The 57,671-nt window shown below is 71.1% G+C and carries 43 protein-coding genes (1 of these 43 running past the window's edge); 10 read left to right on the top strand and 33 right to left on the bottom strand.

The annotated features are described in order from the left end of the window. Positions 1-234, bottom strand: the beginning of a protein-coding gene (locus tag ACGF3C_RS32725; RefSeq protein ID WP_357232998.1) for a polysaccharide biosynthesis tyrosine autokinase. It extends 1,230 nt beyond the left edge of the window; only the first 234 of its 1,464 coding nucleotides appear in the window; it begins with the start codon at positions 232-234; its stop codon lies beyond the left edge, outside the window. A gap of 337 nt (positions 235-571) precedes the next feature. Between ACGF3C_RS32725 and nhaA the strand changes: the two genes are divergently transcribed. After that, complete coding sequence (gene nhaA / locus ACGF3C_RS32720; protein ID WP_393227597.1) at positions 572-1,927, top strand: Na+/H+ antiporter NhaA; 1,356 nt, start codon at positions 572-574, stop codon at positions 1,925-1,927. 99 nt (positions 1,928-2,026) lie between these two features. Here the strand turns inward: nhaA and ACGF3C_RS32715 are convergent, their stop codons facing one another. From ACGF3C_RS32715 to ACGF3C_RS32670, 10 genes are all read right to left on the bottom strand, one after another. Continuing rightward, positions 2,027-2,224, bottom strand: coding sequence for a hypothetical protein (locus tag ACGF3C_RS32715; protein ID WP_357230963.1), 198 nt, complete (start codon positions 2,222-2,224; stop codon positions 2,027-2,029). Positions 2,225-2,228: 4 nt separating this feature from the next. Then, on the bottom strand, positions 2,229-2,549 hold the full coding sequence (locus ACGF3C_RS32710) for a hypothetical protein (protein ID WP_357230966.1): 321 nt from the start codon (positions 2,547-2,549) through the stop codon (positions 2,229-2,231). After that, the gene (locus ACGF3C_RS32705) at positions 2,549-2,911 is read right to left on the bottom strand and encodes a DUF1622 domain-containing protein (protein WP_357230969.1); all 363 of its coding nucleotides are present in this window, start codon (positions 2,909-2,911) and stop codon (positions 2,549-2,551) included. Before ACGF3C_RS32705 ends, ACGF3C_RS32710 begins: the two co-directional genes overlap by 1 nt. 39 nt (positions 2,912-2,950) lie before the next feature. After that, positions 2,951-3,538: a TMEM165/GDT1 family protein gene (locus ACGF3C_RS32700; RefSeq protein ID WP_357230972.1), complete on the bottom strand. Its 588-nt coding sequence runs from the start codon at positions 3,536-3,538 to the stop codon at positions 2,951-2,953. Positions 3,539-3,755: 217 nt separating this feature from the next. Continuing rightward, positions 3,756-4,721 carry an L-histidine N(alpha)-methyltransferase gene (gene egtD, locus ACGF3C_RS32695; RefSeq protein WP_393227594.1) on the bottom strand — a complete coding sequence of 322 codons (966 nt, stop codon included), beginning with the start codon at positions 4,719-4,721 and terminating at the stop codon, positions 3,756-3,758. Between the two features lie 20 nt (positions 4,722-4,741). Continuing rightward, positions 4,742-5,518 carry an ergothioneine biosynthesis protein EgtC gene (egtC, locus tag ACGF3C_RS32690; protein WP_357230978.1) on the bottom strand — a complete coding sequence of 259 codons (777 nt, stop codon included), beginning with the start codon at positions 5,516-5,518 and terminating at the stop codon, positions 4,742-4,744. A 43-nt stretch (positions 5,519-5,561) separates the two neighbouring features. Then, positions 5,562-6,899 (bottom strand): ergothioneine biosynthesis protein EgtB, encoded by a 1,338-nt coding sequence (egtB, locus tag ACGF3C_RS32685; protein ID WP_357230990.1) that lies wholly within the window; start codon positions 6,897-6,899, stop codon positions 5,562-5,564. A 20-nt stretch (positions 6,900-6,919) separates the two neighbouring features. After that, a complete protein-coding gene (egtA, locus tag ACGF3C_RS32680; protein WP_357230981.1) occupies positions 6,920-8,155 on the bottom strand; it encodes an ergothioneine biosynthesis glutamate--cysteine ligase EgtA in 1,236 nt (411 codons plus the stop codon). A 157-nt stretch (positions 8,156-8,312) separates the two neighbouring features. Beyond that, positions 8,313-9,131: a hypothetical protein gene (locus ACGF3C_RS32675; protein ID WP_393227592.1), complete on the bottom strand. Its 819-nt coding sequence runs from the start codon at positions 9,129-9,131 to the stop codon at positions 8,313-8,315. A 16-nt stretch (positions 9,132-9,147) separates the two neighbouring features. After that, on the bottom strand, positions 9,148-9,780 hold the full coding sequence (locus ACGF3C_RS32670) for an RNA polymerase sigma factor (protein ID WP_393227590.1): 633 nt from the start codon (positions 9,778-9,780) through the stop codon (positions 9,148-9,150). Positions 9,781-10,319: 539 nt separating this feature from the next. On the opposite strand from ACGF3C_RS32670, the gene ACGF3C_RS32665 reads away from it, so the two are divergent. Together ACGF3C_RS32665 and ACGF3C_RS32660 are read left to right on the top strand one after the other, a co-directional pair. Then, positions 10,320-11,687, top strand: coding sequence for a protein kinase (locus ACGF3C_RS32665; RefSeq protein WP_357227002.1), 1,368 nt, complete (start codon positions 10,320-10,322; stop codon positions 11,685-11,687). A gap of 124 nt (positions 11,688-11,811) precedes the next feature. Further along, the gene (locus ACGF3C_RS32660) at positions 11,812-13,074 is read left to right on the top strand and encodes a nucleotide sugar dehydrogenase (RefSeq protein ID WP_393227588.1); all 1,263 of its coding nucleotides are present in this window, start codon (positions 11,812-11,814) and stop codon (positions 13,072-13,074) included. A gap of 111 nt (positions 13,075-13,185) precedes the next feature. Here ACGF3C_RS32660 and ACGF3C_RS32655 read toward each other — a convergent pair whose 3' ends face one another. The 4 genes from ACGF3C_RS32655 to ACGF3C_RS32640 form a co-directional block, all read right to left on the bottom strand. Next, the gene (locus ACGF3C_RS32655) at positions 13,186-15,660 is read right to left on the bottom strand and encodes an ABC transporter permease (protein WP_393227586.1); all 2,475 of its coding nucleotides are present in this window, start codon (positions 15,658-15,660) and stop codon (positions 13,186-13,188) included. 147 nt (positions 15,661-15,807) lie between these two features. After that, positions 15,808-16,473: a response regulator transcription factor gene (locus tag ACGF3C_RS32650; protein ID WP_357197819.1), complete on the bottom strand. Its 666-nt coding sequence runs from the start codon at positions 16,471-16,473 to the stop codon at positions 15,808-15,810. Further along, positions 16,470-17,690 carry a sensor histidine kinase gene (locus ACGF3C_RS32645; RefSeq protein WP_393227585.1) on the bottom strand — a complete coding sequence of 407 codons (1,221 nt, stop codon included), beginning with the start codon at positions 17,688-17,690 and terminating at the stop codon, positions 16,470-16,472. Before ACGF3C_RS32645 ends, ACGF3C_RS32650 begins: the two co-directional genes overlap by 4 nt. Before the next feature lie 27 nt (positions 17,691-17,717). After that, a complete protein-coding gene (locus ACGF3C_RS32640) occupies positions 17,718-18,425 on the bottom strand; it encodes a DUF305 domain-containing protein (RefSeq protein WP_357230058.1) in 708 nt (235 codons plus the stop codon). 138 nt (positions 18,426-18,563) lie between these two features. On the opposite strand from ACGF3C_RS32640, the gene ACGF3C_RS32635 reads away from it, so the two are divergent. After that, entirely contained in the window at positions 18,564-20,009 is a 1,446-nt protein-coding gene (locus ACGF3C_RS32635; RefSeq protein ID WP_393227583.1) for an LVIVD repeat-containing protein, read from the top strand. Between the two features lie 146 nt (positions 20,010-20,155). Beyond that, positions 20,156-21,367 carry an SLC13 family permease gene (locus tag ACGF3C_RS32630; protein ID WP_393227581.1) on the top strand — a complete coding sequence of 404 codons (1,212 nt, stop codon included), beginning with the start codon at positions 20,156-20,158 and terminating at the stop codon, positions 21,365-21,367. Positions 21,368-21,371: 4 nt separating this feature from the next. On the opposite strand, the gene ACGF3C_RS32625 is transcribed toward ACGF3C_RS32630, so the two are convergent. The 9 genes from ACGF3C_RS32625 to ACGF3C_RS32585 form a co-directional block, all read right to left on the bottom strand. Further along, positions 21,372-22,199 carry a MerR family transcriptional regulator gene (locus ACGF3C_RS32625; RefSeq protein ID WP_393227580.1) on the bottom strand — a complete coding sequence of 276 codons (828 nt, stop codon included), beginning with the start codon at positions 22,197-22,199 and terminating at the stop codon, positions 21,372-21,374. Between the two features lie 61 nt (positions 22,200-22,260). Then, positions 22,261-23,850, bottom strand: a complete 1,590-nt coding sequence (locus ACGF3C_RS32620) for an asparagine synthetase B family protein (protein ID WP_393227578.1) — start codon at positions 23,848-23,850, stop codon at positions 22,261-22,263. Positions 23,851-23,854: 4 nt separating this feature from the next. Further along, positions 23,855-24,823, bottom strand: a complete 969-nt coding sequence (locus ACGF3C_RS32615; protein WP_357230068.1) for a DUF5715 family protein — start codon at positions 24,821-24,823, stop codon at positions 23,855-23,857. 428 nt (positions 24,824-25,251) lie between these two features. Further along, entirely contained in the window at positions 25,252-26,049 is a 798-nt protein-coding gene (locus ACGF3C_RS32610) for an isocitrate lyase/phosphoenolpyruvate mutase family protein (RefSeq protein WP_393227576.1), read from the bottom strand. Continuing rightward, entirely contained in the window at positions 26,046-26,984 is a 939-nt protein-coding gene (locus ACGF3C_RS32605) for a cytochrome P450 (RefSeq protein WP_393227574.1), read from the bottom strand. The genes ACGF3C_RS32610 and ACGF3C_RS32605 overlap by 4 nt, the downstream gene beginning before the upstream one ends. Before the next feature lie 159 nt (positions 26,985-27,143). Next, positions 27,144-27,887: an ArsR/SmtB family transcription factor gene (locus tag ACGF3C_RS32600; protein ID WP_393227572.1), complete on the bottom strand. Its 744-nt coding sequence runs from the start codon at positions 27,885-27,887 to the stop codon at positions 27,144-27,146. 95 nt (positions 27,888-27,982) lie between these two features. Further along, positions 27,983-30,211, bottom strand: coding sequence for a hypothetical protein (locus ACGF3C_RS32595; RefSeq protein WP_393227571.1), 2,229 nt, complete (start codon positions 30,209-30,211; stop codon positions 27,983-27,985). Between the two features lie 324 nt (positions 30,212-30,535). After that, a complete protein-coding gene (locus ACGF3C_RS32590; protein ID WP_357232575.1) occupies positions 30,536-30,955 on the bottom strand; it encodes a hypothetical protein in 420 nt (139 codons plus the stop codon). A 5-nt stretch (positions 30,956-30,960) separates the two neighbouring features. Further along, on the bottom strand, positions 30,961-40,872 hold the full coding sequence (locus tag ACGF3C_RS32585) for a LamG-like jellyroll fold domain-containing protein (RefSeq protein ID WP_393227569.1): 9,912 nt from the start codon (positions 40,870-40,872) through the stop codon (positions 30,961-30,963). A gap of 720 nt (positions 40,873-41,592) precedes the next feature. On the opposite strand from ACGF3C_RS32585, the gene ACGF3C_RS32580 reads away from it, so the two are divergent. Continuing rightward, on the top strand, positions 41,593-43,563 hold the full coding sequence (locus tag ACGF3C_RS32580; protein ID WP_393227567.1) for a tachylectin-related carbohydrate-binding protein: 1,971 nt from the start codon (positions 41,593-41,595) through the stop codon (positions 43,561-43,563). 125 nt (positions 43,564-43,688) lie between these two features. Here ACGF3C_RS32580 and ACGF3C_RS32575 read toward each other — a convergent pair whose 3' ends face one another. The 4 genes from ACGF3C_RS32575 to ACGF3C_RS32560 form a co-directional block, all read right to left on the bottom strand. Then, complete coding sequence (locus ACGF3C_RS32575) at positions 43,689-44,207, bottom strand: 2'-5' RNA ligase family protein (protein WP_393227565.1); 519 nt, start codon at positions 44,205-44,207, stop codon at positions 43,689-43,691. Between the two features lie 60 nt (positions 44,208-44,267). Then, positions 44,268-45,467 carry a low temperature requirement protein A gene (locus tag ACGF3C_RS32570; RefSeq protein WP_393227563.1) on the bottom strand — a complete coding sequence of 400 codons (1,200 nt, stop codon included), beginning with the start codon at positions 45,465-45,467 and terminating at the stop codon, positions 44,268-44,270. A 105-nt stretch (positions 45,468-45,572) separates the two neighbouring features. Next, positions 45,573-46,178, bottom strand: coding sequence for a response regulator transcription factor (locus ACGF3C_RS32565; RefSeq protein ID WP_355009838.1), 606 nt, complete (start codon positions 46,176-46,178; stop codon positions 45,573-45,575). Further along, positions 46,175-47,329 (bottom strand): sensor histidine kinase, encoded by a 1,155-nt coding sequence (locus tag ACGF3C_RS32560; RefSeq protein WP_393227561.1) that lies wholly within the window; start codon positions 47,327-47,329, stop codon positions 46,175-46,177. The genes ACGF3C_RS32565 and ACGF3C_RS32560 overlap by 4 nt, the downstream gene beginning before the upstream one ends. A gap of 132 nt (positions 47,330-47,461) precedes the next feature. Here ACGF3C_RS32560 and ACGF3C_RS32555 point away from each other — a divergent pair, with 132 nt between their 5' ends. Further along, complete coding sequence (locus tag ACGF3C_RS32555; protein WP_393227559.1) at positions 47,462-48,391, top strand: hypothetical protein; 930 nt, start codon at positions 47,462-47,464, stop codon at positions 48,389-48,391. A 105-nt stretch (positions 48,392-48,496) separates the two neighbouring features. Further along, on the top strand, positions 48,497-50,230 hold the full coding sequence (locus tag ACGF3C_RS32550; protein ID WP_357230414.1) for a DEAD/DEAH box helicase: 1,734 nt from the start codon (positions 48,497-48,499) through the stop codon (positions 50,228-50,230). Between the two features lie 95 nt (positions 50,231-50,325). Here the strand turns inward: ACGF3C_RS32550 and ACGF3C_RS32545 are convergent, their stop codons facing one another. The 5 genes from ACGF3C_RS32545 to ACGF3C_RS32525 all read right to left on the bottom strand — a co-directional run bounded on the left by ACGF3C_RS32545 (position 50,326) and on the right by ACGF3C_RS32525 (position 56,297). Further along, positions 50,326-51,462 carry a right-handed parallel beta-helix repeat-containing protein gene (locus ACGF3C_RS32545; protein WP_393227557.1) on the bottom strand — a complete coding sequence of 379 codons (1,137 nt, stop codon included), beginning with the start codon at positions 51,460-51,462 and terminating at the stop codon, positions 50,326-50,328. A gap of 151 nt (positions 51,463-51,613) precedes the next feature. Continuing rightward, entirely contained in the window at positions 51,614-52,018 is a 405-nt protein-coding gene (locus ACGF3C_RS32540) for a DoxX family protein (RefSeq protein ID WP_357230408.1), read from the bottom strand. A 129-nt stretch (positions 52,019-52,147) separates the two neighbouring features. Then, on the bottom strand, positions 52,148-54,478 hold the full coding sequence (lon, locus tag ACGF3C_RS32535; RefSeq protein WP_355009832.1) for an endopeptidase La: 2,331 nt from the start codon (positions 54,476-54,478) through the stop codon (positions 52,148-52,150). Positions 54,479-54,612: 134 nt separating this feature from the next. Beyond that, positions 54,613-55,482, bottom strand: coding sequence for a manganese catalase family protein (locus ACGF3C_RS32530; RefSeq protein ID WP_357234402.1), 870 nt, complete (start codon positions 55,480-55,482; stop codon positions 54,613-54,615). Positions 55,483-55,565: 83 nt separating this feature from the next. Further along, complete coding sequence (locus ACGF3C_RS32525; RefSeq protein ID WP_393227554.1) at positions 55,566-56,297, bottom strand: sensor histidine kinase; 732 nt, start codon at positions 56,295-56,297, stop codon at positions 55,566-55,568. 83 nt (positions 56,298-56,380) lie between these two features. Here ACGF3C_RS32525 and ACGF3C_RS32520 point away from each other — a divergent pair, with 83 nt between their 5' ends. Then, the gene (locus tag ACGF3C_RS32520; protein ID WP_393227552.1) at positions 56,381-57,007 is read left to right on the top strand and encodes a response regulator; all 627 of its coding nucleotides are present in this window, start codon (positions 56,381-56,383) and stop codon (positions 57,005-57,007) included. 144 nt (positions 57,008-57,151) lie between these two features. Continuing rightward, positions 57,152-57,499: an Lsr2 family protein gene (locus ACGF3C_RS32515; protein ID WP_088989485.1), complete on the top strand. Its 348-nt coding sequence runs from the start codon at positions 57,152-57,154 to the stop codon at positions 57,497-57,499. Positions 57,500-57,671: the final 172 nt, after the last annotated feature.

The following is a 57,671-nucleotide window of genomic DNA, read 5'->3' as shown; positions in this document are numbered from 1 at the left end:
GTCGCTGCTGAGCAGGTCGGCGTACGACTTGACACGCTGCTGGAGGAAGAGCCCGCCCTGGTAGGCGTCGGTGACGCCGGTGTTGGGGGTCGTGACGAAGAAGGTCACCGAGGCGACGTACCGGGGTTGGGCACGTACGGTCAGGAACGCCGAGACGCCGAGAGCCACCATGACCGTGACCAGCGCGACCCACCAGTGCCGACGCACGTGGCGCAATTGGCGGAGCAGGTCCATCAGGAGCGCCCCCGTGCCGGTCCGGTTGCGGCAAAGAACTTCACAAAAACCCCCAAGGTCGTCTCTAAACTCGTGAAACCATTAAAGCGGCTCATACGGCTTATGTCCGGAGTTACCTATATTCCGGCGGCGAGATGTGCGCCCGCATGACCAACCCGACAAACGCCCATTCGGCAGCGGCGACAACGGGGAAAAAGTCGAAGGCCGATCCGACGGCGTCCGATCGGCCCAGCGTTCGCCGCCGACCGCGCCGCCGGATAGGGTCGACAGCGGTGTGCCGGGAAGTCTGGTCGGCGAGTGGAAACCTGCTGTCCCGACTCCTGTAGGTGAGCCGAAGTTGACCCTCCCCACCCCGCCGTCCGACCCGCGTCCGCCAAAGATCCGGCTGTTCTCCCGATCGTCCTGGCCGCAGGCCCGGCACCTGGCCGACGTGCTGCGCACCGAGACCGTCGGTGGCGCGCTGCTGCTGTCAGGCGCTCTGATCGCGCTGATCTGGGCCAACTCCCCGTGGTCCGACTCGTACACCCGGCTCGGCGAGGTCGTGCCCTGGCCCGGCGCGCCCTGGCACCTCGACCTGAATCTGGCCACCTGGGCGGCCGACGGCCTGCTGGCCATCTTCTTCTTCGTCGTGGGCCTGGAGCTCAAACGGGAGTTCGTCGCCGGTGACCTCCGCGACCCGCGCCGAGCCGCGCTGCCGGTGGCGGCCGCGCTCGGCGGGATGCTGCTGCCGGCGCTGATCTACGTGGCGGTGGTGCTGAGCGGCGGCGGGGAAGGCCTGCGCGGGTGGGCCATTCCGACCGCCACCGACATCGCTTTCGCGCTCGCCGTCCTCGCGGTGGTCAGCTCACATCTGCCCCAGGGGCTACGCGCATTCCTGCTCACCCTGGCGGTGGTCGACGACCTGTTCGCGATCACCATCATCGCGATCTTCTACACCGCCGATTTTCAGCCCGTACCGCTGCTCGCCGCGTTCGCGCCGATCGCGCTCTTCGCGGTGCTGGTGCAGCGGGGGCGCACCTGGTGGTGGGCGCTGATCCCCCTCGCTGTGGCCGCCTGGACACTGGTGCACGCCTCGGGCGTGCACGCCACGGTCGCCGGTGTCCTGCTCGGCTTCACGGTCCCGGTGCTCGCCCGCCGACCGGCGGCCGGCGACCAGCCGGCCGCCGGCGCGGATGCGGGCGAGGGTGGGCTCGCCGCCCGCCTGGAGCACCGCTGGCGGCCCGTGTCGGCCGGCTTCGCGGTACCGATCTTCGCCCTCTTCGCCGCCGGGGTCACACTGCGCGGCACCGACCTGGGCGCCCTGCTGAGCGACCCGATCGTGATCGCCATCGTCGCCGCTCTGGTGTTCGGCAAGAGCATCGGCATCTTCGGCTCGACCTACCTGCTGGCCCGGTTCACCCGCGCCGAACTGGACGAGGACATCACCTGGACCGACCTGCTCGGAATCGCCCTGTTGGCCGGCGTCGGCTTCACCGTCTCGCTGCTCATCGGCGACCTGGCGTTCGGGGCGGGCAGTACGGCCGACGACCGGGTCAAGGCGGCGGTGCTGCTCGGTTCGCTGATCTCCGCCGGGCTGGCCGCCACCGTGCTCATCCGCCGCAACGCCGCGTACCGCAGGGTGGCGCAGCGGGAGCGGTTGGACGCCGACGGGGACGGCGTACCCGACGTCTACCAGCACCCCGACGCCCGCTGACCACGCCGGCGCTGCCCGACGGCACCATGGCGCCGAGCGGTGGCGTGGCGCGGGTTCGCCGTCGTGCCGCGCCGCCGCACCAACCGCGCGCGCTCGCGCTCAGTGGCGACGGTCGGCGGGCGGCAGGTCCTCGGTCTCCTCGACCAGTGCCTCGGCCGTCGGCCCGGTGAGGTCGTCGCCCGGCACCGCCACCGCCTCGGCGCGATCCTGCTCGTCGGGCTTGCCGCCGCGCGGCGGCTCCGGGGCGGTGGCACCGCCGGCGTAGCCGTACTCGTTCGGTTCGTCGTGCCGGCTCATCTGGTCATCCTCCCGCTCTTCCCGTTTCACCTGTCGAGGCCAACGGTAGGTGGTGATCGTCCTCGGCGCAGCGTGCCGCTGATTGTCGGCCGGACCACGGGGGTGAGCTGCCGAGCGCCGCCCCGAGGAGCTGGCGCAGGGCGATGATCGCCACCGCGCCGGCCAGGCCGTTCCAACCCGGTTCGCCGGCGAGCCGGAGCAGGCCGGCCCCGACGAGCAGGTCCAGCAGTACCCGGACGCCGCTGCGCAGCGCCCCGGTGGTGAGCGTGGTGAGCACCCCGGCGACCAGCGCCAGGGCGGTGACAGCCGTGACCAGGGTGCCCATCACGCTCGACGCTCCCCCTCGGCCACCTGACGCTGCTCCTGACGGATCTCGCGGCCCAGGAAGTAGTTCAACGCCGTTCGGATCGTCGCGATGGCGGCCAGTTGGCCGATCTGCGTGAACGACGGGGACACCGCCGTCCGCAGCACGTCGGCCGCCAACTGGAATTCCAGGCCGAGGGTCAGAAAGCGGCCCAGCGACAGCCGGATCGGCGTGAAGCAGGCGGCGCTGCGGTGTCGCAGCCCTTCGACCACGAACCGCACCGCCGCCCACACCGCGCCAACGAAGATCACCATTGCGCCGGCCACCTCGACCACGGCAACCAGCACCTGGTCGCCCTGACGCAACAACTCGGCCGGCTCCACTCCGGGCCGTTACCCGCCCTCCGGGCAGCTAGTCGGCGCTCAGGTCAGATCGTTCACCGCCTCCAGGATCAGCCAGAGGCCGGAGATGGCGAAGAGGATCGCGGCACCGTACTTGATGGTCTTCTCCGGCAACCGCCGGCCGAGCATCCGGCCGACCAGGATGGCCAGCGCGTCGGCGGCCACCATGCCGATGGTGGAGCCGAGCCAGACGCCGAACCAGCCGTACTTGGTGGCGAGCGTGATCGTGGCGAGCATCGTCTTGTCGCCCAGCTCGGCGAGGAAGAACGCCACCGACACCGCCACCAGCGCGGTCTTGTTGGTCTTCTCCGCCTTGCGCTTCTCCTCCTCGGTGAGCTTGTCCCCGCGTAACGTCCACGCACCGAAACCGAGGAACGCCACGCCGGCGACCAGGGAGATCCACTCGGTCGGCAGCACCGCCCCGAGACCCACGCCGATGGCGACCGACGCCAGGTGCACCACAGCGGTGGCGACCGTGATGCCGATCAGCACCGGAATCGGTTTGAACCGCGTGGCGAAGGTCAGCGCCATCAGCTGGGACTTGTCCCCCAGCTCGGCGACGAAGATGACGCCGAAGCTGACGACCAGCGCGGCGAAAAATCCCTCCATGACGTCCTTCCCGTTCACGCCGGGAGGAGGAACAGGGGCGCCCTCGACCCGGCTGCAACAGCCTGAGTCGAAGGTCTCGCCCGCCCCGAGAGAACCGGGGCCGCGTGGCCGGATGCGGAACGCACCAGTATGTCGACCACGACATTGGGGGCTACTCCCCTTCGCGCGTTCAGCCTATCGGATCACCTCCCGGACCGGCCGAGCCGGGTGAACAGACTCACCGCGCTTGCGCCAGCGTGACACCGAAGAGCGCGTCCGGATCGGTCCAGAACTCCGCCGTGGCGAAGCCGGCCGCGGCCAGCTCCGCCGCGATCCCCTCCCGGTGGAACTTCGCCGAGACCTCGGTACGCAGCTCCTCCCCCGCCGCGAAATCGACTGTCAGCCCCAGCACCCGCACGCTCATCGGCCGGGTCGCCCGCAACCGCATCTCGATCCACTCGTGGTCGGGATCCCACACGGCGACGTGCGCGAACGCGGCCGGGTCGAAATCGGCGCCCAACTCCCGATTGATCACGTGCAGCACGTTGCGGTTGAACTCGGCGGTGACCCCGGCGGCGTCGTCGTACGCCGGCACGATCACCGACGGGTCCTTCACCAGGTCCGTGCCGAGCAACAACCAGTCGCCGACCTCCAGAGCGGCGCGCATCGCCGTCAGGAACTCGGCCCGCTCGGCGGGCAACAGGTTGCCGATGGTGCCGCCGAGGAACACCACCAACCGCCGACCGCCGGTGGGCAGCCGGTCCAGTTGCCGGGTGAAGTCACCCACGATGCCCCGCACCCGCAGGCGGGGATAGTCGGCCGCGATCTGGGCGGTGGACCCGCGCAGCGCACTGACCGACACGTCGAGGGGGACGAACGTGCCCAGCCCACCGCGGCGGGTGAAGGCGTCCAGCAGCAGCCGGGTCTTCTCCGAAGAACCGGAGCCCAACTCGATGAGCGTCTTGGCCCCGGTCAGCGTCGCGATGTCGGGAGCGTGCGCGGCCAGCACGGCCCGCTCGGCCCGGGTCGGGTAGTACTCGGGCAGTCGGGTGATCTCCTCGAAGAGTTCGCTGCCCCGGGCGTCGTAGAACCACTTCGGCGGCAGCCACTTCGACCCGGCGCTCAGCCCGGCCCGGACGTCGTCGCGCAGGCCACGCTCCAGGTCGCCCTGTTCGAGGTAGATCTCCAGGGGTTCCGCTGTCATCGGTTCGCTCCTCTGTTCGATCAGCCGTTTCGTGCCAGCCCGGCCCCGCTCACCGGGGTCGGCAGTGGACGTACCCGCACCTCACCCGCGGTGGCGACGACGAGGTGCCCCTCCGGCACCGACCGCCACCCGGGATCGTCGTCATGCGGCTCGGACGCGAGCAGCACCGAACCCGCCGACTCGCGCACCGACAACGCGTGCCCCGCCACGCTGGCCACCACCCGATGCCCGTCGGTGAGCAGCAGGTTGAGCCGCGACCCGGGGGCGGCGGCGGCGACCTCGGTCACCGTCCGCCCGAGCGCCTCTACCGGGTCGGCGCCGGCGCGCAACCGATGCCGCACCAGCGCCCAGAGCAGCGCCGAGTCGGTCGAGGCGTCCAGAGTGAGCAGGTCACGCACCGGCAGACCGGCGGCGAGCGGCACCACGGCGTCCGGCCAGCCGCGGACCACCCCGTTGTGGCTGAACAGCCACCGCCCCTCGGCGAAGGGTGCCGCCGCACCGTCGAGCACCGCCATCCCGACCGTGGCCGAGCGCACCGCCGCCACCACCGCCGCGCTGCGGGTCACCGCCGCGAGTTGGGCGATGGTCGGGTCGCTCCAGATCGGCTGCGCCCGCCGGTACCGGACCGGCTCACCCTCACCCGGGTACCAGCCGACGCCGAACCCGTCGGCATTGATCGTGCCGCCGCCACGCATGTCGCGGGGCGCCCAGGACTGCCGCACCAGCGAGTGCGGAGGGTCGAACAACAACTCGGCCAGGGTGACCGGCGGCCCCAGGTAGGCCAGGTGGCGACACATCAGCGCCCCCGGCCCACCGCCGGGCCGCCGGTCGTGCGGCGACTCACCGGTACGACTCGTCCGGTCGCGCGTCCCGGGCGCAGCGGAAACCGCTGAAGATCTGCCGGCGGATCGGATAGTCCCAGTTACGGAAGGTGCCCCGGCAGGCAGAGCGGTCGGTGCCGAACGAGCCACCACGCAGCACCCGGTGATCGCCGCCGAAGAAGACCTCCGAGTATTCCCGGTAGGGGAACGCGGCGAACCCCGGATGCCCGTCGAACGCTGTCGAGGTCCACTCCCAGACATCGCCGATGAGCTGGTGCACACCCAACGGCGAGGCGCCGCCCGGGTACGCGCCCACCGGCGCCGGCCACAGATGGCGTTGGTCGAGGTTGGCGTGCGCCTCGGTCGGGTCGTCGTCCCCCCAGGGGTAACGACGCGACCGCCCGGTCGTCGGATCCCACCGGGCCGCCTTCTCCCACTCCGCCTCGGTCGGCAGTCGCTTGCCGGCCCACGCCGCGTACGCCTGCGCCTCGTACCAGCACACATGAACCACCGGCTCGTCGGCGCGGACGCGCGCCCACTGACCGAAGCGCCGATACGACCAGTCGTCGCCGTCGGAACGCCAGTGCATCGGGGCGCTCAGCTGCTCCCGAACCCGATGCTCCCAGCCGGCAGCGCTCCACCAGCGCTGTTCGGTGTAGCCGCCGTCGGCGATGAAGGCCGCGTACTGGCCGTTGGTCACCGGTGCGGCGTCGATGACGTACGCCGGGAGGTCGACCCGGTGCGCCGGACGTTCGTTGTCCAACGCCCACGGATCGGTGTCGGTGCCCATGGTGAACTCGCCGGCCGGCACCAGCACCTCCGCGCCGACCCGGACCGACGGCTCGGGCGGTGCCGGGGCGTGCAGCACCGCCGGCCCCGAACGCAGCTGGTGGGTGGCGAGCATGGTCTCGTCGTGCTGCTGCTCGTGCTGCACGATCATGCCGAAGGCGAACCCGTCGGCGACCAGCGGCCGCTCGGTGAAGGTCACCGCGTCGAGCAGGTCGTGCACCTTGTCCCGAACGGTCGCCAGGTAGGCGCGCGCCTCCGCGGGCGGCAACAGGGGCAGCGCGGGGCGGTCCCGGCGCGGCTGCTTGAACGCGTCGTACAGCTCGTCGATGTCGCACCGGACCGGCTCCCGGCCCCCGACGTCCCGGACCAGCCAGAGCTCCTCCTGGTTACCGACATGGGCGAGGTCCCAGACCAACGGCGACATCAGCGGTGAGTGCTGGCGCGTCAGGTCGGCGTCGTCGACCGCCTCGGTCAGCAACGCGGTGCGGGCGCGGGCCCGCGCCAACTCCACAGCGATGTGGTCGCGCAACCCCTCGCCGTCGACGCGGCCCGCCTGCGGGCCTCGCACCACCGGCTCACTCCTCGCGCTCACTGGTGTCTCCTCTCCGCGGCGGCCAGCCGCTGGCGTAGCCCTCGCCGGATCTCGTCGTGGGTGCTGGCCGGCAGCTCCAGTCGTGGCATGGTGCTCATGGCCAGGTCGAGCAGGGCCGCCGCGGCGGCGGCCAGCGCCGGGTCGGCCAGGCCGTGTCGGGCGGCGGCCGACCAGCGGTGCGCCACCGGCGTGGCGATCGTGTACGCCTCGCGCACGGTGCCCGGGTCAGCGAACAGGGCGGTCAGCACCGCCAGTGGCAGCCGCCAGCCTTGATCGGGTTGGGCGTCGAGGTAGCGCAGCTCCAGGTAGCCGCGCGGCCGTACCGGCGGAAAGAGGGTGCTGACGTGGTAGTCGAGGTCATCGGTGGTGGGCGGTCGTGGCAGCGCGCCGTCGAGCCAGTCGGCGAAGGTCACCCCGGGCGGCGCGGCCCAGTCGGCGCCGTGCCGGCGCAGACAGAGCAGCGGCGCGGCGAGCACGTAGCTGATCCAGGCGTCGATCGGATCGTCCTCGGCTCGGGAGGGCGACCAGACCGGGCGGGTCCGAGCCGGGTCGATGGCCAGCCAGGCGGCCATCCGGGCGGAGGCCCAACCGGTGCGCCGCCCGGCGTGTCGGGTGGCGGAGGCGAACGCCGCGAGCAGTGGGGGCCCGACCGCGTGGGCCGCGGCCCACCGGTCAGCGACCTGGTCCGGCTCACCGGCGTCGAGGCAGATCTGCAGGCCGGCGGTGCTGTACATCATCGTGCGGCCGGCCGGGCCGTGGCGGTCGAAGGCTCCGCGCATCGCGCGGTAACGGGGAGTTTCCACCACCGGGCGGGGCCGTCGGTGGGGGTCGATGCCGCTGCTGCCGAGGATCAGCCCGGCGGCGGCCAGCAGGTCGGTGACCTGGGCGATGTCGGCCTCGGTGGCGCGGATCAACGTGGCGACCGAGGGGCGGGGCGGGGTGGAGATCTCCAACTGGCCACCCGGCTCCAGGGTGACCATGCCGCCGTGCCGCAGCGGCTCGGCTGGGCTGGTGGCATCCAGCGTGGCGGGGCTGTGCCGCCCCAGCGCCGCCCGCAGCCGCGTCGCGTCGACGGGGCGGGCGGGATCGGCGGCGTCGTGCACTGTCCATTCCAGTTCGACGCCGGTGTGGGTGGGTGGGCCGGTCTTGAAGCAGATCCGGGCGAGGTGTCGGACTGCGGCTGCGGACTCGCGCAGGATGGCGCTGCGGTCCAGGTCGGATGACGTCACCAAGGGTCGGGCCCCCTCTCCGTGTGCCAGGTCCGGCACACTCTGCCACCGTAAACCCACCCACCGACACCGTCGGAGGCGTGCACGGTGCCGCCAACCTCTGTCTAACAGACGAATTTCCGAAGCAGGGCGGAACCAAACCGCTCCCACCGCCGACCGGTCAGTCGTGGGCGCGGTGGCCCGGTCCCGGCGGTGACGGCGGGGCTTTCCCCGAAGGGGACGGCCTGCCCTTCGGGGACTCGGAGGGTGTGACCTTCGCCGGCTCGGACGGCTTCGTCTCGGGTACCAGCCGCTGGCAGTACGCCTCGACCTCGGCGGGGCCGCCGGCGGCGGTCACCAGCTTCTGGAAACCCGGCGTGCGCAGTGCCTTCTCCCGCTGCTCGGGCTTCTTCGCCCGCCACGCCCGGCACAGTCCGTGCACCTGGCCGGCGGTGGTGGGACCGGCCGGCGGCGTGGCGGTGACCGACGGCGGCGCACCCGGCGGCGACGCGAGGCCGGGGCCCACCGACCGATCGGGCTCGGCCGAGCGGGATGTGCCCTGGTGCGGCGAGGGTGACGGGCGCGGCGGTGCCGGTGCGACCGGGTCCGGCCCCAGTTCCCGGGTGACCGCGGCGAAGGCGGCTCCGGCGGTGGCGGTGGCTGCCACCGCGCCGATCCAGGCCACCGCGCCGGTGGTCATCCGGCGACGGCGTGGCCGCTGCGGCACGGCCGGCGCCGGGTTGACCCGGGCGGCCCGGAACGCGGCCACCGCGGCGTCCTCCCCGGCCAGTTCGCCAGGGCGGACGGGGCCGGCCGCCGCGGCGAGCAACGCGGCCACCGGCTCGGCCGGGGGCACGTCGCGGGCGCTCAGGTGCGCCTCGGGTGAGTTCGCGTCCACTGCGGCGCAGGGGCCCTGATCCAGCGTGGCGTCCGGCCGGGCAGAGGCCGCGTCGAGCAGCCGCTCGGTGTCGGCGTGGTCGGCCCGCCGGAACGGGTTCATCGGGAGTCCCCTCACGTCAGCCGTCCACCGGTTCGACGTGCGATGCCCGCAGGGCGGGGCCGCCCCCCGCACGTGGCGGTGGCACCCCCTCGACCCCGAGCGACGACTCGGCCGGGCTCTGCCGCTCCAGCAGGACCGCGAGCCGGCGTAGGCCACGGTGGGCGGCGGTCCGCACGGCGCCGGCCCGGCGGCCCAGCACGCGGCCGGCGGATCCCGCGTCCAGCCCGATCACGGCCCGCAGCAGGACTGCTTCGGCCTCCCGGGGCGGGAGGGTGGCGATCAGCGCGAGGGCGGTCTCGGTACCGAGCGTCTCGCTGGCTCGCTCGGCGGTGTCCGCGTCGCTGGCGAGCTCGACGAGCGCCTGCACCGGGACCGGGAGCGAGGGGCGGCGGCGCATCCGGCGCAGGTGGTCCATCGCGCGGTTACGGGCGATGGTGACCGCCCAGGCCCGGAACTCGCCCCCGGTGAAGCCGGGCAGGTCCCGGGAGATCTGGAGCCAGGTCTCGCTGGCGACGTCCTCGGCGTCGGCCCCGACCAGCGCGGTCAGGTACCGCAGCAGTCCGGGCTGGAGGCTGCGGTAGAGAAAGCGGAACGCCTCCTCGTCCCCGGCCTGCGCCGCGGTCACCACCTCCGACAGGTCGGCGGTCATCCGCGGTCCGCGCATTGTTCGAGGCGTGTCGGCCCGACCAGCCGGGCTGGCGCGCACCACGCGGCACGAGTCCTCCGCCCGATCAGCACCGGTACCGCACCGCCCTCCACCGCTCTGATTGTGCCCGCGACCATGATTGTCGGGGCGGCGTGTCCGGGGGCCGACGCCAGGGTGGTCGGTCGGCGCGCTGCGCGCCGAGGTAGCCGGGAGGGCCCCGAGCCGGGCTAACGCTAAAAGGGGGCTCACGACGCGACAAGTCGGCGTCGTGTCACGGAAGAGTGACAATTATCAACCCGACTCGACGGCGCGTCGTCGTCACGGGCAGTACGCGACGGACGCCAACCACGCCTTGAGGCGGTTTCTTGCCACCGTTGACGACCCGAGCGACGAAAATAGTCGCTTTTCGTGACAGCGCACATCCACACCGTCACGAAGGGTCGGCGTCCACACAGGTCAGGCCGGATCAGCCGGTCTGAACCAGCCGCCCGGCGGCCCTGCCACGGTGCGCCGCCCCGCGCCACTCTAGGTACGGTAATGCGGTGTTGTCATCGGAGGTCGTACTCAGCGGTCGCTACCGCTTGGACGAACGTGTCGCCACGGGCGGTATGGGCGACGTTTGGCGTGCCTCCGACCTGATCCTCGGCCGGCAGGTGGCGGTCAAGGTTCTCCTGCCGGCGCTGGTCTCCGATCCCGATTTCATCGCCCGGTTCCGGGCCGAGGCCCGGATCATGGCGGCGCTGCGGCACCCCGGCATCGTGCAGGTCTTCGACTGCGGTGCGGACGACCTCCCCGACGGCGGGCGGGCGGACTACCTCGTCATGGAGTTCGTCGCCGGCGAGCCGTTGTCCAAGCGGATCGAGGCGGCCGGGCGGCTCGACGTGGCCGAGACGATGTCGATCGTGGCCCAGGCGGCCGCAGCGCTCAACGCTGCGCACCGCGGCGGCATCGTGCACCGCGACGTCAAGCCCAGCAACCTGCTGGTGCAGGAGGACGGCACTGTCGTCCTGGTGGACTTCGGCGTGGCCCGCTCCACCGACATCACCAGCATCACCAGCACCAACGCGGTGCCGGGCACCGCCCTCTACATGGCTCCCGAGCAGGCCGCCGGAAGGCCGGTCAGCGGCGCCACCGACATCTACGCCCTGGGCGCGGTCACCTACTGCTGCCTGACCGGCAGTCCGCCGTTCACCGGCGACAATCCGCTCCAGGTCGCCGTGCGGCACCTGGACGACGAGCCGCCGGAGCTGCCGCACGACATTCCGGAGGCGGTCCGCGCCCTGGTGTCGCGGGCCCTGGCAAAGGATCCGCTGGAGCGGTTCACGAGCGGAGCGGCGATGGCCGAGGCCGCTCGGACGGCGGTCACCGGCGGCGAGCCGCCGACCGCGATGGCCGGGCCGGTCGCGCTGCGCGACGCTGGGCCGGGCACCCGGACGGACGTGCCGGCCGGGGCGGCGGTGGCGGACGGGCGCCAGCGACGGCGGGGTCCGCTCGTCGGCGCGGCGGCGGCCATGCTGGTCGCGCTGGTCGGGCTCGGCGCGGCGCTGGCCGCGACGCGTGACGTCGGCGATAACCCGGCGGTCAATCTGCCGGCCACCTCGCCGACGGTGGCGCCGACCGGCCCCGTCGACCTGCCCGCGGCGAACGAGCAGATCACCAGCGTCGAGCCGGGCCGGCCGGACCGGCCGCACGTCCCCGGCAACTCCCCGTCGGCGTCGGTCTCCGCCACGCCGACCCCGCAGCCGAGCCAGACCGTCAACTCGCCGACGCCGTCGGTGGGCGTCACCTCGGCACCGCCCCCCACCAGCGCCGCGCCCACCACGGCCGCGCCGCCGACGACCAGCGCACCCGCTGATCCACCCGCCACCTCCAGTGCGCCGGTCGAACCGGAGGTGCCGGCGGGCGGTTGATCCGACCGCCGCGCCGACCCCCGCCCGTCCCAACAGCACCGATATCCCCAAAACGGACTTACGGCGCCGAAGACGCCTCTAGGCTCTCAGCAGGCTATTTACACCATCTGCCGCGGGAGCCTGGGTGAGCGCTGAAAAGCTGGTCGTGATCGGTCAGGGGTACGTCGGACTGCCGCTGGCCATGCGGGCCGTCGAGGCGGGCCTCGACGTTGTCGGTCTCGACGTCGACGCCGACCGGGTGAAGCGTCTCGCCTCCGGCGAGTCGTTCGTCGAGGACATTCCGGCCGACCGGCTGGGCCGCGCGTTGGGCAGCGGCCGCTACCACCCGAGCACGGAGTACACCGACGCCGACGGGTTCGACATCTGCGTCATCACGGTGCCGACCCCGCTGCGCGACGGGACCCCGGACCTGAGCTTCGTCGAGCAGGCCGGCATCGGTATCGGCCCGTACGTACGCCCGGGCTGCACGGTGATCCTGGAGTCGACCACCTACCCGGGCACGACCGAGGAGCTGCTGCGCCCGCTGTTGGAGTCGGCGAGCGGCCTGACCAGCCCCGGTGACTTCCACCTCGGCTACAGCCCTGAGCGGATCGACCCGGGCAACCCGACCTGGCGCCTGGAGAACACCCCGAAGGTGGTCTCCGGTGTGGACCCGGCGGCGCTGGCCCGGGTGGACGGGTTCTACCAGCGCCTCGTGGAACGCACCGTAGCGGTGGACTCCACCCGCGTCGCCGAGCTGACCAAGTTGATCGAGAACACCTTCCGCCAGGTCAACATCGCGCTGATCAACGAGCTGACCATGCTCTCGCACCACCTCGACATCGACGTCTGGCAGGCGATCGACGCCGCCTCGACCAAGCCGTTCGGCTTCATGCCGTTCCGACCCGGCCCCGGCGTCGGCGGGCACTGCCTGCCGATCGACCCGTGCTACCTGTCCTGGCAGGTCAAGCGCCGTCTCGGGCGGCAGTTCCGGTTCATCGAGCTGGCCAACGACGTCAACCACGAGATGCCCGAACACGTCGCGCAGCGGATCATGGGAGGGCTGAACCGAAACGGCCGGGCCGTCAGCGGCGCCCGACTGCTGCTGCTCGGTCTGGCGTACAAGAAGAACACCGGCGACATGCGCGACTCCCCCGCTGTGGACGTGGCCCGTCGCCTGCAGTCCCTCGGCGCCGAGCTGCACGCCGTCGAGCCGTACGCCGAGGCGCACCAGATCCCGGCCGGAATCACAGTGGTGGAGCTCAGCGAGCGTGAGGTGCGCGCGGCCGACGCGGTGGTGGTGGTCACCGACCATGACACCTTCGACTACGACCTCGTGGTCAGGCACGCCCGCTACGTCTTCGACACCCGCAACCGGTGCGCCGGCCCGATGGTCGAGCGCCTGTAGACCCGGCACCGCTGGCCGGTCCCGCCGCCGGGGAAGATGGCGGGACCGGCCGGCGGATGTCCGTCCGGTCCCCGGGGTCTGACCCGGCCGGTCCGGACTCCGGCGGCCGGGTCACTGGTCCGCGAGCGCCTCGACGACCGGGCGGGACAGCGCCCGGCGGGCCGGTAGCACCGAGGCGAGCAGGGCGGCGAGCACCGCGACACCGAGGATCAGCCCGAGCTGGCCGAGCGGCAGCACCACGTGAAAGTCGCCGCCGAGGCGGTCCAGCAGCGCCATCGTGGACGCGCTGACTCCGGTGCCGAGTCCGACTCCGAGCACCGCGCCGACCAGCGCCATCAGCACCGCCTCGACGGCGAGCACCGCCCGCATCCGCCCTCGGGTGAGCCCGACCGCCCGCAGCACGGCGTTCTCCCTGGTCCGTTCGACCACGGACAGGCTCAGGGTGTTCGCCACGCCGACCAGGGCGATCACGACGGCCAGACCGAGCAGCGCGGTAACGAAGGCGAGCAGCATGTCCACAGTGCCGGTGAGCATCTTCTTGTAGGCGCCCTGGTCCATCAGGTTCACGGTGGGGTAGCGGCCCAGCACCACGGTGATCGCGTCGCGGGCCCGCTCGGCGCTCACCCCGGCGGCGGGGTCGATCTCGGCCAGGTAGCCGCGCAGGGCGGGGAAGAGGGCGGCGAAGTCCTGGTCGGACAGGTCGATGACGTGACCCGCTGGCACCTCACCGTCCGGGGTGTCGTCGGTGACCACGGCGGCCACCCGGAACGCTTTCCCCCTGACGGTCACCGGGGAGCCCACCTCCCAGCCGCGGGCCCGCGCCAACTCGCTGTGCACCAGCACCTGCCCCGGCCCGACCCGTTCGACGTCGCCGGCCAGCACCCCGCTCAGGGTCCGGCCCACGAGCGCCGGGTGGGCCGCGCGGATCTCGACGTCGTCGACGACAGTGCTGCGCTGCTCGTGCACCACACCCAGTTCGGGACGGGAGGCCAGCTCACCGACGAGCGCCGCCGGCAGGTCCTGACCGATTCCGCTGACCACGAAGTCCGTTCCGATCTGGGCGTCCACGCTGCGTTCGATGCCGTCCTTGGTGCTGCGCGCACCGACCATGAACGCTGAGACCAGTCCAATGCCGATCACCAGCGCGGTGGCGGTCGCGGCGACCCGCCGTGGATTGCGCACCGTGTTGCTGACCGCCAGTTCGCCGACGGCGCCGAGCACTCGTCGGACCGGCCAACCGAACACCCGGGCCAGCGCGGGGACGAGCACCGGCCCGAACAGCACGATCCCGAAGAAGGTGAGCACCCCACCGACGGCCACCAGGAGTAGCTGGCCGGCGCTGGCGGCGCCCGCGAGGGCGGCCACCCCGACGGCGAGGACCACCGCGCCGATGCTCAGTCGCACCCGGCCGGCACCCCGGCTGGGCTGTACCGCGGCGTCGGTGAGTGCGGCCACCGGGGCGATCCGCGTCCCCCGCCAGGCCGGCAGGAGGGCGGCGCACACGGTGAGCGCGGTGCCCAGCAGCAGGCCGGTGAGCACTGTCGAACCGGTCACGGTCAGCCCACCGGTGACCGGCACGTCCAGGTGGGACAGCACCAGCCGCAACCCGGCGGCGAGGGCCACCCCGAGCAGCACCCCGAGCGCGGAGGCGACCAGCCCCAGCACCGCCGACTCCAGCAGTGTGGACCGGAAGACCTGTCCCCGGGTGGCGCCGATCAGGCGCAGCAGCGCGGTCCGTCGGGTGCGCTGGGCCAGCACGATCGCGAAGGTGTTGGCGATCACGAAGCCGGCCACCACTATCGCGACCCCTACGAAGATCAACAACAGCATGCGGAACTGGTCCACGTTGCGCACCGCGTCCTCCACTGCCTCGTCGAGGATCTGCTGGCGGCTCTTCACGGTGGCTTCGGCGCCGGACACGGCGCGTACCTTCTCGGTGAGCGCGCCGACGTCGGCGCCCGGTCGGGCCGCCACCATGATCCGGCCGTAGCCCCGCTCGCCGGTGAGGGTCAACGCGTCCGGCCCGACCAGGCCGACGAACGGACCGCCGATGTCGCGGGCGGTGCCGGCCACGTCGACGGTGCCCACCAGGGTGTACGGGCGGGCCGCCCCACCGGTGGCGCCGATCCGGACCGCCGCGCCGAGCCCGAAGCCCTGCTCGGCCGCCGTCGGTGCGTCGAGCACCACCTCCCCGGCCCGGTCGGGCAACCGGCCGGCCACCACGTCGTACGAGCGCAGCGCGTCCTCGGTGGGGATCGCGACGAGCATGGTGAAGCCGAGCACCGGCCGACCGTCGGCTCCGACGATCCCGGCGGTGCTGGTCAGCTCACCGGCGGCGGCGGCCACCCCGTCGACCGCCCGCACCCGGTCGACCAGTGCCGGGGGCAGCACCTCGCGGCCCGCCGAGTAGACCCCCAGGTCGGTGTGGCGGTCGAAGGTGCCGGCCCGCTCGTACGCCCCGGTCCGCATCCCGTCGACGAAGATCATCGTGCCGGCGACGAACGCGACGCCGAGCACGACGGCGAGCGCCGAGAGCAGCATGCGCAGCGCCTCGGCGCGCAGCGAACGCAGGGTCAGGCGGATCATGCGGGGCTCCCGGTGCAGGTGGCGGATCGGACCCCTCCGACGCTATGGCCGGCACCGGTCTGTCGATCTCCACCTGTGCGCTCGACCTGCGTGCGCCCCGGGTCGCGGTGCGAACGCCGGCCGCTACGACCCAGGTCGTACGCGGAGTCATCCGCCGGGCGTGACCAGCCCGCTCTCGTACGCCAGGACCACCGCCTGGACCCGGTCGCGCAGCTGAAGTTTGCCCAGGATCCGCCCGACGTGGGTCTTCACCGTCGCCTCGGCCACGTGCACCCGGGCGGCGATCTCCGCGTTGGACAGCCCCTGGGCGACCAGCAGCAGCACCTCCCGTTCCCGTTCGGTGAGCTGCGCGAGTCGAGGGTCGGCGCTGGGGGCGGCGCCGAGCTGCCCGGCGAACCGGTCCAGCAGCCGCCGGGTGATCGACGGAGCCACCACCGAGTCGCCCTGGGCCACCACCCGGATCGCGGCCAGCAGCTCCTCCGGCGGGACGTTCTTGAGCAGGAAGCCACTCGCCCCGGCCTGCAGCGCCGCGAACGCGTCCGCCTCGGTGTCGAAGGTGGTCAGCACCAGCACCCGAGGGCCACCCGCTGGCCGCTCGGCGCAGAGTCGACGGGTCGCCTCCACCCCGTCCATCGTGGGCATCCGGATGTCCATCACGACCACGTCGGCCTCGGTGCGGGCGAGCACCCGCAGGGCGTCCGCGCCGTCGATGGCCTCCCCGACGACCTCCAGGTCGGGCTGGGATTCCAGCACCATCCGGAACCCGGCGCGGACCAGCGCCTGGTCGTCCACGATCACTACCCGGACCGTCATGCCGCGATCACCTCCGTTGCCGGCTCTGACGGTAGCGGCAGCCGAACCTCGACCTGCCAGCCCCCGGTCGGCCGGGGACCGGCGGTGAGGCTGCCGTCGTACACCGTCACCCGCTCCCGCATGCCGAGCAGGCCGTGACCGCCGGACGGCGCCGGGCTGACCAGCGGGCGGCCGCGACCGTCGTCGACCACCCGGACCACGACGGCCTCGGCGGTGTACGACAGCACGACCTCCACGCCGGCGCCGACGCCGGCGTGCTTGAGGGCGTTGGTCAGCGCCTCCTGCACGACCCGGTAGACGGTCAGCTCCAGGCCCGGCGGCAGGGCCGGTGGCACACCGGTGACGGTGCTGCGGACGTGCAGACCGGCGTCGTCGAACCGGGCCAGCAGGTCGGGCAGCTCGGCCAGCGCGAGGCGTCGGTGCTCGGGGTCGGCCGCCACCGCGAGCCCGTCGGCCCCGTCCGCGCCGGCGGGGCCGGCGTCGCGGAGAACGCCGACCAGGCGGCGCATCTCCTCCAGCGCCTGCCGGCCGGTGTCCGCGACCACCTTCACGGCGGTGCGCGCCTGGGCGGGGTCACGGTCGAGCATGAACCGGGCCCCGTCCGCCTGGACGATCATCACAGCCATGCTGTGGGCGACCACGTCGTGCAGCTCACGGGCGATCCGGGTGCGTTCCTCGGCGACCGCCGCCCGGGACTCGGCCTCCCGCTCGCGTTCCAGGGTGGTGGCCCGCTCCTCCAGGCTGAGCACGTAGAGCCGGCGGGTCCGCACGTTCAGCGCGACCAACCACACCGCGCCGGTGACCAGCGCATACCACAGCGCGGTCACCCACCACTGGATGACGTTGGGGGTCTGCGCGGCGGCCAGCAGCACCCCGACGGCCGCGACAGCGCCGGCCAACACGCCGTCGCGCAGCCGCCGGCCGTACTTCACCACGCTGTAGAGCGCGATCAGGACGGCCACGTCGTAGATGAGTGGACCCCAGCGGGCGATGACCTGGATCAGCGCGAGCGCCGCGACCGCGACCGTCACCGCGCTCGGGTGGGTGCGGCGGAACAGCAACGCGACCGCCATCCCCAGGCCGACCGCCGTGGCCGCCCAACCGCCCGGCTGGTTCACCGCCGCGGCTAACGAGACGAGGACCACCAGCGCGGCGACGGCCACGTCGAAGGCGACGCCGCGCAGCGGGCGACCGAACAGGGTGCGTGTCACGGTCACCCAGCGTACGTGCCGGGGCGCTCGGGCTCAGCCGCCGAGGACTTCGCGCATGCGGTCGATCTCGACGGTCTGCTCGGTGGCGACAGAGTTGGCGAACTCGTTGAGCGTCAGGTCGGAGCCGACGGTGAGCAGGTTGGTGGCCATCTCGATGGCGCCCTGGTGGTGCTCGGTCATCATCCGGACGAAGAGCGTGTCGAAGTCAGCGCCACGGGCCGCGGCGAGCTGCCGCATCGCCTCTGGCGACTGCATGCCGCGCATGGTGCCGTGGTCGTGCCCCTGCACCTCCGCCGGGAGGCCACGGGTCTGCAGCCAGCCGCGCATCATGCCCATCTCCGGCCCCTGGCTGGCCCGGATGCGCTCGGCGATCGCCCGGACGTCGGGGTCGGCGGCCCGGTCGGGGGCGAGCTCCGCCATCGCCAGGGCCTGCGCGTGGTGCGGGATCATCATCCGGACGAACCAGACGTCCAGCGAGTTGTGCGGGGCGGGACCGGCGTCGCGGACCTCGTGCGCCGGGCGGGTGGCCGCCGTCTCGCCCGGACGGCCGGGCGCGATGACGGTCAGGTCGGTGGGGACGGGGCTGGCCGGGGGCGACGCGGCGGAGGTGGCGGGGGCGGAGACCGGCTGCGGTGCGCCCGTACCGGTGTCGCCGTCGAGGCGGATCACCATGAACACCACCAGCGGCAACACGAGAGCCAATGTGACGACGGCCAGGATGCGTGCGCGCCGGTTGGTCATGGGCCACTCCCTGCAGTCGAGGTCACCGCGATGCTATCCATTGAAGAACCCGCTTTCATGTGATCCAGCTCACATCGACGATCTTCGTCGAACGGTAACGTGTCAACCATCGTCTCCCCCTTGCGAAGGGCCCCGCCGATGATCAGATTCCACAAGCCACGGTTACGACAACTGCGTGTCGTGGCGCTCGCCACGACCGGCCTCCTCGTCGCCAGCGCCCTCGTCGCCCCGGCGAGCAGCGCCCAGACGGTGCCGCAGGCGGCCCCGGCTCCCGCGCTCACCAACGCGATCCCCGGCGTCGACGAGATCGTCAGCAGCCCCAACCTGCGCCAGATCGCCAACCTGCCCAAGGTCGCCCCACTGGACGCGACGAACAGCGACATCGCCTTCCAGGGCAAGTACGCGTTCGCCGGCAACTACAACGGCTTCGTCATCTACGACATCTCGCGGCCCAGCGCGCCGACGGTCAAGGCCCGGGTGCTCTGCCCGGGGTCGCAGAACGACATCTCCGTCCACGGTGACCTGCTCTTCCTCTCCACCGACTCGTCGCGCAGCGACGACTCCTGCAACAGCACCACGCAGGGAGCGGACGTGAAGGGCTCGTGGGAGGGCATCAAGGTCTTCGACATCAAGGACAAGGCCAACCCGCGCTACATCAAGTCCGTCGAGACCGCCTGTGGCTCCCACACCCACACCCTGGTGCCGGGCAAGGACCGCAAGGCCGTCTACCTGTACGTCTCGTCGTACAGCCCGCGGGCCGAATTCCCGGACTGCCAGCCGCCGCACGACTCCATCTCCATCGTGAAGGTGCCGCTGAAGAAGCCGACCGACGCGGCAGTGGTCGCGACGCCGAACCTCTTCCCGGACGGTGGCTTCCCCGGCAGCCCGACCGGCTCGGCGACCACCGGTTGCCACGACATCACCGCCTACCCGTCGAAGGACCTGGCCGCCGGCGCCTGCATGGGTGACGGCATCCTGCTCGACATCAAGAACCGCGAGGCCCCCCGGGTCATCAACCGGGTCCGGGACGAGACCAACTTCGCGTTCTGGCACTCGGCCACCTTCAACAACTCCGGCACCAAGGTGATCTTCACCGACGAGCTGGGTGGTGGCGGGGCGGCGACCTGCAACGAGACCGTCGGCCCGAACCGCGGCGCGGACGCCATCTACGACATCGCCGGCCGCGGCAACGCCCGGACGATGACCTTCCGCAGCTACTACAAGATCCCCCGGGCGAACGCCGACACCGAGAACTGCGTGGCGCACAACGGCTCGCTCATCCCGGTGCTCGGCAAGGACATCATGGTCCAGGCGTGGTACCAGGGTGGCATCTCGGTGTTCGACTTCACCGACTCGGCCAACCCGAAGGAGATCGCCTTCTGGGAGCGCGGCCCGCTGTCGGCCGACACCTTCGTCGGCGGCGGCACCTGGTCCGCGTACTACTACAACGGCCACATCTACTCGAACGACATGGTGAAGGGCCTGGACGTCCTGGAGCTGAACGACTGGCGTACCTGGTCGGCCAAGCTGACCCGTTACCAGGAGCTCAACGTGCAGACCCAGCCCAGCTACCTGGGCTGGTAGGCACCGCGCACCACACCGGGCCCGGTCCCCGATCGTCGGGGGCCGGGCCCGGCCCGTGCCCGGCGGCAGGTCGCCACGGTGGGGCTGGTCACCAGGGCGTGGGGTTGCCGGGCACCTGGTCAGACCCTGTGTCAACGTGAACAGTTGTGACCCTCGCAGCCCCGCCCGAACCGACCACGCGTTGGCGGCCCCACCCGCTGGACGTGGTGGCGGCCGTCCTCGCCGTCGTCGGGGCGGCCTGCGCGTTGAGCGGGCTACTCCCCCGGGCGGAGACCACCGCCACCCTGCACCGGATCCTGCCGCTGCTGCTGTTCCTCGGCACCGTGATCGTGCTCGCCGAGCTGACCGCGGTGGCCGGTGTCTTCGACGTGCTGGCCAGCCGACTGGCCATCGCCTCCCGGGGCAGGTGGGCCGCGCTGTTCCTGCTCTGCGGCGGTCTCGCCACGCTGACCACCCTTGTACTCAACCTCGACACCACAGCCGTACTGCTCACCCCGGTGCTGCTCGCGCTGGCCCGCAACCTGCGGATCCCCGCCGCCCCGCTCGCCGTCACCACGGTCTGGTTGGCGAACACCGCGAGCCTGCTGCTGCCGGTGTCGAACCTGACCAACCTGCTCGCCGCCGACCGGGTCGGGCTGGCACCGCTGACGTACGCGGCTCGGATGGCGTTGCCGCAGCTCGCCGCCGTGGCGGTCACCATGGCCCTGCTCTGGTTCGGATGGTGGCGGCGGGAGCGGCCCGCCGGTGGACGCTTCGTCCCGCCGACCCGGCACGTACCGGCCGACCCGGTGCTGCACCGTACGGCGCTCGCCGGTTGCCTGATCTTCGTCGCCGGCATCCTCGCCGGCGTGGAGATCGAGATCGCCTCCACCGTCGGGCTCGCGCTGGTGCTGGTCGGGTTCCTGGTCCGCTCCCCCACCACGCTGCGCCCGGGGCTGGTCCCGGTGCGCCTGCTGTTCTTCGTCACCGGCCTGTTCCTGGTGGTGCAGACCCTCGGCCGGCACGGCCTGGACGACCTGGTCGGCACTTTGGTCGGCGCCGACGGCGGCGCCCTGGGCGCCCTGCGCGCCGGCGGCACCGGAGCGCTGCTCGCCAACGCGGTGAACAACCTGCCCGCCTACCTGGCCGGCGAGTCGGTGCTGCCGGCCAGTGACCACACCCGCCTGCTGGCCCTGCTGATCGGCACCAACGTCGGCCCGCTGGCCGCCCCCTGGGCGTCACTGGCCACCCTGCTGTGGTTCGAGCGCTGCCGGGCGGCCCGGGTCGCGGTGCCGGTGACCCGCTTCGTGCTGACCAGCACCCTGCTCGCGGTCACCGCGACGCTCGCCGCGGTCGGCGCGCTGCTGCTGGTGAGCTGAGCGCTCAGTCGCGGTACACGGCGACCTGAAGCTCGGTGACGCCCTTCTCCGGGGTGTCCGGGCAGTAGTCGAGGTAGACCTCCCGGGCGAAGCCGTCGGTGCGGTAGCCGTTCTCCTCGATCCACCGGGCGAGCGCCTGCATGCTCGGCTCGACGTCGTCCATCGCCCCGTGATGAATGATCGTCGCAGCGGTGCGCAGCTCCGGCAGGTCGCGCACCGTGACGTCGGGCGCCGCGGACGGCTCGGCGTCGACGAGCACACCGGCGTGGACGACGACAGCGTCGCCGCCCGGGTCGACGGGCTCGTACCAGGCGATGCTCGGCCCCGTCGGGGTGATCCTGGCGGCGCTCAGCCGACGGAACAACTCCGGGTAGAGCGGCTGGATCACCGGGCCGATGTCCTCACCCTGGTAACTGGGCGCGACGGCGGTCAGCTCCGCCACGCGGACCGGCGCGATCTCCTTGAGGACGACGTCCTGGGTGGTCATCCGACCCTCCGACTCGATCATTCGAAGCCTCGCCTCGACGGCCGTGAGCCGGGCCGTGTCGGCGGCCAACTGTTCCGCCAGCTGGCTCCGGCGCAGCCGCAGCATGCCGCGCAGCTCGGCCACGTCGACGGCGTCGTCGACGATGGAGCGCACCTGTTCGAGGGTGAGGCCCAGCTCCTTGAGGGCGATCACCCGGTTGAGCCGGCGCAGTTGGTCGGCGCGGTAGAAGCGGTAGCCGGTGTGCGGGTCGACGCTGGCGGGGGGCAGCAGGCCGATGCTGTCGTAGTGGCGCAGCATCCGCACCGACACCCGGCCGAGTCTGGCGAAGTCTCCGATGGTGAACATGGCCCCCTCACACTCGTCCCTGACACCGTGTCAGAGTCAAGCGTGGCGTGCGGGGCAGCCGTCAGTGGCGGGCGGGGCGGGGGCCGACCAGCCGGCGGACCATCGGAGCGGCGTTCCACTTGGCCGCGCCGACCAGGTCGCGGGCGTGCTCCAGGACCGTGTAGTCGGGTCGGGTCAGCCCGTCGGCGATGGCCCGGTCCAGGTCGTTGCCGCAGCGGCTCAACACGGTGTCGAAGTCCCGACGGACCGGCTCCTGCAGGTCGTAGCCGAAGGAGCGGTGCAGCCGGGCGAAGAGCGGCTTGTACAGCCGGACCCGCTCGTGCAACCCCGACGAGTACGACATCGGGTTCTTCCGACGGCGGAGGATGTAGTCCGGCAGCACGTCGGCGAACGCCCGCCGGACGATCCACTTCTCCTGCCCGTGGCGCAGCTTCAGATCCACCGGCAACCGCATCGCCAGCTCCACCACGCTGAGGTCGAGGAACGGCACCCGGGCCTCCACGCCGTACGCCATCGCGGCCCGGTCGACGCGCTGCAACTCGGTGCGGCACAGGTTGCGGATCCGGTGCAGGAACAGGCGGCGGGCCGCCGCCGGGGCGACCTGGTGATACATCGGGTACCCGCCGAACAGCTCGTCGGAGCCGTCGCCGGTCAGCACCACCTTGATGCCCAGATCGCGGAGCCGCCGGAAGATCGGCACCGAGACGACCGCGTTGATGATGTCGCCGTACTCGGTCAGCTCGGAGATCCGGACGGCCTCGCGGACGTCGGCGAGCCGGATGTCGCGCGGACGCAGTTCGACCACCACGTGTGGCACGTCGAGGTCGGCGGCGAGCCGCCGGGCGTACGCCACGTCGGGGCTGTCCGCGACGCCGACTGTCACCGCGACGCAGTCCGGGTGAATGTCGCGGACCTGCCGCAGGGTCAACGAGCTGTCCAGGCCACCGGAGAGCACCACCCCGACGGTCAGGTCGGTCTCCACCCGCATCCGGATCGAGTCGCTGAGCGCTGCGCGGACCAGCAGCGCAGCCTCGTCCGGGTCGTCGATGACCGGTAGGCCGTCGGCGATGGTGAGCAGGTCGACGTACGGACTCAGTCGCACGTGCCCGTCCGCCTCCGCCCAGCCGTGGTGCCCGGGCGGCACCTCGACGATCGGGGCGCCGTGCCCGACGAGCGCCTTGACCTCGGAGGCGAGGTGCAGGCAGCCGGGTCGTCGGGACCAGTACAGCGGCTTGACCCCGAGCGGGTCGCGGGCCAGGTACGCCCGGCCGGTGGCCCGTTCGACGACCGCGAAGGCGTACTCGCCGCGGAGTCGGGTCGCCGCCGCCTCGCCCCACTGCTGGAACGCGGCGAGCAGCACCTCGGTGTCGCTCTCGGTGCGGAAGGTCTGCCCCAGGCGGGTCAGCTGCGCCCGCAACTCCCGGTGGTTGAAGATTTCGCCGTTGAAGCAGAGCAGCCACCGCTCGTCGGTCGACGTCCACGGCTGCACCGCCCGGTCCCGGTCGACGATCCGCAGCCGCCGGGTGCCGGCGAGCAGCCCGCTCTCGGACCGGGTCTCGGTGACCTCACCACGCGGGGCCAGGGCGGCGAGCATCCGCCGGAAGGTCGCCGGGTCGGCCTCGGGGCCGATGCTCAACGCGATGCCGCACACCGGCTCAGACCCCCATCTCGGCCTCGTAGGACCGGCGTAGGCGACGCCGGGCGGTGGGCGCGAGACAGAGGTGCCAGGCCTGCCCCTCGTCGATCACGTTCAGCTCACCGGCCTCCTGCCGGCTCAGCAGCAGTTCCGCCAGGGCCTCGCGCGCGCCGAAACGCTCGAACCAGGCCAACTCGACGTCGGCCGAGTAGCCGAGGCAGTGCCCGCTGGGCAGCATCGCCGCATAGCCCAGACGGCGCAGCCGGTACTGGTGTTCGGCGCTGCGGACCAGGCTGGTCACCCAGAGCGGCGGGGTGGCCGGCGGCGCGACGGCGGAGAACTCCCGTCCGATGTCGTTGAGCAGCGCCACCACCTCGCGCCGGGCGCGGCGGAACAGCAGCCCCGCGGTGCGCGGGGTCGCGTCGGGTCGCAGCCGGCGACGCAGCCCGCGGGCGGCCCGGCCCAGTATCGTGGCGGGCTGCTCCTGGTAACGGAAGCGCAGCAGGTCGCGGCGGCGCAGCCATTCCAGGTCGACCAGCTCGGGGCTGCCGTTGACCTGGTCGTCGGTGACGAAGGTCGGTGCGTCCTGCCACCACAGCACGTCGATGCGGGAGAGCAGGTAGATCCGGACCAGCGCGCTGAGGTCGGTCGCCGACGTGCGCTCGTTCGGTTGGTAGCGGGCCATCTCCAGCAGCAACGTCTCGCGCGCGCCGATCAGCCCCTGCGGGGTGGCGTCGAGGACGGCGGCGAGCGCCGGTTCCCGCAGCCGCTCGTCGATGAGCACCTGCCGGGCCCGGGTGCTCGCCGCGTCGGCCAGTGCGCCGACCTCGACCAGCAGTTCGGCGACGGCGGCCCGGTAAGCGGGCAGGTCGGGGGCGGGGGCGGACACGCGGCGGGGGGTCGCACCGGAGGGTCGACGGCGGGCCGGAGCGGTGGGCGACGGAGGCGAACCGGGCTGCTGTCCCGGGCTACGGCTGGGCACTCGCATGACGGGTCCCTCTCTCCGGTCACGGCATTGGGTAGGTTCGCCCTGAAACACACCGTAATCATCGGGACCGGAACGGACCGAACATTCCTCCTATTTCCCCTCGAAGGGTGCGCGGACGACGCACCGGCCCGGGCGGTGGCACGTCAATGTGGCGCCTTTGGAGCTGATGTCGTCAACGAATCACCACCGCCGCGCCCCGTCCTGGCGGCGGCCCGCCTGGGGAGACCACCCGAGCGCGAGCCCGAAAGCCCGGAGCGAGCGGGCCCGTGATGTCACAAACGATTCAGCTCCAAAGGCACCGACCAACCCGCCACCCACCACCATCGGGCCGTCCCGCGCGGGCCCGAACACGGCCGCGCCGACGGGACGCAAAGCACGAGCCAAGCCCAAGCCCACCACGCACCGCCGAGCCCCCCGGGCCGCCACCGTCAGTCGCCGCCCGTCGGCACCAGGGCCTGCACCTCGGCGTACGACGGCAGTCCCCCCGCAGCGGTGGGCCCGCCGTCGCGGACGGCGTCGGCGGCGGCGAGCGCGGCGCCCAGCGCGGCCCGGAACAGCAGCGAGCCGGTGCTGACCCGGGCCACCCCGGCCCCGCCCAACTCAGCCAGCCCTGGGCCGCCCGGCTGGTACAACGCGTTCACCGGAGCGTCGATCCGCTCGGTGAGGACGCGCAGGGTGGCCAGGTCGGCGGTCCCGGGCACGAAGATCCCATCGGCACCGGCCATCTGGTAGGCACGTGCACGGGCGAGGGTCTGCGGCAGTGGTTCGTCCACCCCGAGCCACCAGGTGTCGGTGCGGGCGTTGACGAACAGGTCCGGCACCGCCGCCTTCACCGCCACAATCTTGGCGGCGGCGACCTCGGTGTCGGCGAGGGTGCCATCGGCGCGCCCGTCCTCCAGGTTGATCCCGACCACGCCGAGCCCGGCCAACTCCCTGACGTACTCGGCGACCTCGGCCGGGTCGTCACTGAATCCGGCCTCCACGTCCACGCTGAGCAGTACCGGCAGGCGAGCCAGCCGGCGGGCCAGGGCGAGGGTCTCCGCTGCGGTGGCCGCGACGCCGTCGGGAAGGCCGGCGGTCGCGGCGACCCCGAGGCTGGTGGTGCCGATGGCCGGATGTCCACGCGCGGCGAGCGCCGCCGCCGAGGCGCGGTCCCACGCGTTGGGCAACAGCAGGGGGCGGCCGGCGCGGTGCAGGGCGTGGAACGCGGCCCGACGTTCGATCATCGGGCGCTCACCTCCAGGGTTGTCGGCACCCGCAGGGTCGGGTGCGGTTCGTAACTCATCGGGGTGGGGCCGCGCCGGCAGCGTTCCCGCAGCACGTCGAGCACACCGGTGGCCAGCGCCAGGGCGTGCCGGTCGCCGGGGCAACCCCGCTCCCCCGTCCCGAAGGTCAACTGCCCGGCACCGGGCCGACCGGGCCGGAACGTCGCGGGTTCGGTGAACACCTGCGGGTCACGATTGGCCGCGTCGAAGCGCAGCAGCACCGGGCTTCCGGCCGGCAGATCCCGCCCGCCCAACCGTACCTCGTCGACGGTGACCCGTCGGGTGGCCCGGACCGGTGGGTCGAGGCGCAGCACCTCGGCCAGCAGGTCGGCGGTCCGCGCCGTGGTCGGCACACCCGGGGGCAGCAGCTGATGGGCGGCGGCGCCGATCAGGCCGGCGGTGGCATCACACGCCTGGACCAGCAGACCGATCAGGTTCGCCCGTACCTCCGGCGGACCCTGCGGCGCGAGCGCCAGCAGCGCCGTCACCGCCACGTCGGCCCGCGCGGTCAGGGCCGGGTCCACCCCCGGGTGGTACGCCGCCGCGACGACCGCGACCGCCGTCCCGACGGCTGCCGGATCAGCGAAACCGAGGCGATCGGCCAACGTCCGCAGCGGCACCGGCCGGGCCAGTTCCCGCATCACGTCGACGCTGTCGCCGGCACGGTCGAGAACGGCCACGGTCAGCCGCACCGCATCCAGTCGCAGGTCGTCCGGGGCCAGCGGGGCCAGCGCGCGCACTGCGACCGCCCGACGGTCGGCGTGCCGTAGCGGTGGACTGAAGCGGCTGACCGTGGCGCGCAGCCAGGCGAGGGTGCCGGGCGGACCGGTGTCGACGGCAGGCACCTGGAACGCCGGGTCGGTCAGCGCGGCGCGCACGTCGGCGTGCCGGGTCACCCACCAACCGCGTTCCGGTTCGAACGAGGGCGGTCCACACGAGGGTGTTCCCGGGGCGGGCGCAATGTGCGGCCAGGTGTCAGTCACCGCCCGACCGTAGGGCGCGAACCGTTCGCCCCACACCGAACGATCCCGCCACTGTCACCCGCTGCTCGCCGGTCAGGCGCGACCGCTCGTGGGCGGCGGGACCACCGGCAGGTCGAGGGTGTGTTCGGGGATGGCCAGGGCCGCGGCCAGGCCGGGGCGGCCGGTGGGAGTGAGACGGACGGCGCGGCCGATGCCCTGGCTGATCCAGCCCAGCTCGGTGAAGCGGCGGCAGAGCGCCGCGCCGAGCGCGCCGGCCAGGTGCGGGCGGCGTTCGGTCCAGTCCAGGCAGTCGCGGACCACCGGGCGGCGGGCGACGCGCAGCACGTCCACGGGTACGCCCAACCCGGCCGCCCAGGCCCACCCGTCGGGCGTGAGCGCCAAGCCACTGGCCCGGTCGAGTCGGCGCTCGCTGAGCAGCGCGTCGTACATCAGCACGCCCAGCCGCCCGGCGAGGTGGTCGTAGCAGGTCCGGGCGTACGCCAGGGAAGCGCTCGCGGTCGCCGCGCGCAGCGACCCGGTCGGGGTGGGCGTGGCCGGGGCGTGCCCGGCCAGGTCCTCGATGAGCTGGGCCACCGACGGCCCGGCCAGCCGCAGGTAACGGTGGCGGCCCTGCCGTTCCTCGACGAGCAGCCCACCGCGGACGAGTCGGGTGAGGTGGTCGCTGGCCGTCGACGGGGCGACACCGGCGCGCCGTGCCAGCTCACCTGCGGTCCATGCCCGCCCGTCGAGCAGCGCCAGGCACATCCCGGCGCGGGTGCCGTCGGCCAGCAGGGCCGCCAGTTCGGCCATCCCCCGACCGTCCGTGCCAACGCTCATCGCCCCAGTCTAGGAAGCAGGCGCCGAGCCGGTGAACAACGACCCGGGGGCCTCCGTCACGTGGACGAAGGCCCCCAAGCTGGTGGTACCGAGGCTCAGGACTTCGGCGTCGGGATCAGGTGTGCGGTGAAGCTGACCGCCGACGGGCTGGCCTTCGCTGCCGCCATCCCACCGGGGGCGGCGAACCGCCGGTCCAGCGCGATGGTGGTGTTGTTCCGGTTGCTGTAGACCACCACGAAGCCGGTTCCGCCGGAGTTCTGGATCGGCGCGATGGTGGGATCGGTGGCGGCGGTGGCGGCGGTCGGGTCGCTCGGGTTCTCGTACAGGCGCAGCCACTCACCAAAGGTGCTGGAGCCCTGCTCGGTCTCGTAAACCCGGTACATCTCGTTGTCGGGCCCGCGGGCGACGACAGCGATCCGGCCCAACGCCGGGTCGAGGATCGCGGCCGGGGAACCAGCTGCGGTGAACGTACCCACCGTCTGCCAGGTCGCCGGCCAGGCCCCACCCAGTTCCTGCTTCTTCATGATCAGCGAACCGTCGGCGGCACGGGCCACCACGGCGGTCCGGTAGCCCTGGTTGATGAAGGCGGCTGGCACACCGGTCACGTTTCCGCCGAGGTCGACCCACGCACTGAGGGTGCCGTCGGTGGAGTAGAGCGCGGTCTTGATGGTGCCGGTCATGGTGGTGGCGACCAGTCGGACACCGGCGTCGACCTTCACCAGAGTGACGCCGCCGGTGAGGTCGACGTCACCGAGGCTCTTCCACGACGCAGCCGTCCCGGTCTGTCGGTAGTGCCAGAGGCGACCATCGACGTCCACGGCGAAGATCACGCTGGTGCCGTCGGCGAGGGTGACCGAGGCAGGCCGGCCCACCATGGTGCCGCCGAGGTTCCCGGTCGTCGCCCAGGTCGCCGCGTTCGCCGCCGACTGGGCACCGGTCCACACGGTGCCGGTGGTGTGCAGGGCGCTGATCTGCACCTGCTTGGTGCCGTTCTGCACATTCAAGGCGGGCTGCCCGGTGAACGCCTCCGCACCGAACTGGGGAACGTGCTGGACGCTGCTGAAGTCGTCCGGGTTCTGCTGGTGGACGACCCGCACCTGCCCGGTGTTGTCGGTGTGCGCGTAGACGATGACCCCGAGCGAGCTGCCATCGCTCGGCTCCCCCTGCAACGCCGTCGAGCGGGAGAAGGACTCCGTCGGCAGGAACGGCATCGGGTCGGCGTACCAGCCCTGCAGGTCGACCACGATGTGCACGGTCCCGCTGCTGGCGTTCCTGATTTGGACCTTCCCCTCGGTGCCCAGCTTGGTCACCACGATGCTGGACCGGGCGACGTGCGCGGCGGGGAAGTTCGTCGTCGACGCAACGTTCAAGGCGCTGCCCAGGGGCGTGACGTTGAAGAACCCGTCAACAGTCGGGGCGACCGCGTGCACATTGAGGACGGCCGCGGCGATGCCACGGGTCGGCAGGCCGTTGGTGCCCGCTACCGCGACATCGACGGTGCCGTAGGCGGGCACCGGCTGGGCGCCACTGGGGAAGCGGCTGTCGTACAGGGTGGTCGCCGGAACCGTGCGCAGGCCGGCACCGGTGGTCGGGCTGCCGGTCCAGTAGCCCTGGACGGTGATGGCGACATGCACGGCCTGCCCGCGATTCTCCAACACCACCGCGCCGCCGGCGCCAGGGTTCAGCTTGACGACCATCCCCATCGAGGTGGCGCCCTTGGCGTAGTCGATGCCGGTCTCCGCAGCCGTGCTCGATCCGACGGTCAACCAACCGTTGCCGGTCGCGCCGATGACCACGACGTCCAACATGACGGCCGTCGCGGAACTGGGCACGAGCCCGCTGCCGGAGATGTTCGCGGTACGCGTTCCACGGGTGGGCATCGTGCCGGCGGTGATTCCCTGTCCGGTCCGGCTGTCGACCACCCGAGTGTGGTTCACCGGCACGAAACCGGAGCCGATGCTGCCGGTGGCGGCGGTGAAGTAGCCCACCACGTCCACGCGGATGTGGACGTTGCCGCCCGCGTTGCGCACCGCGAGCTTGCCGTTCGTACCGGGCTTGACCACCGCCGAGTTGGTCATGACCTCACCGATGGAGGCGTTCATGGCCGAAGCCTTCGGGTCCGTCAGGTCCGGGTAGATGGTCAGGAACGTGTTGGCGGTCGGGTAGATGGCCGTCACGTCGACCATCAACGCGCTGACCCCGCTGCTCGGGATACCGGCGATGCCGACGGCGTTGAACGTGGTGACGGACTTGGCGCCCCGAACACCGGTGGTGCCGCCGGTGCCGTCGCGAGTGTCCAGGAGGGGCACGCTGTCGATCGGCACGAAATCACCACCCCTGCCGGCCGCGTCGGCATGCGCAGGGGCCGGGCTGAGAACAACTGCCATTGTCCAGACAGCCATGGCCACAACGAGGCCGATCGGACCGAACCGCAGTGCCGGTCGTTCACGATATTTGAGAGTTTCCACTCAGACTCCGTCATCTTGTTTACGGAAACCACGCCACAAATTGCCGCAACGACCCGAGAAGGACGCTACCGAAATTTTGCTAATGCGGGGGTAAAGCCAACCCTCACCCCTTCGAGGCAAAGCTGCGGGCGAAGAGCATTTCAAATTTCGTCTAACCGATATCACTTTCGACCCAGCAACCTAAGCTTGATCTTTCGACCACAAATCGAAGATGTACCGGTTAGCTTCTGCGTCGAAAAAGGCGCCGATGTCCCGATCCGGAAGTCCGAACTCAGCTACAGCCCAGCCGACAATCGCTGCCGCCAAGCCCTCTTCCTGGAAATCAGCTTCGTTGTAACTAACCTCTCGGACCACGATCGTTGTAACGCGCCCTGGTGCCGCTGAAGCAATCTCCGCACTAAGTGACCTAAGCCCTCTCGCGAGCATCCGCATTGCAGCACCACCAAGTCGACCGCCCTGCGTGCCGTCAGCGAGGAAAACGTCCTCACCTACGGCAATTACATCGTCAACTTCCACCGCACCAAGAACCGGATCCGCAGTGATCGAAATCCTGATCCCCCAGGACGAACGGATCAATCTGTAGGTGTACGTGCTGCTCAACTCCGTCACCTGAATTTCAGAAAGTCAAACACATTGGATGAGAAGAAGTGCTCGGTACCTCTCGCGGTGCCTCTAGATATATAGTCGAGTCCATGACTGGCGTTGCCACCCCACAGCAAACTGTTATTTTCCATAAAAGCCGTTGCCGCTTCGTCTGACATGTTGTTGAGATGCGCCTGCTTGAATCCAGCTAGGACTTTGTTGTCGACTGCAAACCGCATGATCTGAGCTCCTGGCTTGTTTGCGGCATACGCGATCGCCTCCGCCTCGCTCCCCCAGGAATAAACGCCCGGCCCGAAATGTGCACGTTCGGGCGCCGTCGGGAATGGGTGCCCACCAGCACCAAGACGGGCAGCATCGTCCACACCTTGAACCGTGAAGAAGTCGGTTGTGCAGTTATGGACGAGGACCGGCGTCTTGGCAGCCACCACATAGTACGTGTGCAGCCCGTCCACCGTGAGGTTGTGCACCTGCTGCCAGTCGGTCCACTTTCGAAGGCCCACCACGGAAGCCGGTCGGTGGTCGGCAGTTTGGAAGGTATAGCCCGGCTTGAGATCCTGAGCCTCTAGCCACCGTCCCTGACTAGCGACCCAGAACGGGTGCCCACCCGTAGCGGTCAGCTTCTCCGTTCCATCGCCCTTCTTGCCGTCAGTGTCGACTGTGATCTCGACAAGATCCTTGCTACCGGCGCCGACGATCAGCGCCGTGACCCCGCGTTCCTCGGTGCGGCCAGTCGTCGGATCGGTGGCGAGCACCTTCTCGCCGATCTGCACCTCGTCGATTCGCTTGGAGCTGCCATCCGCCATCAGCACCCGGGTCTCGCCCGTGAAGCTATTGGGACACCGCCCGAGCAATTTGTTGCCGAGGTTCCTTGCCCCGGAACCGATGGCGCGTGCCTCGTTCAGACCGGCGCTCAGGGCTTTACTGCCGCCCGACCGGAGTCCGCCGCTCAGCCCGCGAATTCCCGCACCCAGCGCCTGTCCGCCGATGGAGCCGAGCGCACCACCGAGGGCACCGGTGAGGCCGCCCATGGCGGTGGCGCCGGCGAGGTCCCAGCCGCGCTTGCCGTCCATGTAACCGGTGACCGCCGAGCCGACCGCTCCGGCGAGCGCCCCGCAGGCCACCGCTCCGACACCGGTCCAGCCGATCGCCGCGCCGCAGCCCAGGCCGACGACGGCCCCGACGGCGAAGCCGGCGATCTCGGCGGCGTGTTCGTCGACGAACTGGGTCGCCTTGTCCCACATCTTCTCGGCGCCCTCGACGAGCGGCGCCAGCTTCTGTGCGGCCTCCAGCCATAGGTTCTGGCTGTACTTCTGTGGGTCCTTAATGGCCATCGTGGTGACGGCGACGACACTCGCCGCCATCTTGAAGCCGGTGGACACCACCTTGCCGAGCGTGATGAGCGGCTTCGTCAGGGCAGGAATCACCGCCAGCTTGGTGAACTTGACAGCTTGTTTGATAGCCGACTTCGCGGCGGCTGTCACCGCGACCTTTGCCTGGTAGATGCGTTGTGCGACCATCTTGGCCTGTTGTCTGGCCCAGTCGGCGCTGCGGGCGACCTGGTTGAGTCCGGACTGGATCTTGCTGCCGACGTACCGGACGGCGTTCATCGTCTTTTCGCCGAGCCACTTCGCGCTGCTGGAGATCACTCGGCCGACCGCTTTGATCCCGGACCAGGCGTAGTGAGCAACGGTGGACACGAAGTTCCTGGCGTAGTTGTACGCCGTGTACGCGCCACTGACGACGTTGGAGACGGTGTTGCTCACGACGCTCGCGGCGCGCTTCATCCAGCGCGGCCAGTGGCCATCCGGGTCGTCGAAGTCCAACGGGGCGCCAGCACCGTAGGTGTAGCGGTTGGCCAGAATCGAGTCGCCGGAGGTGTAGTTGACGCTGTCCCGCGAGGTGAACGTGCCGGTGCCGGGCTGGTACCAGCGAGCACCCATGTCGACCTGCCCGGTGTCCGGGTCGGTCCAGTCCCCCTGGAAGCCCAACCGGCCGGTGCTGCCGGTGCTGGTCACCTTCTTGCCGAACGGGTCGTACGCGGTGGAGTCGTTCAGCGTGGACAGTTGAGTGTCGGCCGGGTTGATGGCCGCCACCACGTCACCGTGGGCGTCGGTCAGCGACAGCCGCTTGTCGGCGCCCTGGACGGTGGCGAGCAGCTCGTCGTTCGGGCCGCGACCGTAGTACTCGTAGCCGTCGTGCACCACCTCGTCGCCCAGACCGGCGTAGACGAAGGAGTTGCCGGTGCGAGACGCGACCCGGTCCAGGCCGTCGTAGGTGTAGGTCTGGCCCTGCGCCGCGGTGAGCCGGTCGAAGGCGTCGAACGAGAACTGTTCGGCCAGGCCCGAGCTGGTGCGGGTCCGCAGGGTGCCCCGCGGGGTGTACGCGTAGGTGTAGTCGCCGTCGGAGAGCAGCCGGTTGCGTTCGTCGAAGGTCGCGGTCTTGGAGCCGGCCCGGACCCGGTTGCCGCTGGCGTCCCAGGCGTACGTGACGGTCCCGGCCGGGCTGGTCCAGGAGATCAGCCGGCCGGCCTTGTCGTAGTCGTAGGTGTTGGTGCCGGCCCCGGCGGTGCCGGTGGTGTTCTTACTGGTGAGGTGGCCGTTGAGGTCGAAGCCGTAGGTGACCGAGGCCACCGTCTGGCCGCCCGCGTTGCGCAGCACGTCGCTGGCGACCCGCCCGTAGTCGTCGTACCCGAAGGTGCGGACGCGGCCGGCACCGTAGTCGACGGTCTTGACGTCACCGGCGGCGTCGTAGCCAAGCTTCTGCTGCTGGCCGGTGATGCTGTCGGTGAGCGTGTCGAGGCGACCCTTGACGTAGCCGAAGCTGGCCGTGCCGGTCAGGTCGGTGCGGCTGGTCACCCGGCCGTCGTCGTTGTAGTCGAAGCTCGCCGTGCCGGACGGGCCGGCGGTGGACAGCAGCCCACCCCTGTCGTTCCAGTTGTACGTGTTGCTGCCGCCGGGGGCGTTGACGCTCTTCAGCCGGCCGTCCTGGTCGTAGTCCAGGGTTCGGGTCGCGGTCGGGGTGTCACCCCCGGAACCGGTCTCCACTGTGAGGCGGCCGGCCGCGTCGTAGGTCCGCATGCGGCTCACCCCACCCGGGGCGCTGAGCCGCACCGCGTTGCCGTCGGCGTCGTACGCGACGGTCCAGGTCCGGTCCGCGGCTGCCGGGTGGCTCGCCGTGGACGGCTCGATCGCCGACTCCGGCAGACCCAACGTGTTGTACGTGTAGATGGTGGAGTTGTTGCGGCCGTCGGTGTAGCGGGTCCGGTTGCCGGCGGCGTCGTACCCGAACGTGGTGGTGATCGGGTCGGCGTCGGTCGGCTCGATCTGCTTGACGAGCTGGTCCGCCGCGTCGTACTCGTAGGTGGTGACGGTGTTGTAGGGGTCCTTCGACGAGGTCATGTTGCCGGCCACGTCGTAGCCGTAGCTCTGGGTGCGCAGGACCGTGCCGTCGGCCTTGAGATTCAAGGTGCTCGTCCGGTTGCCGAACTGGTCGTAGCCGACCCGGGTGGTGCGACCGAGGCCGTCGGAGACCCGGACCTGGCGGCCGGCGAAGTCGTACCCGAAGATCATGGCCTCGCCGGTCGGCGCGGTGCTGCGGGTGATGTCGCCGGCCCCGTTGAAGGTGTTGACAGTGGTCGCCCCGGTCGGGGAAATCGACGAGGTCAGGTTGCCCGCGTCGTCGTAGACGAGCTTGCTGACCAGGTTGCGGGTGGTCGGCCGACGCTCGACGACGGTCTGGGTGACCTGCCGGTCGAGGTCGTCGTAGGTCGACTCGACCCGGGCACCGGTCGGGCCGGTGACCGACAGGACCTCGCCCGTGCGGGTGTAGGTGTAACGGGTGAGTGCGCGGTCGTCGTTGGTCTTCGACGGTTCGTCCCGGACCGTCAACCGGTTGAGCTGGTCGTACGTGTAGTTGGTGATGCCGGCCGGGTCGGTCTCCTCCAGCACGTTGCCCAGGGCGTCGTAGCGGCGCTTGTGCTCCGGGGTGACCGGCTGGGTCACACCGGGCGCGAGGTACATCGGCGCGAGGCTGCGCACCACCCGGCCGAGCTTGTCGTACTCCGAGGTGGAGACCCGCCCGAGCGGGTCCTTGACGGCGACCTGCTCGCCAAAGGTGTTGTAGCCGACCGAACTGGTCGGGTTGGTGGAGACGGCGGCGTTGCCGTCGCTCTCGGCCAGGACGGTCGGGCCGCTCTGCCCGACCTGGCGGCCCAGCTCGTCGTAGCGGAAGGTACTGGTGAACTTCGCCTTGTCGGCGCCGCTCACATTTCCACGCGGGTCGGTGACGGAGGTACGCAGGCCGCGCCTGTCGTACGTGTAGCTGGTCACCCGGGTGCTGCTGCCGGCGGTGACCTTCTCGGTGAGGACGTTGCCGGCGTCGTCGTAGGTGTAGTCGACGACCTCGGAGGTGGCCAGTACCTCCCAGTTCAGGTTCGACGGGTTTCCGGTCCGGACCGTCTGCTTGACGTTGCCGTTGTAGTCGTAGGTGAAGGTGTTGGTCCGGCGCACCCCCGTCGGGTCCAGCACGGTGCTCTTCACCTTGCCGGCCTCGTCCGGCGTATGGTCGGTGATCTGGGTGCCGTTGGCCCCGACCTTGCGGGTCACGTTGCCGGCGCCGTCGTAGGTGTTCTCCTCCACGACGTAGTCCCGCTTGGAGCCGTCAGGGTTGCGGAAGTCCTTGAGGGTGATCTTCTCCAACAGGTCGTCGCGGTAGTACTTGTACTCCAGTCGCCGACCCATGGCGTCGGTGTCGCTGGCCAGCCGCCCGGCGAAGTCGTACGAGTAGGAGTGCAGGACCAGGTAGTCGCCGGTGCCGGTGCCGGGGCTGCCGGCCGGGTCACTGCGCCAGTCCCGCAGCCGCACCTCGGCCACCTTGTTCTGAGCGGTGTACGCCCAGTCGTAGCGGTTGCCGTTGGCGTCGGTCATGGTCGTCTTGTTGCCGAACCTGTCGTACCCGTAGCTGGTTTCGTTGCCCTCCGGGTCGACGACCCGGACCGGCCGTCCCTCGTCGTCGTACTCGGTGCTGGTGACCCGCTCGGGGTCACCACCGAGCAGGTCGGTGGCGGTGACCTTGGTGGGGTTGCCGTCGGCGTCGTACTCGTTGACGGTTCGGCTCTGGTGCTGCTTGCCGGTGACGGCGTCGGTGGTGACCGGGCCGGTGACGGTGGCGACCCGCGAGTGCCCGTCGTAGGTGATCGTGGTGGTGACGCCCGCGGGATAGGTGTCGGAGACGACCTTTTCGGTGATCCGTCGGCCGAGCGCGTCGTAGGTGTACTCGGTCACCAGCCCGGACGGCTCGGTCACCTTGTACAGGTCACCGTTGGCGTAGTACGCGTAGCTGGTGGGCTTGGTCTGCCCGTTGGTGATGCTGCTGGCCAGCAACCCGGACGGAGGGATGCCGTTGACACCGGCCTCGCCGCCGCTGGTGTAGGTGTGGGTGACCAGGCTGCCGTCCGGGTTGGTCTGGGTGAGGAGCTGACCGGTGCGGTCCCGGTACGTGAAGGTGGTCCGGAACTTGTTGTCGGTCGGGCCGCTGGAGCGGCCGTCGCGCTGCTCCACGGCCAGGTCGATGCGCGGGTCGAACGGGTCGGTGATGGAAGCCGGGTAGGTGTAGTAGTTCGTGAAGCACTGGGTGGACGTACGGCAGCTCTTGCGGGTGGCGAGACGCCCCCGGCTGTCGTACGTCATCTCCACCGTGTCACCGTTCTCGTTGGTGACCTTGCTCTGCTGGCCGTCCGCGTTGTAGGAGAACGAGCGGATGGCCATGCCGTCCAACGGGTGCCGCACGAAGATCGGCCCACCGGCGTCGCCGGGGATCACGGTGCAGAAGGCCGGGTCGTTCGGGTCGGGCTGGGTGCAGACCTCGGTGGGCGGCGGGCTCGGCGTCGGGCTGGGCTGCCCGGGTCGGTCCTCCTCGCGGGTCTCCAGTCCGAGCGGGGTGCCGGAGCGCAGCAGTCGACCGGCGAGCGCGTCGTACTCGTACAGGTAGGGGCGGTTGGCCGGGTCGAGGACCTGGACGCTGCGCCGCAGGTCGGTGTCGCCGCCGTAGACGGTGGGCTGACCCACCTTCCAGGTGCCGCCGTTGTCGTCGGTGTACTCCTTGACCCGGTCGGTGGCCGTGTCGTACTCGACCTCGGTGGCGACCCGGCCGCTGGGCAGGGTGACCCGGGTCAGCTGCTGGGCGGCCGGCTTCGCGTACTGGAAGTGCGCCTTGGCCGTGTCCAGGCCGATCGGGTGGGAGTAGACAGCGACCTCGTCGATGGTGCCGGCGAAGTAGCGCTGGGCGGTGCCGCCCCAGGCCGGCCAGGAACTGGGCGTGGTCGCCGAGGCGAGGCCGACCTGGTTGAAGGTCAGCAGCGAGTGCTCGATCGGCTGCCCGGCCAGGTCACCGACCTTGACCCCGTCGAGATACATGGTCTGGGTGTTGGCCATCGCGGAGAGCACCACATGGTGCCACTTGTTGTCGTTGACCGTGATGCCCGAGGTGATCGGTGCGATCGCGCCCGTGGCGAACTGGCCGCGCAGCTTGCCGTCGGTGCCGGTATAGAGCAGCGGGACGCCGCTGGTGGCGGCGGTGCCGACGGCCTTGTCCTGGTAGCCGATGAGCGGGCCACCGGTCTGGGTCAGGCCGATCTTGAACCACAGCTCGACGGAGACGTCACGGCTCTTCTTCACCAGCCCCTTGGGCAGCTCGAGGTAGGCCGAGGTGCCATTGAAGGCCGCGGCGGTGCCGTTGGTGCCCTCCAACACACCGGGCTGGCCCAGGGTGACGTTGTTGCGGTACGTGCCGGCGTCCTTGCCCAGGTTGATCGCCACGTCGCTGGCCGCGCCGGTGCCCTCGGCCTCGCCAAGGTGGTAGTACGAGTCGGGCTTGGCGTCGAGAACGGCGGTGCGGTAGTGCGAACCGGCCGCGTAGGCGTAGTTGGTGCAGGCGGACTCCGGGCCGCAGACCTTGGTCAGCAGGTCACCCTCGTAGGTGTAGTTCCAGGTCAGCTTCGCGCCGTTGACCTGGTCGGTGCTGACCGTGGCGATGCGGTTGCCGTTCCAGGTGAAGGTCAGCGAACGGCCGGCGGTGTTGCTCTGGCTGTTGGAGACCTGGGCCCGGGCGAGCTTGCCGGTCATCGGGTCGAGGGTCAGGTTGACCGAGTGCCCGGAGTTGTCGGTGATCTTCTGGAGTTTGTAGAGCAGGGAGAACTGGTAGGTGCTGCCGGTACGGTCGACAAGCTTCCAGTTGCTGCTGTCGACGGTGAGCTTCGCGACCCGTCCCGGCGGCGGCGCGTACGTGCCGTCCGGGTTCTTGCCGAACCGCACCTCCTGGCCGTCCGGGTAGCGGACCACCACGTTTCCGGTGCCGTCGTTGTCAGGGACCAGCGTCATGTCGTACCGGCTGGACCAGCCGGCGCCGAAAACGCCGGTCGTGCGGGGGTCGAGGCTGTTGTAGGTGCGGACCAGGTTCAGCTCCGGACCGACGGTCACCACCGTGGCGTCCACGGCGGAGGTGGCGAAGTTTCCGGTCTGAGCGTCGAACTCGCGACCCTGCTCGGCGTTGGGCGAGGTGGCGATCCGGGACAACAGGTCCGGTTGTGGCACCGAACTGAGCATTGTCGAGTACGGCGAGATGACCTCGTTGGCGCTGTCCTTGACGAAGGAGCGCCACAGGTAGCTCTTGCCCCAGACCATCCGGCCGGCGGGCACCACCCAGGACTGCTTGGCCTGGTAGCCGGAGTTGGTGCAGTTGGTCGCCGCACCGGCGTCGGTCTGGTCGCAGATCTCGAACTTGAAGGACAAGGTGGCACCGGGTGCGGCGTCGGTGTCCACGGCCCGGGCCCAGAGCAACGGGGTGAGCGTCGGGGCCTGGTACCCGTTCTCCGGGTAGAGCTCCTGCACGACCGGCGGAACGTCGAACACCTGGAGCACGATCCGACCGGGTGGCACCTGGTGGTCGGTGAAGACCGCTCCACCGGTGCGCACCATGGTGAAGTCGAGGAAGTAGGAGCCGGGCTCCAACCGCTTGACCGTCGCGTCGAGGGTGACCTTCGCGCCACGGGCCAGGGTGGAGGGCAGATTGGCCGCCCGCTGCTGGGTCACCGCGGCGCCGGTCTGCGCGTTGTAGACCCGGTACGCGAGGTAGTAGTTGGCCGGCGTCCACGCCTCGGCACCGAGGTTGGTGACCGTCACCTTCACCTTGCCGTCCTGGTTACGCAGGACGGCCGGCTCCGGAGTGGGCTTCGGGATCGCGTATCCGGCGTTGTACGGGCTGTGCGTGACGTAGAGCGCCGGCGGGTTCGCCGTGCCGGTGCCGGCGAACTTCTTCCACGCCGAGGTGTCGGTGGTGGACGCGCGCAGCGAGAGACCGTTGTTGGCCTGCTGGCCGTTGGCCCAGCGCTGCACGAGGTTACGGCCGCCGACGCCGAGGTCGAACATCTCCCCGGCTGCCGGGCAGGCGGACTGGGACTGGCCGAGAGCGACGTACCCGTGGGCGAACGAGCGGCTGACCAGCGCGCCACCCACTGCCGGCCCCGGGTACGAGTAGCCGGTGCCGGCCGACCACGACCCGGTGACCGGGTGGACGCTGACCGCGCGCGCCTTGCAGGAAGCCGCGTCGAAGTTGACAGCGGAGAGCGCGGCCCCGTGGATGGTGTGGTTCTGGAGTCGGCTGACCAGGTTGCCGAACTTGAGGTAGGCCGCCGCGTTGGACCCGCCGGAGCGACCGACGAGCAACTCGCTGCTGCCGGACGTGGAGCTGTCTCCGTGCACGTACATGCTGCTGTCGGCGTTGATCGCAGCGACCGGCGGGCCGACGGTCGGGTCGACCTCGACCGGGTACCGCCGGGCCGGATCGGTCAGCCAGGCCCGGTCGGGGGTGACCTTCAGCGCCGTCTGCCCACCCGTGGTGACCAGTTCGTACGCGACCTTGGTGGAGGTGGCGGGACCGGCTGTGCCGGTGCCGGCGTCCACCATGTAACCCGCCGGGATCACCCCGCGTTCGCGCCCGTCGCGGTCACTGAGGACGACCTGACCGTCGACCAGCTTCGCGGTGAGGTTGCGCAGGCTCAGCGGGAACACGAACGAGGCGGGCGCCTTGGCCGAGCGCAGGACCAGGGTCTCCTTCAGGCCGCCGGCCCGGGGCTCCAGACGCAGGTCGACGTCGGGGCGTACGCCGGGGTAGGTGACGGCGTTCCCGTTCACCCGGCCCGGCGCGTTGGACGCCTCGGCCAGACCGAACCCGAACTCGGTGTCAGCGTCGAAGCTCAGCCGGGCCAACTGACTCGCGGCGCCGTTGCCGGCGAGGCGCAGACCGACCGAGTCGGCGGCGATCCCCCACCCGTCGGTGGTCGGCACCAGGGCGTGGTCGATGGGCGCCCAGGTGCCGTCCGGCTTGCGGTAGTTGATCGGGGAGGAGGAGAACTCGGTGGTCTGGGTGCCGTCGGCGTTGTCGAAGACCCGCTGGTTGACGTCGCGCTCGGCCGGTCGTTCCCGGCTGGTTCGCTTGTCGAAGCCTGGGGTGTCCTCGACGGGTGCCGTCGCGACGGACGCCTTGTTGCGCCCCGGGGCGGGCTTGTCGGCGAGCTTGTGCAGCGGGTACTGCCCGCGCATGGACTTCGGCAGGTCACGGTTGGGGCGTCCGGGTGTCACGTGAGCCTTGCCGGCCGCCGAGCCCCATGCCTGGTTCGGCTTCGCGCCGCCGCCACCCCGACCGGCGGAGGCCACACCGTCCCGGTCGCGGGCACCGCCCGCCGGCAGCGCCGTCACCCCGCTGCCGCCCAGGTTGAGCATCAGCACGCCGGCCAGAGCGGCGGCCAGGACCGACCGGGTGGTGCCGGAGCCGAACATCGAACGTTGCCGGGGTAGCCGACCACGCAGATCGGTCAGCCGACCGCGCGGGTCGGGCAGACGGCGAATGCTGAAGGACATGGTCACCCCTGGATCGAGGACGGGCTACGAGGCGGAGACAGGCACGTGCCGGCCGCGAGACCTGTGAAGGCCCCACGAAGCCGGGTGTGGATCGCCGCTACCTCTTCACGGGCACGGCGTTACGACGCCGACTCATCGGTCGACGAGAATGTCAGAAAAGAGAAAGAGACAACTCGGGTGGACGGAATTCACGCGGGAGCGGAGCGCCCAACAATATTCGTGTCGCCTCGGCACGGCAGAATGCCGCCAAGTCAGCGGTCACAGCTTCACACCCCCGTGTGCTGCTACTCATCGATATGCCGCTGTAGGTTGCAGCACGCTCGATCGGCTGTCAAGCCAGAGTGGCGGCAACCTTCCTCATTTGCGCTACGACCTGGGGAGACTACTTCCCGTTAAGACTTCAACCATTTGTAGCCTTAAGTCCGTTTGCTCCCTGCTCCGACCCGCCCCGAATGTCCATCATGGATGTTCCCGGACTCCTCGAACCGGGCCGAGCTTCCGCGCTTGGCAGGCGGCCCACGGTCGTGCATGATGGGCCGCGACCGTGGCGGATGGATCACTCACCGCGCACAGTGGACCCTCTGCGAATGTGGCGATCACCACAGACTGATCAATTCATTGCGGTCATTCTTATTCTTCTCGGGGGAGGATCACACAAACGTGTCCCAGTTAACCAAAGAGTCCACACCACGGACGTCTTCTCGGCGTCGGCCGCTGGCATTGACCGCCGCAGCGCTCATCGGCGCCGCCGGCCTCGTGGCACCGCTGCCGGCGTCTCCCGCCCAGGCGGCCACCGACGCCTTCAGCTGCACAGGGGCCGCGGCGTTCTTCAACTCGACAACGGCCGGCACTCTCGCCCGTCGCCAGTACAGCACCCCGGGCAAGGACGGCGGCGTGTTCACCGCCGCCACCACCGTCGGCCCCAGCGGTTGGCAGACCTTCGGCCGCCTGCTGGGCGGGCCGGACGGCCGGGTCTACGGCATCAACTCGACCGGACTCAACCGCTACCGATGGACGGGCAGCAACTGGGAGACCATCGATGGCAAGCAGAACCTGATCATCAGTTCAAGCTTCACGAACTATGCGACAGCCAGCTACCGCAACAAGATCACTGTGGACCAGATCGGCGACTTCTACGCCGTCGACGCCCAGGGCAAACTGCGCTGGTACCGGTTCGACGAGCCGACGCGGAAATGGACCATCGACGCACGCGTCATCGACTCCGGCTGGGACCGGTACAACCTGATCGTCGCCGGTGCCCCCGGCGTCCTCTACGGCCGCACGGCCGACGGCAAGCTCTACCGACACCGGTTCGACCCGGCGAGTCAGCGGTGGCTCCTGCGGGACCGTCAGGTCGGTTCGAGCGACTGGCAGGGGTTCACCAAGGGGCTCTTCTCCGCCGGCGGAGACACGCTCTTCGGCATTCAGGCCGACGGTGATCTGTTCCAGTACCGCTTCCGCGAGGACAACCTGTCCTGGGCACTGACCGCGGACCAGATCGGCAACGGCTGGGAGGGCTTCCCGAACGTCTTCACCACCACCAACACCTGCCGGCAGGGGGCGATCACCAGCCCCGCGCTGCCCGCCACCCCGGCGCAGCAGAACGCCCCGCTGGCCGTCGTGCAGGCCCCGCCCGCCGGCACCGCGCTCGGCAGCCTGGAGATCGCCTACACCGACAACATCGGTCAACTGCGGCACGGACGCGCGAACCCGGACTCGCTGTATTCGATCCAGTGGTCACCGGCGCCCGGCACCGAGGCGTACACGGGCAAGCCGTCGCTGGTCTCGGACGCCCAGAACAGGGTCACCATCGTTGCCCACGAGACCACCAGCAACGTGGGTTCGTTGACCCAGAAGACGCCGGCCATGCCGGACTGGAATCCGTGGCTCGCCCTCGGCGGGGCGATGCGCTCGGAGCCGACCGCCGTCCGGCTCTCCGACGACACCCGCGTGGTCTTCGCCCTGGACGCCGAGGGCGCACTGTGGCACCGGCGGCAGGACGGCACGGCCGGCGATCTGTTTCCGTGGACGCCGCTCGGTGGCACCGGCCTGACCGGGACGCCGGTCGCCGTGCCGGGCGCCGACGGCACCGCCACAATTCTGGTGACCAACGCTGCCGGCACCCTGCAGGCCGCCACCTACAAGGGTGGCGCGCTGACCTCCGCCTGGACAGGGCTGGGTGGCACGGGCTTCGTGGACACGCCGAGCGTGGTGACACTGCCTGGCCGTCGCCTGATGGTGTTCGCCCGCCACACCGACGGAGTGGTCAAGAGCCAGTTGCAGAACATCGACGGCACCTGGCCCGGCACCTGGACCGCGGTGGGAGCCAGCGGGATCACGCCGGTCGGCTCCCCGACCGCCGTCCTGAGCCCCAACACCGGCCGCGTCTCGGTGTTCACCCGGACGACCGACGACACCATCCAGCACAGCCGACAGACCGCCGCAGGCTCCACCGCCTGGGGCGACTGGGCCACGGCGACGGTACCGGACGAGACCTATCCGACCGACCCGACGGCATTCGTCTTCCAGAACTCCAACGGCATCCGACTCGGTTTCGTGAGCCGGACCGCCAACGGTTCGGTTCGGCTCTACGACACCGACGAGTCGGCTGCGTCGATCGCCACCCGGGCCGCCCCGGCGGCGGGAATCTCGTTCACCAGGCAGGAGATCCCGCAGCCGCGCGACAACTGACCAGGATGGGGCCCGCGGCCGTCGGGGCGACACGCTCCGACGGCCGCCTCGGCCTGACTGCTGCCCCTCCTTAACAGCGGCCGCGATGCCACTTCGGCACGTCGGGGCCTTTGCGGACGGTTGCCTCAGCGGAGCCGGGTCAGCGCGGTCACCGAGCGGTCCGTGCCGTCGTAACTGCGGGCGGCGTCGAAGTCGCCCGTCGGGCGCTGCCCACCGGCCACGGCACGCGCCAACCGCAGGTCGGCGTCGCGGAACCGCAGGGCCAGGCTCAGGTGCGGCACCCACGCGTCGGGCGAGTGCCACGGGCGGTGTCCGTCGGCATCGGCGAGAACGTCCCAGACGGCGGCGTGCAGCGCGGTCAGCGCCGGCGTGGGTCGGACGAGCCAGACCAGTGGCGCGCTGCCGTCCAGGACGACGACCAGGTCGAGTGTCACCGGAACCGGCAGCGCGGTGTCGAACAGTTCGGCGAGGCGGTGCTCGACCCCCGGCGGGAACTCGTCGACGGCGGCGAGGGTGAGGTGCGGCCGGTTGGTGGGGTGGATGTTGCGGGCCAGGCTGGGTAGCCCGGCGGCGGCCAGGCGACCCCAGACCGCCCGGACCGCGACCTCCAGGCCGGGCGAGCAGACCAGTTCCACCGTACGCACGCGCCCACGCTAGCCGGACGGTTCGCGCCACCCCCACAGATTGGAACCGAGCCACACCCGTCAGGCAGGGTGACGGCGGGGAGCGTCCCCGGCCGACACCGGGTTGACCTCACCCGCGACCCGGGCACGGTGGGTCAGGTCGAAGATGGCGACGACGGTGATGGTGGCCGCGCCCAACAGGCCCACCGACAGCGGCGGGAGTCGCGCCGCGACCGGGCTCAGGATCAGGCATGCCACCACGGCCGCGAGGCAGTGCCTCGTCAGGCGGCCGAACACCCAGATCTCGAAGATCATCCGCCCGATGAGGAAGGTCAGCGGCCCGACCAGGATCGCCACGACGTTGCCGGCCGACCGCTGCGCGTCGGGCTCCTTCAGCATCAACTCGCCGCCGATGCCGGTGAGCAGGATGCCCGCCACCATCACCAGGTGGCTGTAGCTCGCCCGCAGGTTGAGCCGGTACGGGTCCACGGCGGTATCGATCTTCACGGCGAGGCTGCTCGTGGTGCGATAGAAGTAGGTCCACCAGAGGAAGACCACCGTCCAGAAGGTGAGCAGAAATGCGGTGGTGTCCGCCAGGTTTCGCGGCGACAGCCGGTAGAAGTTGCCGGTGGCCAGGATCGTCTCGCCGAGGGCAAGGATGATGAACTGCCGGTACCGCTCGTTGAGGTGTTCGCCCGAGAGGTGCCACTCGTTGGCCCGCGCCCGGCCGAGCCACGGCACCGGCCACCCCAGGATCGGCGCCGAGTAGTCGATCGCCAGCGCGAATGCCCACAGCAGCACTCGTGCTTCGCCGCCGCTGGCCGCCGCCCCGGCGAACCAGACCGTCGCGGACATCGAATACCAGACGAGCCCCCGTACCGGCCGACGCCAGGCCGGAGTGCCGCGCAGGTAGAGGGCCATGACCAGGGTCCGGCCGAGGTGGATCCCGAGGTACGCGCTCACGAAGACGAAGCCCTGGTCACCGAAGGCGTCCGGAACGTTGATGGACATCAGCAGACTGCCGAGCATCACGCAGATGATCAGAATCTGCACTGTGGGTCGTTCGCAGTCGAGGCTGTCGGTAGCCAGGTTGGTGTTGTACCAGATCCACCAGAAGGCCAGCAGGAAGATCACTGCCTGCGCGTCGGCGAGCAGGCTGGGCTCCTCGACCAGGGTCGCCGACAAGCGACCGAGGGTGAAGATGAAGACGAGGTCGAAGAACAGCTCGACGGCACTGGAGCGCACCGGGTCGACCGGACCCGCCGCGACTTTCCTGGGCATTTGTCCATCTTCGCAGCCGGCTGAGAGGCGAGGACTCGACTGCCTTGATTGATCAGCGCCGGAGAGTTTCGCGGCCTCCCCGACGCACGCCGCCGGTGTCGCCGGTCAGAGCCAGCCGTTGTCCCGGGCGGTGCGGACGGCCTCGGCCCGGTCGGCGGCGCCGAGCTTCTGCACAGCGGCGGAGAGGTGGTTGCGCACGGTGCCAGTGGACAGGTGCACCCGACGGGCGATCACCGCGACCGGGGCGCCGACCTCCACCAGCCGCAGCGTCTCCAGTTCCCGAGGGGTCAGCGGGCACGGGGGCAGGGTCAACGCGTCGGCGGCCAGCGTCGGGTCGACGTAGCGCCCTCCGGCGTGCACCCGGCGGATCACGTCGGCGAGCGCCCCACCCGGCGAGCCCTTGGGCAGGAACCCACGGGCGCCGGCGGTCAGCGCCTGGCGCAGGTGCCCGGGACGACCGTGCCCGGTCAGCACGACCACCGCGCACTCGGGTCGGACCCGGGTCAGCTCGGCGGCCACCGCGATGCCGTCCAGGCCCGGCATCTCCAGGTCCACCACCGCCACGTCCGGACGGTGCGCCAGCGCCGCGGTGACGGCTGTCTTCCCGTCGGCGGCGTGTGCCACCACCTCGATGTCCGGTTCCAGGGCGAGCAGCGCGGCGACGGCGACCCGGATCAGGTCCTCGTCGTCGGCGAGCAGGACGCGGATCACGACGGCGCCGGCACTGTGGCTTCGAGGGTGAAGATCGCGTCCTCCCGGCGTACCCGCAACTCGCCCCCGGCGGCGGCGAGCCGGTCGGCCAGCCCGCGCAGACCGTGGCTGTGCGCGTCCGGGCCGCGGTCGTCGGCGCCGTCGTTGGCCACCGTCATCCTGGCCAGGTCATCCTCCCGATCGATGCGGATCCGGCACCAGTCGGCCCGGCTGTGCCGCAGCACGTTGGTGCTCGCCTCGCGCAGCACCGCCGCCAGCTCGATCGCGGCGGGCTGCGGCAGGTCCGCCGGCAGTGGCAGAACCGTGCACCGCACGCCGCAGGAGCGCAGCACCCCCACCACCGCGGCGAGCTGTTCGTCGAGGTCGACGGCCCGATAGCCGTGCACGGTCTCGCGTACCTCGCCCAGCGCGGAGGCGGCCAACCGTTGCACCTCTGCGGCCTCCCGCCCGGCCCGTTCCGGGTCGACCGGTGCGAGCCGGGCGGCGAGTTCGGCCTTCAACGCGATCACCGTGAGGTGGTGCCCCAGGACGTCGTGCACGTCGCGGGCGAAGCGCAGCCGTTCCTCGGCGGCGGCGAGCCGGGCCTGAGCGGCCTGGCCCTGCCGGGCCTCCACGAGCAGGTCCCAGAACCAGACCTGGAACCCGTTGACGGCGGCGACCGCCGCGCCGATTGCGCCGGTCACGGCGAGGTGACGCGCAACGGAACCACCGGTCCACCAGGCCACCGCGACCGACACCGCCAGGACGCCGACCGCGACCGCCAGCGCGGCCCGCCACCGCACCAGCAGCGGCGTCATGCCGATCAGCGCCGCGCCGAGCCAGGCCCAGGTCGGCCACCTGCCGGCCGCCACCGGGCCCACCAGCGGAACGGTCAGCACCGCCACCCCGATCAGGCTCAGCTCGGCCCGACGCCGCCAGCGCGGGTCGAGCCACGGCGTCACGGCCGCGTACAGGACGACGGTCTGGGCGATCACGAAGGCGAGGATGCCGACCGCGCCGAGCGTCACCCGGACCCGGTCGGGCTCGCGGGTCAGGCCGACCGCCGGAAACAGGACGCTCGCCCACACGCCGGTGGCCAGCGACACCAGCGTCGCCCGTCGAGCGCGACGCAGCCGCCGGTCCGCCCGGGTGGTCACCGCCTCGCTCGCCACGCACCGATCCTAGGACCGTCCGGCGCATGGTCCACCCATGCGAACTGTCACGGTCGGGCCGTGCGGTCCGCACGGTTTTTCCGTGACGAACGGGTCTGCCGGCCACACCGGGGGCACCGGCAGGGTCGAGACATGGAAAACACCAGGATGTACGCGGACGGCCTCACCGCCGTACCGTCGCCCGCGCCCCTGCCCACCGACGAGCCGACCCCCTCGACCCCGACGCCGAGTGCGGCGGCACCGACCGCCGCGGCACCGGCCAGCAGCAGGCGGCGGCTGCTGTGGCACCTGGGCGAGATGGCGCTGGCGATGATCGCCGGGATGCTGCTGCTCGGGCCGTTGTGGGAGCTGGCCGGCGCCGCTCTGGGCGTCGGCGACGCGCTGGCCCGGCCGGAGGTCGCCGCGCTGGTGATGGCCACGAACATGACCGTCGGAATGACGGTGTGGATGCGCTACCGGGCGCACCACTGGCGTGGGGTCGCCGAGATGGCCGCCGCGATGTACGTGCCGTTCCTGCTGCTGCTCGTGCCGTGGTGGGCGGGCCTGCTGGATGCCGACGCCCTGATGCTCGGCGGTCACCTGCTGATGGTGCCGGCCATGGTGCTGGTGGCGGTGCGTCATCGGCACGAGGCACCGGTGCCGATCCGCCGGCATCCGGCCGTGGTGGCGCTCGCCCGCCACTGGCCGAGCGGGCTGGCGCTGCTGCTGACGGTGGACATGTGGGTCGATCCGACCGTGCTCAGCCCGTGGACGATGCTGGTGCTGCCCGGCGGCTACCTGGTGATCGGCATGGCCCGCCGCACGCTGGGCGGGCGGGGCGTGCTCGCCACCCAACTCGCCGGTCTGGCCATCTGGGTCGCCCTGACGCTGGTCGCGGTGCTGGCCGGTGGGCGGACCGCCGCCTGGCTGGTGACGCTCGGGTGGTTGGCGCACGCCGGCTGGGACATCGTGCACCACCGCAACCGCCGGGTGGTGCCGCGCGGCTACGCCGAGTTCTGCGTGGTGCTCGACGTGGCCCTCGCCGCGGTGATGGTGCTGGCCATCCTGACCACCGACGCCTGATCGGGGCCGCCGTCCGGCTCGCGGAACAGCCGCAGCACGGGCCCTGAGACAGCTCTTGTGGCGGTCGCCGCAACGGCCCGGACGGCGTGATGAAAGGCTTGGCACATGAGTTCCGCACCTGCACAGCACGACGCACCGATCGACGCCACCCCCGACGGCACCGACGAGGTGAGCGCCTTCACCGAGCTCGGGCTCCGCGCCGAACTGCTCGGCGCGCTCGCCGCCCTCGGGTACGAGGAGCCGACCCCCATCCAGCGAGAGGCTATCCCACCGCTGCTGGAGGGCCGGGACCTGCTGGGGCAGGCGGCCACCGGCACCGGCAAGACGGCCGCGTTCGCGCTGCCGCTGCTGAACCTCATGACGGCGCACCGCCAGGGCGGCGACCCGGTGGCGCTGGTGCTGGTGCCGACCCGGGAGCTGGCGGTACAGGTCTCCGAGGCGTTCCACCGCTACGGCAAGGACCTGGGCGCGCGGGTGCTGCCGATCTACGGTGGGCAGCCGATCGGGCGGCAGTTGCGGGCACTGGACAGCGGTGTCGACGTGGTGGTGGCCACCCCGGGGCGGGCCCTCGACCACATCGCCCGGGGCACCCTGCGCCTCGGCGGGTTGGCCACGGTGGTGCTCGACGAGGCCGACGAGATGCTCGACATGGGCTTCGCCGAGGACATCGAGGCGATCCTGGAGCACGCTCCGGCGCAGCGTCAGACGGTGCTCTTCTCGGCCACCATGCCCTCGCGCATCGACGGGATGGCCCGCCAGCACCTGCGCGAACCGGTGCGGATCGAGATCGGCCGGGAGCAGCCGGTCGCGGGTGAGGCGCCCCGGGTGCGGCAGAGCGCGTACATCGTGACCCGGGCGCACAAGCCCGCCGCGCTGGGCCGGGTGTTGGACGTGGAGTCCCCGACGGCGGCGATCGTGTTCTGCCGCAGCCGGGAAGAGGTCGACCGGTTGACCGAGACGATGAACGGTCGGGGCTACCGCTCCGAGGCGCTGCACGGTGGCATGAGCCAGGAGCAGCGCGACCGGGTCATGGGCCGGCTGCGGGCGGGCACCGCGGACCTGCTGGTGGCCACCGACGTGGCGGCGCGTGGGCTGGACGTCGAGCAGTTGACCCACGTGGTCAACTACGACGTGCCGTCCGCCCCGGAGTCGTACGTGCACCGGATCGGTCGGGTGGGTCGGGCTGGCCGCGAGGGCGTGGCGATCACCCTCGCCGAGCCGCGTGAGCACCGGATGCTCAAGACCATCGAGAGGGTGACCGGCCAGCGGATCACCATCGACAAGATCCCCACCGTGGCCGACATGCGTACCCGGCGGCTGGAGCTGACCCAGGCGGCCCTGCGGGAGAGCCTGCTGGAGGACGACCTCGACCCGTTCCGGGTGATCGTGGAGACGCTGACCGACGAGTTCGACCTGATGGAGGTCGCCCTCGCCGCCGTGAAGCTGGCCCACGAGGTGACGTCGCCGGGCTCCGACGACGAGGAGGAGATCCCGCAGGCCCCGGTCCGTGGGTCGCGCGAGGGCCGACCGGAGGCCGGCGGCCGGGGCGGCGACCGGCGCGGCGGGGGCCGGCCACGCTCCGGCGGCGGCAACACCGTCCAGGTCTTCGTCGGCCTGGGTCGACGCGCCGGGGTGCGCCCACAGGATCTGGTCGGCGCGATCACCGGGGAGACCGGCATCCGCGGCCGGGACATCGGCTCGATCGAGATCGCCGACCGGTTCTCACTGGTGGAGGTGCCGCAGGGGGTGGCCGACGAGGTCATCTCCGGCTTGCGCTCCAGCACGATCAAGGGCCGCAAGGCCACCGTGCGCCGCGACCGCGGCGGCGACGAGCGCTGAGAACGCGGTCGGCGACCGCCGGAGTACGACGGGCGCCGACGACCCGGCCCGGCGAGGCGGCGGGAGGGACATGGGCACCCGCCGCCCCGCCGGTGCTAGCCGATGTTTCCGTTGACCACGTTGTTGGCGCCGGCCAGCGACGCGCCACCGGAGCGGTGGTCGTACGCCCGCATCACGTTGTTGGTGACGATCCAGTTGTTGCTGGTGCCGACGGTCATGATCGGCCGGTCCTGGCGGCGGGGCGTCGCGTCGTCGTAGAACTGGTTGCCGATCACCTGGCACAGGTCGGCGTCGCGGCCGAGGATCCCGTTCGCGCCGTTGTCGTGGATGTCGAGCCCCATGATCCGGGTACGTCCGGATGAGGAGACCTCGATGCCGTTGGTGGCGTTGCGCCACAGCCGGCCGCCGATGAACTGGGTCCCCCAGACCTGCCGAAGGTCGGCGCCGCTGCCGGTGCCACTCGTGCCGTTCGACTCCAGGTAGACGTTCTGGAAGATGTTCCGGTGGGCGGGTTCGCGCAGTTCCACTCCGTTGCCCCGGCAACCCCAGACATGCAGGTTGTCGAAGAAGCAGGCGCTGTCCAGCAGCCGTATCCCGGTCTGGCACTCACCGACCCAGACGTTGAGGAACTCGTTGTCGTACGCGACCTTGTTCACGAGGATGCCGACGCCGAGGCAGTCCTCGATGTTGATATCGGTGATCTTGTTGGCGTGGGCGCTGGTGTCCGCGTCCTTGCCGAGGAACTCGATCGCGTGGCTGCCCGAGTTGCCGAAGTGCAGGTGATGGAAGGTCGATCGGGGGCCACGGACGGTCAACAGCACGTTGGAGGTCCGCATGCCGTAGAAGTGCACGTTGGAGATCTGGTTGTACTTACCGCTCGAGACCAGACGACCGGTGTAGCCCGGGGCCGGCTGGATGATCGCCGCGCCGATGTTCTCGCCGGTCCAGGTCACACTCGTCGGAAAGCGAACCTCCGATCCGAGACCGAGCGCGCCCACCGGTTGGAAGATCTCCCCGCCACCGGCCGGCAGCAGGTTCAGCGCCGTGGTGACCTTGTCCGACTCGTCACTGCCGTCGAGCCGGCAGCCGACCCGGGGGTCCCGGAGGCTGAGCGGGGCCTCCCGCACGGTCGTGACGGGCGGCGATCCCGCCTGTTCCGCACCGGCGAGGGTGGCCACCGTGGTCGCCACCGCGGCGCCCGCGCCGCCGGCGAAGAGCACCCGCCGTCCCAACCGTCGGCTCGGTGGATCTGACCGTTGTGGCGCTGCCGGCGGTACCGCACCAGGTGCGCTCACGATCGGTTCCATGCCTCTCCCCCGTTGAGTGCCACCTCGAGCGGCGGGCAGACTCTACTGTGCATTGTCGCGTGCTCGCCGACGCGGATCAGAGGGCGTACGGGCCGAAACGGCCCCAGGCCACCACGGCGGCGAGGACGAGCAGCACCGCGCAGGTGACCGCGCCCTGGATCTCGGTGCGACGCCCCTGCTGGGTGGTCTGCTGCTTTCCGGCGCGCAGGTGCACCAGGAGGCCGCCGATCATGACGATGACCAGCCCGACGGCGGCGAGCGGGGTGAGCACTGTGGCGATGCCGGTGGCAGCGGGCAGCACGAGCCCGACGGCGGCCAGCAGCTCGACCGCGCCGAGCGACTTGACCTGTGACGGTGGAACGGGGTCCACCCACCGCATCACGTCGCGCAACTTCTCCTTCGGCTGGCTCAGCTTGGCCAGCCCGGCGCCGGCGAAGACGGCGGCGAGCAGGAACTGAATGATCCAGAGCACCACGTTCACGGGGGGTTCCTCCAGGGGCCGCCTCGCGGCGGAGAGGTGGTTGACGGTGCAGACGAGACAGTAGACCTCCCCGCGTACCGAAAGGGCCCCCGCCGTCGCAAGACGGCGGGGGCCCGGATCGTCGGAGCGTCAGACCGCGAAGAGCGCCGGCCCGTCAAGCGTCTTCACGTCGGCCGGGCGCAGCGCCAGGGCGAGCACGTCGGCCACGTCGGCCAGGGTGTGCACGGTCAGCGCCTCACGCACCTCGGTCGGCAGGTCGTCCAGGTCGGGCTCGTTGCGCGCCGGGATGATCACCTCGGTGAGGCCGGCCCGGTGCGCGGCGAGCAGCTTCTGCTTCACCCCACCGATCGGCAGCACCCGACCGGAGAGCGTCACCTCACCGGTCATCCCGAACTCGGGACGGACCGGGCGGCCGGTGACCAGCGACGCCAGGGCCGTGACCATGGTGATGCCGGCGCTCGGACCGTCCTTGGGCACCGCGCCCGCCGGGAAGTGGACGTGGATCCGGCGTCCCGCGAGAGCGTTCGGGTCGATGCCGAACCGCCGCCCGTTGGAGCGTAGGTAGGAGAGCGCGATCTGCGCCGACTCCTTCATCACGTCACCGAGCTGGCCGGTCAGGGTCAGCCCCGGCTCGCCCTCCATGCTGGTCGCCTCGATGAAGAGCACGTCCCCGCCGGCGCCGGTGACGGCGAGGCCGGTTGCCACGCCGGGCACCGCGGTGCGCTCGGCCGACTCCGGGGTGAACTTCGGCCGCCCCAGGTAGCGGGTGAGGTTGTCGGTGTCGACGCGTACCGGCGACGGGTCGGTCGCCAGCGTCACCGCCACCTTGCGCAGGATCTTGGCGAGGCCACGTTCGAGCTGCCGGACCCCGGCCTCTCGGGTGTACTCCCCCGCGATCAGCGCCAACGCCTCGTCAGCGATCTCCACCTCGTCGGCGGTCAGCCCGGCCCGCTCCCGCTGCCGGGGCAGCAGGTGGTCACGGGCGATGGAGACCTTCTCGTCCTCGGTGTACCCGTCCAGGGTGACCAGCTCCATCCGGTCCAGCAGGGGGCCGGGGATGGACTCCACCACGTTGGCGGTGGCCAGGAAGAGCACGTCGGACAGGTCGAGGTCGACCTCCAGGTAGTGGTCCCGGAAGGTGTGGTTCTGGGCCGGGTCGAGCACCTCCAGCAGGGCGGCGGCCGGGTCACCGGCGTAGCCGGCGGCCAGCTTGTCCACCTCGTCGAGGAGCACGACGGGGTTCATCGAACCGGCCTCGCGCAGCGCGCGGACGATCCGACCGGGCAGCGCCCCCACGTAGGTGCGCCGGTGCCCGCGGATCTCCGCCTCGTCGCGGACGCCACCGAGCGAGACCCGGACGAAGTTGCGCCCGAGCGCCCGCGCCACGGACTCGCCGAGGCTGGTCTTACCCACTCCGGGAGGACCGGCGAGGGCGAGCACCGCGCCGGAGCCGCGACCGCCCACCACACCGAGGTTGCGCTCGGCGCGCCGGTTGCGCACGGCCAGGTACTCCAGGATGCGGTCCTTGACGTCGGCCAGGCCGGCGTGGTCCGCGTCGAGCACCGCGCGCGCCGCGGTCAGGTCGGTGTTGTCGTCGGTACGCGTGCCCCAGGGCATCTCGAGCACGGTGTCCAGCCAGGTACGGATCCAGCCGGCCTCCGGGGAGGCGTCGCTCGCCCGCTCCAGCTTGCCGACCTCGCGCATGGCCGCCTCGCGGACCTTCTCCGGCAGCTCGGCGGACTCGACGCGGGACCGGTAGTCGGCGGAGCCGTCCGGCTCGTCCTCGCCCAGCTCCTTGCGGATCGCGGCGAGCTGCTGGCGCAGCAGGAACTCGCGCTGGGACTTCTCCAGCCCTTCGCGGACGTCACTGTTGATCTGCTCGGTGACCTCCTGCTCGGCCAGGTAGTCCTTCACCCAGCCGACCAGCAGCTCCAGCCGGGCGGTGACGTCCGGCGCGGCGAGCAGCTCGGTCTTCTGTTCGAGGGTCAGCCAGGGCGCGTAACCGGCCGAGTCGGCCAGCTCGGATAGGTCGGTCATCCGCTCCACCGCGTCGATGACCTGCCAGGCGCCCCGCTGCTGAAGCACGGAGGTCACCAGGGCGCGGTACTCACGGGCGAGTTCGCGGGCCCGACCGGCGTGGGCGGGTTCGTCGAGTTCGGTCGCCTCGACCCAGAGGGCGGCGCCGGGGCCGGGCACGCCGGAGCCGATCCGGGCCCGGGACAGGCCACGGATGACGGCGGCGGGCTCGCCCTCGGGCAGGCGGCCGACCTTCTCGATGGTGGCGACCACGCCCACCGGGCCGTACTCGCCGTCGATGCGCGGCACGGCCAGCAGCTTGCGGTCGCCGGTCGCCCGCGCCGCGTCGATAGCGGCCTGGGTGGTGGGGTCGAGGGTCACCGGGATGACCATGCCGGGCAGCAGCACGGCGTCGGTCAGGGGCAGTACCGGAAGAGTTGCCATCGAACACCTCGCGTTAGTTGAGCGTGTCTCACTCAAGTAACAAAGCGTTCCCCTTGTTCCGGCCTGTGACCCAGGCCACTTTCGCGCCCGGTCCGTCGGGTCACCGGGGACCGGTGGGCGACCCGACGGGCACCTCAGGTGAGCTTGCTCTTCACCGTGTTCACCACCGAGCCGGCCACTCCCGGGTTGGTGCCGTACAGACGAGGGTCACCCGGGGCCAGCACCGGTTCCGGCGCGTTCGCCCGCGGGTTGTCGTCGTACCGGAACTCGCCCTTGCCGTCCGGCGAGGGCCCGGACGCCCAGCGCCCCTGGGCGGCGTCGGTGCCCGAGGAGAAACCCAGGTAGGTGTAGCCGTACTCCTCGGTGAACTCGCCCGAGTCCGGAAACGCCTCCGGCACCGGCATCTCCTCCAGGCCGTCCTCCTTGAGCTGCTCGATCGCCGCCAGCCACATGTTCTGGTGCATCGTGTCGCGGGCCAGCAGGAAGCGCAGCATCTGCTTGACGCCCGGGTCGTCGGTCATGTGGAACAACCGGGCGACCTGGAGCCGACCCTGTGCCTCGGCGGTGACGTTGAGCTGGAAATCGGCCAGCAGGTTACCGCTGGCGGTGACGAACGAGCCGTTCCAGGGCACCCCGTTGGAGTCGGCGGGCAACGCGCCAGCACCGCTGTGGATGAAGTGCGCCGGATTCGACGCGGCGAAGGTCGCTGCGCCCCCGGGGTTGTCCGCGATGCCCTCCGACATCGACAGCGGCGCGTTGTCCAACAGCCGGGTGATCATCGTGACGATCATCTCGACGTGGCCCATCTCCTCCGTGCCGACGTCGAGCAGCAGGTCCTTGTACTTGCCGGGCAGTCGGCAGTTCCAACCCTGGAAGAGATACTGGTTGGCGACCGTCATCTCGCCCCACTTGCCGCCCAGCACCTCCTGCAACCGGCGGGCGAACGCCGCATCCGGGCCGTCCGGCTTGGCTTCGAACTGCAGATCCTTGACGTGGCTGAACATCCAACCTCCTCGGTACCGGAAACAGGTAGCGAGGCCGTTCCCGCCCCGATGACCCGAGCGGGCCAACCGGTGTCCCGGCCGGGTCAGCGCACCGGGCGGGCCATCGGCAGCAGCACCTCCAACGCCACTCCACGCGGCCGTAGCCGATGCGCCCGCAACGCTCCCCCGTCCGTGGCGACGAGCTGCCGCGCGATCCACAGGCCCAGACCGGACATCCCGACGGCCGGCGCCGGACGCCGCAGCGCGACCAGCAGCGCATCGTCGACCCGCCCCTCGTCGGTGACGAGGATGCTCAGGCTGGTGCCGCCCACCGTGGCGTAGAGCCCGACCTGCCCGTCCGGCGGCCCGTGCCGCAACGCGTTCTGCACCAGGTTGACAAGTACCTGTCGGGTTCGTCCGGCCGGCACCGGGCAGGAGGCCGCCTCCCGGGTGGCTCGCGCCCGCCGACGGGCGAGCGGCACCAGCGCCGCGGCCTCCCGCAGGATGCCCGCCAGCGCGACGGCCGGATCCGGCTGCGGAGTCGGCGTCAGCACACCGGTGCCGGCGGTCGCGTCTCGCAGCAGGCTCTGCAGGTGGGCGGCCTGGTCGCGGGCCAGCGCACTGAGTGCCCGCCGATCGTCCCCGGTCAGCTCACGACGCTCGTCGGCCAACGCGCGGGTCAGCGAGGTCAGGGTGCTGATCGGCGTCCGAAACTCGTGACACAGCACCCGCAGCAGCAGCTCCGAATCGGCCGCCGTCGGTCGTTTCTCGCCCGGTGTCGGCTCAATGGGGCGCAACCCTCGCAGCAGGTCCCGCAAACCGTGCCGTACGCGCATCCACCCGAGTCCTCTCGTTCGGTGCGAACCCGCATGATCGGTACCCGCTGGGGAACGGCGCAGACATGCCGGGAGCCTCCACCTTGCGACTCGTCGTCGTGGACGATCACCCCCTTTTCGTCCGCGGCCTGGAGTTGCTGCTCCCGATCACCACCAACGGCCGCGTCGAGGTGGCCGCCTCGACCGGCGACGCCGCCGCGGCGGCGGCCCTGGTCAGCAGCTGCCGCCCCGACCTGGCCCTGGTCGACCTGCACATGCCGCCGCCCGGCGGCATCCGGGCGGTGGCCGCGATCCGGCGGACCACCCCACGGGTACGGGTGGTCGCGATGTCCGGTTCCGCCGACCCCGGGCCAGCGGTGGAGGCGCTGCGGGCCGGTGCCGAGGGGTTCCTGCCCAAGACCAGCGAACCGGAGGAGCTGCTGCCCCCACTGCTGGCGATCCTCGACGGCTGGGCGGTGCTGCCGGCCGAACTGCTGCGCGCCATGCTGCTGGGGCCCACCCGCTCCGCGCCCGTCGACCTGGACGGCGAGGAACGGCGGCTGCTGCGGGCGATCGCCGCCGGCCGCAACACCGTCGACATCGCCGAAGAACTGCACGTCTCCGAACGGACGGTGAAACGGATGACCGCCGCGCTGCTGCGCAAGTTGCGGGTCTCGAACCGGGCCGAGGCGGCTGCCATCGCCGGTCACAGCGGCATCCTCGGGGAATGAAGCCTCGCCACCGAAGCGATTCATGGTTTTGCTCGGTAACGGAATCGCGACGCGCCGAATGAATGGAAGGCATATTGTTGCGGATTACCGGGGTGATAGGTCAGACTTTGGACACATCCCGCCGCACACAGGGAGTAATCGGCAATGGCGAGAAAAGTAATCACGGTCCTGACCGACGACCTCGACGGTGGGAAGGCCGACCGGACGGTTGAGTTCAGTCTCGACGGCGTGGCCTACACGATCGACGTCTCCGACGAGAATGCCGGCGTCCTGCGCAAGGCGCTCGATCCGTACATCAATGCGGGTCGGCGGATCGGGCGCGGCCCGGTGGAGAGCGCCCGTTCGGTCCGGCGGCCGGGGCGACCCGCCGGCGCGGGAATGGATCGGGAGCAGAACCGGGCCATCCGGGAATGGGCCGTCAAGAACGGCTACAAGATTTCCGAGCGCGGCCGGATCCCGGTTGAGGTCGTCGAGGCGTACAAGAGCCGCTGACGCGACTCGACGGGGCCCCGCCGGAAACGGCGGGGCCCCGTCGTTTGTCCGGGCACCCGAAGCGGGGGGGGGGGCCCCCCCCCGGGGGGCCCCGGGGGGGGCGGCGCGGCGGGCGAGGCGGGGGGTGTGTGGGGGCGGGGCGCGGGGAGGGGGGGGGGGGGGGGGTGGGGCG

The organism is Micromonospora sp. NPDC047762, from assembly GCF_043204655.1.
GTDB lineage: Bacteria > Actinomycetota > Actinomycetes > Mycobacteriales > Micromonosporaceae > Micromonospora.
The sequence above is the reverse complement of the archived record's forward strand: the minus strand, read 5'-3'. Positions and strand labels throughout refer to the sequence as shown.

Bases quoted from the DNA above. Each gene is read 5' to 3' on its own strand.
- ACGF3C_RS32715 (WP_357230963.1), bottom strand. From the start codon at position 2,224: ATGAGCCGGCACGACGAACCGAACGAGTACGGCTACGCCGGCGGTGCC.
- ACGF3C_RS32710 (WP_357230966.1), bottom strand. From the start codon at position 2,549: ATGGGCACCCTGGTCACGGCTGTCACCGCCCTGGCGCTGGTCGCCGGG.
- ACGF3C_RS32700 (WP_357230972.1), bottom strand. From the start codon at position 3,538: ATGGAGGGATTTTTCGCCGCGCTGGTCGTCAGCTTCGGCGTCATCTTC.
- egtD (WP_393227594.1), bottom strand. From the start codon at position 4,721: ATGACAGCGGAACCCCTGGAGATCTACCTCGAACAGGGCGACCTGGAG.
- egtC (WP_357230978.1), bottom strand. From the start codon at position 5,518: ATGTGTCGCCACCTGGCCTACCTGGGGCCGCCGGTCACCCTGGCCGAG.
- ACGF3C_RS32675 (WP_393227592.1), bottom strand. From the start codon at position 9,131: ATGAACCCGTTCCGGCGGGCCGACCACGCCGACACCGAGCGGCTGCTC.
- ACGF3C_RS32670 (WP_393227590.1), bottom strand. From the start codon at position 9,780: ATGACCGCCGACCTGTCGGAGGTGGTGACCGCGGCGCAGGCCGGGGAC.
- ACGF3C_RS32655 (WP_393227586.1), bottom strand. From the start codon at position 15,660: ATGATCCGCCTGACCCTGCGTTCGCTGCGCGCCGAGGCGCTGCGCATG.
- ACGF3C_RS32650 (WP_357197819.1), bottom strand. From the start codon at position 16,473: ATGACGGTCCGGGTAGTGATCGTGGACGACCAGGCGCTGGTCCGCGCC.
- ACGF3C_RS32640 (WP_357230058.1), bottom strand. From the start codon at position 18,425: ATGACCAACCGGCGCGCACGCATCCTGGCCGTCGTCACATTGGCTCTC.
- ACGF3C_RS32635 (WP_393227583.1), top strand. From the start codon at position 18,564: ATGATCAGATTCCACAAGCCACGGTTACGACAACTGCGTGTCGTGGCG.
- ACGF3C_RS32625 (WP_393227580.1), bottom strand. From the start codon at position 22,199: ATGTTCACCATCGGAGACTTCGCCAGACTCGGCCGGGTGTCGGTGCGG.
- ACGF3C_RS32615 (WP_357230068.1), bottom strand. From the start codon at position 24,823: ATGCGAGTGCCCAGCCGTAGCCCGGGACAGCAGCCCGGTTCGCCTCCG.
- ACGF3C_RS32610 (WP_393227576.1), bottom strand. From the start codon at position 26,049: ATGATCGAACGTCGGGCCGCGTTCCACGCCCTGCACCGCGCCGGCCGC.
- ACGF3C_RS32600 (WP_393227572.1), bottom strand. From the start codon at position 27,887: ATGAGCGTTGGCACGGACGGTCGGGGGATGGCCGAACTGGCGGCCCTG.
- ACGF3C_RS32585 (WP_393227569.1), bottom strand. From the start codon at position 40,872: ATGTCCTTCAGCATTCGCCGTCTGCCCGACCCGCGCGGTCGGCTGACC.
- ACGF3C_RS32570 (WP_393227563.1), bottom strand. From the start codon at position 45,467: ATGCCCAGGAAAGTCGCGGCGGGTCCGGTCGACCCGGTGCGCTCCAGT.
- ACGF3C_RS32555 (WP_393227559.1), top strand. From the start codon at position 47,462: ATGGAAAACACCAGGATGTACGCGGACGGCCTCACCGCCGTACCGTCG.
- ACGF3C_RS32550 (WP_357230414.1), top strand. From the start codon at position 48,497: ATGAGTTCCGCACCTGCACAGCACGACGCACCGATCGACGCCACCCCC.
- lon (WP_355009832.1), bottom strand. From the start codon at position 54,478: ATGGCAACTCTTCCGGTACTGCCCCTGACCGACGCCGTGCTGCTGCCC.
- ACGF3C_RS32530 (WP_357234402.1), bottom strand. From the start codon at position 55,482: ATGTTCAGCCACGTCAAGGATCTGCAGTTCGAAGCCAAGCCGGACGGC.
- ACGF3C_RS32525 (WP_393227554.1), bottom strand. From the start codon at position 56,297: ATGCGCGTACGGCACGGTTTGCGGGACCTGCTGCGAGGGTTGCGCCCC.
- ACGF3C_RS32515 (WP_088989485.1), top strand. From the start codon at position 57,152: ATGGCGAGAAAAGTAATCACGGTCCTGACCGACGACCTCGACGGTGGG.